The 57,671-nt window shown below is 43.6% G+C and carries 57 protein-coding genes (2 of these 57 cut by a window edge); 34 read left to right on the top strand and 23 right to left on the bottom strand.

The genetic code is table 11. The annotated features are described in order from the left end of the window. The 3 genes from AACW75_RS24865 to metN form a co-directional block, all read right to left on the bottom strand. A protein-coding gene (locus AACW75_RS24865) for a MetQ/NlpA family lipoprotein (RefSeq protein ID WP_145571517.1) crosses the window boundary here: on the bottom strand, window positions 1-808 show its 5' portion. It extends 2 nt beyond the left edge of the window; 808 of the gene's 810 nt are visible here — the first part of the coding sequence; the start codon lies at window positions 806-808; its stop codon straddles the left edge of the window (only 1 of its three bases is visible, at window position 1). A 66-nt stretch (window positions 809-874) separates the two neighbouring features. After that, window positions 875-1,558, bottom strand: coding sequence for a methionine ABC transporter permease (locus AACW75_RS24860; RefSeq protein ID WP_017076204.1), 684 nt, complete (start codon window positions 1,556-1,558; stop codon window positions 875-877). Continuing rightward, window positions 1,548-2,582 (bottom strand): methionine ABC transporter ATP-binding protein MetN, encoded by a 1,035-nt coding sequence (metN, locus tag AACW75_RS24855; RefSeq protein ID WP_017076203.1) that lies wholly within the window; start codon window positions 2,580-2,582, stop codon window positions 1,548-1,550. The genes AACW75_RS24860 and metN overlap by 11 nt, the downstream gene beginning before the upstream one ends. A gap of 240 nt (window positions 2,583-2,822) precedes the next feature. Between metN and gmhB the strand changes: the two genes are divergently transcribed. The 5 genes from gmhB (at window position 2,823) to treC (ending at window position 8,251) form a co-directional block, all read left to right on the top strand. After that, window positions 2,823-3,374, top strand: a complete 552-nt coding sequence (gmhB, locus tag AACW75_RS24850) for a D-glycero-beta-D-manno-heptose 1,7-bisphosphate 7-phosphatase (protein WP_145571519.1) — start codon at window positions 2,823-2,825, stop codon at window positions 3,372-3,374. Between the two features lie 65 nt (window positions 3,375-3,439). Continuing rightward, window positions 3,440-3,781 (top strand): MliC family protein, encoded by a 342-nt coding sequence (locus AACW75_RS24845; protein WP_145564146.1) that lies wholly within the window; start codon window positions 3,440-3,442, stop codon window positions 3,779-3,781. Window positions 3,782-3,870: 89 nt separating this feature from the next. Then, window positions 3,871-4,815, top strand: a complete 945-nt coding sequence (gene treR / locus AACW75_RS24840) for a trehalose operon repressor TreR (RefSeq protein ID WP_017076201.1) — start codon at window positions 3,871-3,873, stop codon at window positions 4,813-4,815. Window positions 4,816-5,019: 204 nt separating this feature from the next. Further along, window positions 5,020-6,444 carry a PTS trehalose transporter subunit IIBC gene (treB, locus tag AACW75_RS24835; protein ID WP_145564151.1) on the top strand — a complete coding sequence of 475 codons (1,425 nt, stop codon included), beginning with the start codon at window positions 5,020-5,022 and terminating at the stop codon, window positions 6,442-6,444. A gap of 121 nt (window positions 6,445-6,565) precedes the next feature. Continuing rightward, complete coding sequence (gene treC / locus AACW75_RS24830) at window positions 6,566-8,251, top strand: alpha,alpha-phosphotrehalase (RefSeq protein WP_145571521.1); 1,686 nt, start codon at window positions 6,566-6,568, stop codon at window positions 8,249-8,251. A gap of 98 nt (window positions 8,252-8,349) precedes the next feature. On the opposite strand, the gene AACW75_RS24825 is transcribed toward treC, so the two are convergent. The 3 genes from AACW75_RS24825 to AACW75_RS24815 form a co-directional block, all read right to left on the bottom strand. Next, the gene (locus AACW75_RS24825) at window positions 8,350-9,282 is read right to left on the bottom strand and encodes a hypothetical protein (protein WP_145571523.1); all 933 of its coding nucleotides are present in this window, start codon (window positions 9,280-9,282) and stop codon (window positions 8,350-8,352) included. Between the two features lie 99 nt (window positions 9,283-9,381). Further along, entirely contained in the window at window positions 9,382-10,941 is a 1,560-nt protein-coding gene (locus AACW75_RS24820; protein ID WP_145571525.1) for a winged helix-turn-helix domain-containing protein, read from the bottom strand. A gap of 88 nt (window positions 10,942-11,029) precedes the next feature. Continuing rightward, window positions 11,030-11,632, bottom strand: a complete 603-nt coding sequence (locus tag AACW75_RS24815) for a YitT family protein (protein ID WP_017072689.1) — start codon at window positions 11,630-11,632, stop codon at window positions 11,030-11,032. Window positions 11,633-11,979: 347 nt separating this feature from the next. Here AACW75_RS24815 and glyA point away from each other — a divergent pair, with 347 nt between their 5' ends. Then, window positions 11,980-13,230, top strand: coding sequence for a serine hydroxymethyltransferase (gene glyA, locus AACW75_RS24810; protein WP_017072688.1), 1,251 nt, complete (start codon window positions 11,980-11,982; stop codon window positions 13,228-13,230). Between the two features lie 489 nt (window positions 13,231-13,719). Here the strand turns inward: glyA and AACW75_RS24805 are convergent, their stop codons facing one another. The 6 genes from AACW75_RS24805 to tsaA all read right to left on the bottom strand — a co-directional run bounded on the left by AACW75_RS24805 (window position 13,720) and on the right by tsaA (window position 18,312). Continuing rightward, window positions 13,720-14,046: a hypothetical protein gene (locus AACW75_RS24805; RefSeq protein WP_017072687.1), complete on the bottom strand. Its 327-nt coding sequence runs from the start codon at window positions 14,044-14,046 to the stop codon at window positions 13,720-13,722. Between the two features lie 249 nt (window positions 14,047-14,295). Beyond that, complete coding sequence (locus tag AACW75_RS24800; RefSeq protein ID WP_105057497.1) at window positions 14,296-14,487, bottom strand: DUF4250 domain-containing protein; 192 nt, start codon at window positions 14,485-14,487, stop codon at window positions 14,296-14,298. 1 nt (window position 14,488) lies between these two features. Further along, window positions 14,489-14,692 carry a YaeP family protein gene (locus AACW75_RS24795; RefSeq protein ID WP_017072685.1) on the bottom strand — a complete coding sequence of 68 codons (204 nt, stop codon included), beginning with the start codon at window positions 14,690-14,692 and terminating at the stop codon, window positions 14,489-14,491. A gap of 206 nt (window positions 14,693-14,898) precedes the next feature. After that, window positions 14,899-15,594 carry a tellurite resistance TerB family protein gene (locus tag AACW75_RS24790; protein ID WP_145571527.1) on the bottom strand — a complete coding sequence of 232 codons (696 nt, stop codon included), beginning with the start codon at window positions 15,592-15,594 and terminating at the stop codon, window positions 14,899-14,901. A gap of 202 nt (window positions 15,595-15,796) precedes the next feature. Continuing rightward, a complete protein-coding gene (locus AACW75_RS24785; protein ID WP_145571529.1) occupies window positions 15,797-17,515 on the bottom strand; it encodes a proline--tRNA ligase in 1,719 nt (572 codons plus the stop codon). A 101-nt stretch (window positions 17,516-17,616) separates the two neighbouring features. Next, window positions 17,617-18,312: a tRNA (N6-threonylcarbamoyladenosine(37)-N6)-methyltransferase TrmO gene (tsaA, locus tag AACW75_RS24780; protein WP_102553647.1), complete on the bottom strand. Its 696-nt coding sequence runs from the start codon at window positions 18,310-18,312 to the stop codon at window positions 17,617-17,619. 124 nt (window positions 18,313-18,436) lie between these two features. On the opposite strand from tsaA, the gene AACW75_RS24775 reads away from it, so the two are divergent. The 3 genes from AACW75_RS24775 to AACW75_RS24765 all read left to right on the top strand — a co-directional run bounded on the left by AACW75_RS24775 (window position 18,437) and on the right by AACW75_RS24765 (window position 20,797). After that, complete coding sequence (locus tag AACW75_RS24775) at window positions 18,437-18,697, top strand: type B 50S ribosomal protein L31 (RefSeq protein WP_145571531.1); 261 nt, start codon at window positions 18,437-18,439, stop codon at window positions 18,695-18,697. Further along, the gene (gene ykgO / locus AACW75_RS24770; protein ID WP_010436457.1) at window positions 18,697-18,822 is read left to right on the top strand and encodes a type B 50S ribosomal protein L36; all 126 of its coding nucleotides are present in this window, start codon (window positions 18,697-18,699) and stop codon (window positions 18,820-18,822) included. The genes AACW75_RS24775 and ykgO overlap by 1 nt, the downstream gene beginning before the upstream one ends. A 388-nt stretch (window positions 18,823-19,210) precedes the next feature. Then, on the top strand, window positions 19,211-20,797 hold the full coding sequence (locus AACW75_RS24765) for an AbgT family transporter (protein ID WP_016800687.1): 1,587 nt from the start codon (window positions 19,211-19,213) through the stop codon (window positions 20,795-20,797). Window positions 20,798-20,902: 105 nt separating this feature from the next. Here the strand turns inward: AACW75_RS24765 and AACW75_RS24760 are convergent, their stop codons facing one another. From AACW75_RS24760 to AACW75_RS24750, 3 genes are all read right to left on the bottom strand, one after another. After that, a complete protein-coding gene (locus AACW75_RS24760; RefSeq protein ID WP_145571533.1) occupies window positions 20,903-21,643 on the bottom strand; it encodes a MipA/OmpV family protein in 741 nt (246 codons plus the stop codon). A 118-nt stretch (window positions 21,644-21,761) separates the two neighbouring features. Further along, window positions 21,762-22,205: a YaiI/YqxD family protein gene (locus tag AACW75_RS24755; protein ID WP_004734361.1), complete on the bottom strand. Its 444-nt coding sequence runs from the start codon at window positions 22,203-22,205 to the stop codon at window positions 21,762-21,764. Window positions 22,206-22,290: 85 nt separating this feature from the next. Next, on the bottom strand, window positions 22,291-22,578 hold the full coding sequence (locus tag AACW75_RS24750) for a hypothetical protein (RefSeq protein ID WP_017072680.1): 288 nt from the start codon (window positions 22,576-22,578) through the stop codon (window positions 22,291-22,293). Between the two features lie 780 nt (window positions 22,579-23,358). On the opposite strand from AACW75_RS24750, the gene AACW75_RS24745 reads away from it, so the two are divergent. Then, the gene (locus AACW75_RS24745; RefSeq protein ID WP_017072679.1) at window positions 23,359-23,877 is read left to right on the top strand and encodes a GNAT family N-acetyltransferase; all 519 of its coding nucleotides are present in this window, start codon (window positions 23,359-23,361) and stop codon (window positions 23,875-23,877) included. On the opposite strand, the gene AACW75_RS24740 is transcribed toward AACW75_RS24745, so the two are convergent. Beyond that, window positions 23,843-24,151 (bottom strand): DUF3301 domain-containing protein, encoded by a 309-nt coding sequence (locus AACW75_RS24740; RefSeq protein WP_017072678.1) that lies wholly within the window; start codon window positions 24,149-24,151, stop codon window positions 23,843-23,845. The two genes, AACW75_RS24745 and AACW75_RS24740, sit on opposite strands and share 35 nt — an antisense overlap. A 73-nt stretch (window positions 24,152-24,224) precedes the next feature. Further along, a complete protein-coding gene (locus AACW75_RS24735) occupies window positions 24,225-25,265 on the bottom strand; it encodes a DUF3549 family protein (protein ID WP_145571535.1) in 1,041 nt (346 codons plus the stop codon). A gap of 86 nt (window positions 25,266-25,351) precedes the next feature. Between AACW75_RS24735 and AACW75_RS24730 the strand changes: the two genes are divergently transcribed. Then, on the top strand, window positions 25,352-25,666 hold the full coding sequence (locus AACW75_RS24730; protein WP_135456047.1) for a YqcC family protein: 315 nt from the start codon (window positions 25,352-25,354) through the stop codon (window positions 25,664-25,666). After that, complete coding sequence (gene truC / locus AACW75_RS24725) at window positions 25,666-26,415, top strand: tRNA pseudouridine(65) synthase TruC (RefSeq protein WP_145571537.1); 750 nt, start codon at window positions 25,666-25,668, stop codon at window positions 26,413-26,415. The genes AACW75_RS24730 and truC overlap by 1 nt, the downstream gene beginning before the upstream one ends. Window positions 26,416-26,544: 129 nt before the next feature. Here the strand turns inward: truC and AACW75_RS24720 are convergent, their stop codons facing one another. The 3 genes from AACW75_RS24720 to map form a co-directional block, all read right to left on the bottom strand. Beyond that, the gene (locus AACW75_RS24720; protein WP_017072674.1) at window positions 26,545-26,928 is read right to left on the bottom strand and encodes a DUF3461 family protein; all 384 of its coding nucleotides are present in this window, start codon (window positions 26,926-26,928) and stop codon (window positions 26,545-26,547) included. A 239-nt stretch (window positions 26,929-27,167) separates the two neighbouring features. After that, window positions 27,168-29,789 carry a bifunctional uridylyltransferase/uridylyl-removing protein GlnD gene (glnD, locus tag AACW75_RS24715; protein ID WP_102553642.1) on the bottom strand — a complete coding sequence of 874 codons (2,622 nt, stop codon included), beginning with the start codon at window positions 29,787-29,789 and terminating at the stop codon, window positions 27,168-27,170. A 139-nt stretch (window positions 29,790-29,928) separates the two neighbouring features. Further along, window positions 29,929-30,807, bottom strand: a complete 879-nt coding sequence (gene map / locus AACW75_RS24710) for a type I methionyl aminopeptidase (RefSeq protein WP_145571539.1) — start codon at window positions 30,805-30,807, stop codon at window positions 29,929-29,931. A gap of 458 nt (window positions 30,808-31,265) precedes the next feature. On the opposite strand from map, the gene rpsB reads away from it, so the two are divergent. From rpsB to AACW75_RS24605, 21 genes are all read left to right on the top strand, one after another. After that, complete coding sequence (gene rpsB, locus AACW75_RS24705; protein ID WP_004734351.1) at window positions 31,266-32,000, top strand: 30S ribosomal protein S2; 735 nt, start codon at window positions 31,266-31,268, stop codon at window positions 31,998-32,000. Between the two features lie 138 nt (window positions 32,001-32,138). Continuing rightward, window positions 32,139-32,984 (top strand): translation elongation factor Ts, encoded by an 846-nt coding sequence (tsf, locus tag AACW75_RS24700; RefSeq protein ID WP_017072670.1) that lies wholly within the window; start codon window positions 32,139-32,141, stop codon window positions 32,982-32,984. Between the two features lie 155 nt (window positions 32,985-33,139). Beyond that, complete coding sequence (gene pyrH, locus AACW75_RS24695; RefSeq protein ID WP_017072669.1) at window positions 33,140-33,871, top strand: UMP kinase; 732 nt, start codon at window positions 33,140-33,142, stop codon at window positions 33,869-33,871. 98 nt (window positions 33,872-33,969) lie between these two features. Beyond that, entirely contained in the window at window positions 33,970-34,527 is a 558-nt protein-coding gene (gene frr / locus AACW75_RS24690) for a ribosome recycling factor (protein WP_029224715.1), read from the top strand. A 98-nt stretch (window positions 34,528-34,625) separates the two neighbouring features. After that, entirely contained in the window at window positions 34,626-35,378 is a 753-nt protein-coding gene (locus AACW75_RS24685; protein ID WP_029224714.1) for an isoprenyl transferase, read from the top strand. Window positions 35,379-35,393: 15 nt separating this feature from the next. Next, entirely contained in the window at window positions 35,394-36,236 is an 843-nt protein-coding gene (locus tag AACW75_RS24680) for a phosphatidate cytidylyltransferase (RefSeq protein ID WP_102553640.1), read from the top strand. Between the two features lie 50 nt (window positions 36,237-36,286). Beyond that, a complete protein-coding gene (gene ispC / locus AACW75_RS24675) occupies window positions 36,287-37,495 on the top strand; it encodes a 1-deoxy-D-xylulose-5-phosphate reductoisomerase (RefSeq protein ID WP_145571541.1) in 1,209 nt (402 codons plus the stop codon). Then, window positions 37,492-38,850 carry a sigma E protease regulator RseP gene (gene rseP / locus AACW75_RS24670; RefSeq protein ID WP_017072664.1) on the top strand — a complete coding sequence of 453 codons (1,359 nt, stop codon included), beginning with the start codon at window positions 37,492-37,494 and terminating at the stop codon, window positions 38,848-38,850. The genes ispC and rseP overlap by 4 nt, the downstream gene beginning before the upstream one ends. 48 nt (window positions 38,851-38,898) lie before the next feature. After that, window positions 38,899-41,304, top strand: a complete 2,406-nt coding sequence (gene bamA, locus AACW75_RS24665; RefSeq protein ID WP_135456053.1) for an outer membrane protein assembly factor BamA — start codon at window positions 38,899-38,901, stop codon at window positions 41,302-41,304. Window positions 41,305-41,331: 27 nt separating this feature from the next. Beyond that, complete coding sequence (locus tag AACW75_RS24660) at window positions 41,332-41,832, top strand: OmpH family outer membrane protein (protein ID WP_029224713.1); 501 nt, start codon at window positions 41,332-41,334, stop codon at window positions 41,830-41,832. A gap of 5 nt (window positions 41,833-41,837) precedes the next feature. Next, window positions 41,838-42,869 carry a UDP-3-O-(3-hydroxymyristoyl)glucosamine N-acyltransferase gene (gene lpxD / locus AACW75_RS24655; protein WP_135456056.1) on the top strand — a complete coding sequence of 344 codons (1,032 nt, stop codon included), beginning with the start codon at window positions 41,838-41,840 and terminating at the stop codon, window positions 42,867-42,869. A gap of 93 nt (window positions 42,870-42,962) precedes the next feature. Beyond that, window positions 42,963-43,415 carry a 3-hydroxyacyl-ACP dehydratase FabZ gene (gene fabZ / locus AACW75_RS24650; RefSeq protein ID WP_017072660.1) on the top strand — a complete coding sequence of 151 codons (453 nt, stop codon included), beginning with the start codon at window positions 42,963-42,965 and terminating at the stop codon, window positions 43,413-43,415. A 1-nt stretch (window position 43,416) separates the two neighbouring features. Beyond that, entirely contained in the window at window positions 43,417-44,205 is a 789-nt protein-coding gene (gene lpxA / locus AACW75_RS24645) for an acyl-ACP--UDP-N-acetylglucosamine O-acyltransferase (RefSeq protein WP_017072659.1), read from the top strand. Window positions 44,206-44,335: 130 nt separating this feature from the next. Further along, window positions 44,336-45,532 (top strand): lipid-A-disaccharide synthase, encoded by a 1,197-nt coding sequence (lpxB, locus tag AACW75_RS24640; RefSeq protein ID WP_017072658.1) that lies wholly within the window; start codon window positions 44,336-44,338, stop codon window positions 45,530-45,532. A gap of 39 nt (window positions 45,533-45,571) precedes the next feature. Continuing rightward, window positions 45,572-46,192, top strand: coding sequence for a ribonuclease HII (gene rnhB, locus AACW75_RS24635; RefSeq protein ID WP_145571543.1), 621 nt, complete (start codon window positions 45,572-45,574; stop codon window positions 46,190-46,192). 159 nt (window positions 46,193-46,351) lie between these two features. Next, window positions 46,352-49,831, top strand: a complete 3,480-nt coding sequence (gene dnaE / locus AACW75_RS24630) for a DNA polymerase III subunit alpha (RefSeq protein ID WP_145571545.1) — start codon at window positions 46,352-46,354, stop codon at window positions 49,829-49,831. A gap of 45 nt (window positions 49,832-49,876) precedes the next feature. Further along, entirely contained in the window at window positions 49,877-50,836 is a 960-nt protein-coding gene (gene accA / locus AACW75_RS24625) for an acetyl-CoA carboxylase carboxyl transferase subunit alpha (protein WP_102553632.1), read from the top strand. Window positions 50,837-50,960: 124 nt separating this feature from the next. Then, window positions 50,961-52,307, top strand: a complete 1,347-nt coding sequence (tilS, locus tag AACW75_RS24620) for a tRNA lysidine(34) synthetase TilS (RefSeq protein ID WP_145571547.1) — start codon at window positions 50,961-50,963, stop codon at window positions 52,305-52,307. Between the two features lie 57 nt (window positions 52,308-52,364). Continuing rightward, on the top strand, window positions 52,365-52,676 hold the full coding sequence (locus AACW75_RS24615) for a c-type cytochrome (protein WP_029222103.1): 312 nt from the start codon (window positions 52,365-52,367) through the stop codon (window positions 52,674-52,676). A gap of 130 nt (window positions 52,677-52,806) precedes the next feature. Next, entirely contained in the window at window positions 52,807-53,145 is a 339-nt protein-coding gene (gene glnB / locus AACW75_RS24610; RefSeq protein ID WP_004738609.1) for a nitrogen regulatory protein P-II, read from the top strand. Window positions 53,146-53,206: 61 nt separating this feature from the next. Then, window positions 53,207-54,049, top strand: coding sequence for an endonuclease/exonuclease/phosphatase family protein (locus tag AACW75_RS24605; protein WP_145571549.1), 843 nt, complete (start codon window positions 53,207-53,209; stop codon window positions 54,047-54,049). Window positions 54,050-54,146: 97 nt separating this feature from the next. On the opposite strand, the gene AACW75_RS24600 is transcribed toward AACW75_RS24605, so the two are convergent. The 3 genes from AACW75_RS24600 to gloB form a co-directional block, all read right to left on the bottom strand. After that, entirely contained in the window at window positions 54,147-54,833 is a 687-nt protein-coding gene (locus tag AACW75_RS24600; RefSeq protein ID WP_017072651.1) for a YIP1 family protein, read from the bottom strand. After that, window positions 54,830-56,401, bottom strand: coding sequence for a LysM peptidoglycan-binding domain-containing protein (locus AACW75_RS24595; protein WP_145571551.1), 1,572 nt, complete (start codon window positions 56,399-56,401; stop codon window positions 54,830-54,832). The genes AACW75_RS24600 and AACW75_RS24595 overlap by 4 nt, the downstream gene beginning before the upstream one ends. Before the next feature lie 70 nt (window positions 56,402-56,471). Then, window positions 56,472-57,230, bottom strand: coding sequence for a hydroxyacylglutathione hydrolase (gene gloB, locus AACW75_RS24590; RefSeq protein ID WP_017072649.1), 759 nt, complete (start codon window positions 57,228-57,230; stop codon window positions 56,472-56,474). Window positions 57,231-57,283: 53 nt separating this feature from the next. On the opposite strand from gloB, the gene AACW75_RS24585 reads away from it, so the two are divergent. After that, a protein-coding gene (locus AACW75_RS24585) for a class I SAM-dependent methyltransferase (protein ID WP_145571553.1) crosses the window boundary here: on the top strand, window positions 57,284-57,671 show its beginning. 395 nt of this gene lie beyond the right edge of the window; only the first 388 of its 783 coding nucleotides appear in the window; it begins with the start codon at window positions 57,284-57,286; its stop codon lies off the right edge, out of view.

The following is a 57,671-nucleotide window of genomic DNA, read 5'->3' as shown; positions in this document are numbered from 1 at the left end:
ACCAACCTTTAACTACGCCACCTTGGAAGATATCAGAAGCTGCTTTGTACACTTCTTCAGTTTGGTAAGCTTTTACGAAGTTCTGTACATTTTCAGCGTTTAGATTTTCTTCACGAGAAACGATTAGGTTTACGTATGGAGAGTCTTTGTCTTCAACGAAGATACCGTCTTTTTGCGGAGTCAGGTTGATAGAGCTCGCGTAAGTTGTGTTGATGATAGACAGTGCTACGTCATCTAGAGAACGAGGAAGTTGTGCTGCGTCTAGTTCAACAATTGTTAGGTTCTTAGGGTTACCTACAATGTCACGAACTGTTGCTAGAAGACCTGCACCTTCACGAAGCTCAAGAAGACCTTGTTGCTCAAGAAGCAGTAGAGAACGACCTAGGTTTGTTGGATCGTTTGGTACTGCAATACGCGCACCGTCTTGGATTTCGTCTACAGATTTCACTTCTTTAGAGTAACCCGCAATTGGGTAAACAAACGTGTTGCCAGCAATAGTTAGCTTGTAACCACGGTCAGCCACTTGCTGATCTAGGTACGGTGCGTGTTGGAATGCGTTGATGTCGATAGAGCCGTCATCCAGTGCTGCGTTTGGTGTTACGTAATCTGTGAAAGTCACTAGTTCAACATCTAGGCCGTACTGCTCTTTTGCTACTTTAGCTGCTACTTCTGCAACTTGTGCTTCAGCACCTGCCATTACGCCAACTTTTACTTTAGAAGTGTCGACTTCTTTGTCACCACAACCTGCTAGTACTAGCGCTGATGCCGCTGCTGCGATAGTAAGTAAACCTTTAAGGTTAAATTTCATAATAATCTCCTTTTAATAAATCTATTTAATTTGGTTCAGACGACTTTGAGTTTGGTCTGTAAGTCTTTATCTGTGGTCAACGCGGCGAACTAATGAATCACCGATTGATTGAATAATTTGTACCAGCACAATCAACATCACTACCGTCACAGCCATGATAGTCACATCATAACGGTGGAATCCGTAACGAATCGCGACATCACCTAGGCCGCCACCACCTACGGTACCTGCCATTGCTGAGTAGCTCACAAGCGTTACTAATGTAATTGTTACTGAGTTGATGATAGTCGGTAGTGCTTCAGGAAGCAGAACCTTATTGATGATTTGTGTTGGTGTTGCGCCCATTGATTGAGCGGCTTCCACTAAACCTGTTGGTACTTCAAGTAGCGCACTTTCGATAAGTCGAGCTACGAATGGGATAGCGCCAATCGTCAGTGGAACAATCGCTGCTGTTGTACCGATGAAGGTACCAATCAGCATCTTAGTCAGTGGGATAATAGCAACCATCAACACTAAGAAAGGCACTGAACGACCCACGTTCACAACCGCACCGAGAATTTTGTTTAGCTTGGTGTTCTCTAACAGACCACCTTTTTTGGTCGTGTGTAGAATCACGCCTAATGGGATACCGACAGCGAAACCAACGATGCCTGCAACAGCAACCATGTAAAGAGTTTCGCCTGTTGCGCCTAATAGAAGGTTACCGTTAAGGCTGATCCAGTCAGCAATCTCTTTGAAACTAAAGGACATAACCCAGTACCTCTACCTTTACATTGTTGTCGCGTAGGAATTGAATAGCAGCATTATCATCGGCTTCATTACCGAACAGTTCAGCAACCATCATGCCGAACTTAACGCCACCTGCGTAATCCAAGTCTGAGCTTAAGATGCTGACATCGATATTAAATTTGCGAGCAATTTGCGTCATTAACGGTGCATCAACGGTTGCGCCAGTAAACTCAAGGCGTACTAACGGATAGCTGCTGTTTACGCGAGTCTCTTGTAAGCGTGCTTGGTAATCTTCAGGAATCGTCAGATCCAGCGTTGAGCGAATAAATTGATGTGCCAGCTCTGTTTTAGGGTGTGCGAATATTTCACCCACAGTGCCTTTCTCTACTAGCTCACCATCACCAATGATCGCTACTTCGTGACAGATGCTTTTCACTACATCCATTTCATGAGTAATGAGTAGGATAGTGATGTTCAGCTTGCGGTTGATTTCACGCAACAGCTCAAGAATAGATTGAGTAGTCGCAGGATCCAGTGCACTGGTCGCTTCATCACATAACAAAACTTTCGGGTCAGAGGCCAGTGCGCGAGCAATCGCAACACGCTGCTTTTGACCACCACTTAAATTCGCAGGGTAGGTGTCACGCTTGTCTGCTAGGCCAACAAGCTTAAGTAACTCACTGACTTTCGCTTCAATAACCGCTTTATCTTTACCTGCAAGCTCTAAAGGCAGTGCGATATTGTTAAATACAGTACGAGAAGACAGCAGATTGAAGTGCTGGAATATCATGCCGATGTTACGACGCGCTTCGCTAAGTTCTGATTTGCTAAGTTTTGTTAGGTCAATACCGTCAACAATCACTTCACCAGACGTTGGAGCTTCCAACATGTTTACACAGCGGATAAGGGTACTTTTGCCTGCACCTGAAGAGCCGATGACTCCAAAGATTTGACCTTGAGGAATGTGGAGGTTGATATCAATTAAGGCATTGATTTCTTTAGTGCCTTGATAAAAAACCTTGTTGACTTGATTCACTTTAATCATAGGGAAACTCGTGCAGGTAAAACAGAATAATATATCGATAGCTCGCTCGATTTACAGATGATGCTATGGTGTTCTATGATCTAAGTCAATAGATATTTTTACGTCTAGACGGCTAAACGGCGATGGTGTTGCTGAGGTAGAAACAAATCGTTAACGAACGCAAAACTAAATAGATAGTGATGAAGCAAATAAAGCGTGTAATAATTAATGATTAATAGAGAGTTGATAGAGAACTGAATTTTGTCTAAACCTGCTGTTTTTTTAGATCGTGATGGTGTGATTAATGTTGATCACGGCTACGTACATGATGAGCATGACTTTGAATACATCGATGGTGTGTTTGAAGCGGCGAAAGCGTTTAAAGATATGGGCTATTTATTGGTACTTGTGACCAACCAATCTGGTATTGCTCGTGGCAAGTTTAGCGAAGATCGTTTTCTTTCTTTGACGCAGTGGATGGATTGGAACTTTGTCGATAATGGCGTTGAGTTAGATGGTATCTATTACTGTCCTCATCATCCTGAACACGGCATTGGCGACTACAAACAAGATTGTGAATGTCGCAAGCCTAAACCAGGCATGTTCATTTCTGCTCGTGACTTTCTGAAAATTGATATGGCGAACTCTGTCATGATCGGCGATAAAGCTGAAGACATGATGGCAGCAGAAGCCGCTGGTGTTGGTACCAGAGTCTTGGTAAGAACGGGCAAGCCTGTGACTGAAAAAGGCGAGGCTCTAGCAAGTGTCGTGCTTGACAGTATTAAAGACGTACCAGCATTCTTAAAAAGTTAAGACACTAAGATACCTTTCACTTTAGATATAAGTGTCGTTCACTATATTAAGATGAGGAACGCAGTATGAAAGCATTGTTGATAGCATCTCTATGTACGGTTGCATTGGTCGGGTGCTCTAAATCAGCAGCTCCTGAGACTGAGAGCGCAACATCGGATAATCAATTCGTGACTTATCAATGTGAGTCTGACGTTTCGTTTGAAGTGGCTTACCTTGATAATGAAAAAGCAGTATTACGTTTGCCTGATAATGAATATCGCCTGATTCAAATAGCGGCAGGTTCAGGAACGAAATACATCCTAGATGATGGTACATCTGAGGTGGTTAACAGCGTAACTTTACGCACTAAAGGTGACAATGCTCGTCTAGAACTTGATCGTGTCGTCTATAAAAATTGCCGAAAGTAGGTCATAGTTAACTTCTAAGATTTACAAACAGTTAAGTGAGGGATTATGCCCTCACTTTTTCTTCTCTTCCCTTTAACGTTAGACTTTTTATGAGCAAAAAACTCACTATTCTCGATATTGCTAAACTGTCCGGTGTTGGTAAGTCAACCGTATCTCGCGTTCTGACCAACGATCCAAAAGTGAAACCTGAAACCCGTGAAAGGGTGGAAAGAGTAATTCAAGAATCTGGGTATACGCCGTCTAAGTCTGCGCAGTCGATGCGTGGTGGTAGTCAAAAAGTCATCGGTGTAATCATTTCTCGTTTGGACTCTCCCTCTGAAAATAAAGCTGTTAGCACAATGCTGGCCGAGTTGTATCGAGCGGATTACGATGTCGTGATCATGGAAAGTCAGCTTGATAGAGAAAAAGCCAATGAGCACCTTCAGGTTCTCAAGCGTCGTAATGTAGACGGCATAATCGTGTTTGGCTTTACTGACTGCGATATTCCTGCGATCGAAGCTTGGGAGCATAAAGCCGTAGTTATTGCTCTAGATACCGAGAACGTGACATCTATTAACTATGATAACCAGCAGGTCATTGATCGTGCTTTAGCGCATTTATCTGATCAAGGGATCTCTGATGTTGGGTTTATTGGTGTTGATCCTAGCGATAAATCAACCGGTGAACTGCGTTTGAAGGCTTATCTAGAGTGGTGTGAAAATACCAGTTCGATTGCAAACTATCGAACTGGAGAGCTCCACCATGAAAGTGCTTATCAGTTAGTAGATGATGTATTAACACCAACAACTCAAGCTATTGTGTGTGCCAGTGACACGCTAGCTCTCGGCGTGATCAAGCGTCTTCAAGAGCTACAGCGTGAAGATGTGGTTGTTACTGGTGTTGGTGGCAACACTCTGCTCTCTTTTTTGTTTCCTCGTGTCTTTAGTATTGATCCTGGGTATCAATCTGCAGGTAAATTGGCCGCCAATCTATTGATCTCTCAGCTTTTAGGCAATGCAGAGATCTCTCATCACACTCAATCACCTATTCTATAATTCACTCAATCAAGCGAAATAGAACCGCTTAGATTAAAATTAGAGTGTGATCTCTTTCAATTAATGGGACTGTTCCCATTTTAATTTATCATTCATGCGGGCATTATAATAACCGTGATTGGGAATGTTCCCATAAGTCTAGATCTGAGTGGTTATAGCCGCATGGTTTAGATGAATAATTGAATGAAACCAGGGTGGGGTAGTATGAGTAAGATAGCGAAGCAAGACGTTGCGCGTCTTATCGAGTTAGTCGGTGGCAAAGAGAATATTGCGAGTGTCAGCCATTGTCTGACTCGACTGCGTTTTGTATTGAACGATACGGAACTGGCGAACAAAGCAGAACTAGAAAAGCTGAAACTAGTAAAAGGTTGCTTTACTAACGCAGGTCAATTCCAAGTTGTGATTGGCACCGAGGTTGATGAGGTGTACGCACTTCTGATTGAGCAAACTGGCAAAGATTCATCGTCAAAAGATGAGGCTAAACTTGCAGCCCGTCAGAACATGAACTTTCTTGAACGTGGTATCTCCCATTTAGCCGAAATTTTCGTACCACTGCTGCCTGCCATTATTACTGGTGGTTTGATCCTTGGTTTCCGTAATGTGATTGGCGACATTCGCATGTTCGACGGCAAAACCTTGGTTGAAATCAGCCAATTCTGGGCAACCGTTCACTCATTCTTGTGGCTGATTGGTGAAGCTATTTTCTTCTTCCTACCGGTTGGCGTTTGTTGGGCAACGGTTAAGAAACTCGGCGGAACGCCTATTCTGGGTATCACACTTGGTGTGACCTTGGTTTCACCACAACTCATGAACGCATACATGATAGGTAAATCGGTACCTGAAGTGTGGGACTTTGGTCTGTTCGTTATTGAGAAAGTCGGTTATCAGGCACAAGTGATCCCTGCGATGCTAGCGGGTGTGGCTCTGGCGTTCATCGAGACCAACCTCAAACGCATTGTGCCTGCTTACTTGTACCTTGTGATTGTACCGTTTGTATCGATTATATTGTCAGTGATTCTAGCTCACGCCTTTATTGGCCCATTCGGTCGTATGTTAGGCGATGGTGTAGCATTCGCGGCTAAAGCTGCAATGACCGGTGACTTTGCGATTCTTGGTTCAGTAGTCTTTGGTTTCTTATACGCACCTTTAGTTATCACAGGTATTCACCACACAACCAACGCTGTGGATTTGCAATTGATGCAAGACTTAGGTGGTACACCAATCTGGCCTTTAATTGCACTATCAAACATTGCACAAGCTTCTGCGGTTGTCGGCATCATTATTTTGAGTAAGCGCGAAGGTGAACGAGACATCTCGGTACCTGCGGCAATCTCAGCATATTTAGGCGTGACGGAACCAGCGATGTACGGCATCAACCTTAAATACAAATTCCCAATGTTGAGCGCGATGATCGGCAGTGCCGTAGCCGCTGCAATCTGTGGTAGCGCTGGTGTTATGGCGAATGGTATCGGTGTGGGCGGCTTGCCGGGTATCTTATCGATTCAACCGCAATATTGGTCGATTTACTTAGTCGCGATGCTGGTGGCGGTTGTACTGCCGATAACGCTGACGCTGTTCTTCTACAAGCGAGCACAGATGAAAGGCGAACTAGAAACCGCCAACGCATAATGCATTTAACAAGCGATGACTTTAAGTGAGTCATCGCTTTTTCTCTTAGTAATAACGGCTATTCGACCATGATTCACATGGTGATTTTTTATTTATATTTTCTGGTAAGTGAGTGTTAGAGATGGCGATGACTGAGCGCGATGAAAGTTGGTGGAAAACCGCAACCATCTATCAAATCTACCCAAAGAGCTTTTGTGACAGCGGGAGCCAAGGTACTGGCGATATCAAAGGAATCATTTCAAAACTGGATTACCTTAACCACTTGAGTGTGGATGCGATTTGGCTAACCCCAGTTTACGCGTCACCCATGATCGACAATGGTTACGATATCTCAGACTACTACGCAATTAACCCTCAATTCGGCACCATGGAAGACTTCGACCTGTTACTGTCTGAAGCTCACCAACGTGGCATCCGTATCGTGATGGATATCGTGGTAAATCATACCTCGACCGAGCATGCGTGGTTTCAGTCTGCGTTGGGTGACAAAAACAGTCCATACCGCGATTATTACATTTGGAAAGATCCAGTAGATGGCCAAGCACCAACCAATTGGCAGTCTAAGTTTGGTGGTAATGCATGGGAAATGGATGAGGCCACAGGGCAGTATTTCCTACACCTATTCGCGAAAGAGCAGGCCGACCTCAACTGGGAAAACCCGGTTGTACGTGAAGAAGTAAAAGACGTTATCAGCTTCTGGGCTGAGAAGGGCGTCGATGGTTTTCGCTTAGACGTGATTAACCTGATTTCAAAACAGCAAGATTTCCCGAATGATGATATTGGTGATGGTCGCCGTTTCTATACCGATGGCCCACGTGTGCATGAATATTTGAAAGAGATCAGCGAAGCGGTATTTCAGAAATACGGCAGCGTGACAGTCGGCGAGATGTCTTCAACCACGTTGGAACATTGTCAGAAATACTCAAATATTGATAACAGCGAACTGTCGATGGTGTTTAACTTCCACCACCTTAAGGTTGATTACACCAATGGTGAGAAGTGGACCAATGCACCGTTTGATTTCTTACAGCTCAAGTCGATCTTCAATCACTGGCAAACCGGTTTGAACGGCAAAGGGTGGGGTGCGTTATTTTGGTGTAACCATGACCAACCAAGAGTTGTGAGCCGCTTGGGTAACGATAAACAATATCGTATTGAATCGGCCAAGATGCTGGCCGCGTCTGTGCACATGATGCAAGGCACACCTTATATCTATCAAGGTGAAGAGATTGGGATGACTAATCCAGGTTATACCGACATCAGCCAATATCGTGATGTAGAGAGCACCAATATGTACGACATCATGGTTAACCGTGATGGTGTAGCTCATGAAGATATGATGGCGATCTTGGCGCAGAAATCTCGTGATAACTCTCGTACGCCAATGCAGTGGAATCGTGAAGCTTACGCAGGCTTCTCACAATCACAGCCATGGCTAGATGTTGCGAATAACTACACTGAGATCAACGCTGAGCAAGCGCTCGAAGATAAAGACTCTGTTTTCTATTTCTACAAGAGCTTGATTGAGTTACGTAAAGAAGTGCCAGTGATTACTCACGGTAGTTACCAAGATCTATTGCCTGAGCATCCGTCGGTATTTGCGTACTCTCGTGAGAGTGAAGGGCAGATCCTGCTGTGTATTAATAACTATTATGGTGAAGCGTGTCAGGTTGAGTTGCCTAATGAACTTGATCTGGATGAAGCGCAATTGCTACTGGGGAATTACCCTGAAGATCCGTCGCCAGTTTCTGTAAATACGATGATCTTGCGACCGTATGAAACAATAATTCTCTTGATAGAGCAATAATACTCGTTCCCCTATGCGAGTATAAGCTTTGAGCCTGAATTCTAAATGTCAGGCTCAAAGCTTTCCTTCCTATTTCAGCGGAAGGCTTGTTCGATTGATTAGCCTTTATTGACCGTAAATGAATCGAGAACCCACACACTTTCGCTCAGTTGAGTACCGTTCTTTTCATCCCAGTCCATCGTTTTTACAACACCAAAGCTTGGGTTAAACCATGTTTCGGTATTGCTTTGAAATTCAGCTGAGTCATACCCATCACATGCAACGTTGTAAGTGTTTTCAACTTTCAGGTACGCCGTTTCAATTTTCTTACCTTGAACCGTCATAGTTGATCGTTGGCCATTCTCAGATACTTGTTGGCTCCAGTTGAATCGACATTGTGTTTCTGATGGTCCTAAATCATTGATGCCTTCTTCATAGAAATCATCAAGCAAGGCTTCTAGTTGTCCAGTCGTCACATCAAACGAGAGGCTCACTGAATTGTCACTGATATCAATATTTGGGCTTTTTTCTTTTACTGTGTGGCTTGAAGATTTGAATACTGGGTTGGTCACCAAAAAGTCGACAGCCTCACCATTGCTCAGTTCTATATTGGAATCAACTGAGTTAACAAAGCCATCACTGCCTTTGTAAAATAGTTCACTGTCCGTATCACCTTGCACTGTCATATCAGCAGCGTAAAAGCTGTTGATACCACTATTTACCATGCTTTCTACCGTTGCTTTTAGCTTCTCTAGTTCAGCAACACCTTCAGTAGTGTTAGAGATAGCTAGCTTATCCAACTCCAGCTGAATATTGGCCAACATTAGTTCAGAACTGATGTCTCGGTATGCAAGCTCCAGCGTTATGTTTTCTCCACCATCTTCTGATACTAGGTACGATAATAATGTGATGTTCTGTGGGGTAAATTGAGAGTTGTTAATCGGGTAATCGAACTGACTTGCCCCAGTTGAGCCAGTTGAAGATCCACCTCCGCCGCCACACCCGTAAAGAGCAAAGAGAGAAGTCGCAAGCAGCGTCATAGATTTATTCATGTTGAGCATTCCTAATGTGAATGGCCAGGTGGCCTGATGTTTTTAGGAATGCTATTGCTGAGAGGGTTTAGAGGGCAAAAAACGAAGACACACGAGATCTTAATTTATATTTAAGTCATTGTTATTATAGTCTTTAGGTTTTTTATTCGTTATCTGTTGTTCTACCGCCGTGCAGTAGCTAAGCATTAGGTTTTCCCATTGCTTGATGATCAGTGGCTCTTTGATGCTCAGTTTTAGATTTTTCCAAGGCTGGAGACAAGTCGATTTTGACTCGGGCTTAGATAACCTTGCAAACAGTTCTTCAGAAGGAACCACCCGCAGTAACGCAACTAAGGACTCCATGTAGTTTAGACGGAACTTATCCATGTCCCCTTGCTTGTAAGCAATATGAGAAATCATCATATAAACAAGTGCGTTTTCGATGGTGGAGTTACCCGCCGTGTTAGTCAGAAAATCTTTTGCGGTTTGTAGGTCTCTTAACTTGAAATGAATAATCCCAAGCCAGAGTTTGAGTTCGTCGGGAATCCATTTAAAGCGTGTTTGCACAAGACTAGTGAAACTAATCAGGCGTAGGTGGTCGGTCTCAAACAACGCCAGTTGTCGTGCAATCAATGTTGAGGTCATTACGTTGAGGGGGAATTTATCAAGCTCCAGTGTTTGCCCATCAAGTAAACGATTTAGTTCTTCATTATTGACAGACCATTCTGAAGCTAAAGGAGCAGGCAGAGCAAAGTAGTTCGCCAGTTCTCGATTGATTTCCATCAGGCTTTCACTGAGGTTATCGATTTCTATTGAGTAGATGCCACGAAAGGCGAGCTTCCCGGAGCTTGGGTAAATAAGGCTTACTTTGGCGGTAAGACGTTTATCGACTTCTTGATCTTTCAATTGAACATTGAGTAGGTAATCACTGGTACGCATGTTCTTTGCGCCAGGAAAGAAGGGAGAGTTATCTACTGGATCGACGAAGTAACTCGGTGCATCTTGGTTAGCTAAATCGGTATAAGCGTATTCAATTTGTTGTTGAAGCAGCAGTGCTTTGACAGCCTTTCTGTGTTTTCTCGCATTGTCACCGATGGCGTCGATGCGGTTCAACAATAGTTCTACCTTCGGAATGAGTCTCTGCTCGCGCTCAAGCACGGAGGCTTGGTTCGAAGACTGCCAAAACATATAGCCCAAGGTTGCAGTGCTGATTAGAAATATCAAAGACATTAAAAGCAGTAATGAAGTAACCAGTGACGCTTTTTTGTGAGGCTTAGGCTGCTCGGTTTGTTTTGGCGCTATCGTTGTTTGAGTCGGTGCATTGGCCAAGCTCACAGAGCTCGGGCTAAGGAAGTATCCCTTTCGTGGATAAGTCACCAAGATTTTAGTGGCGTCGCTTTCTGGTAGGTACTTTTGAATGACCGAACGTAGCGTGCTGATTCTATTAGTAAGAACGTTCTTTGAGATGAAATTGCTTTGCCAAACAGTTTCGATGATGTGCTCGGCAGCTAACGGGTCACCAACGCTGGTAAGAAACAGCTCTAAGAGTTCGATAGAACGAGGTTCTAAATCAATGACCTGCTCATCACAACTTAAAACACGCGTGGTTGGGTTGAATTTTAAACCTTCAATATAAATCGAGGTTTGAGTGTCTTTGGCGCTAGAGAGGTAATCTTGCATAGAAAAAAGAAGGCGGCTTATAAAAGCTAAATACTAGCTGTTTTTGTTATGAAAAACAGCCAGTAATTCATTCGTTGGATAGCTAATGTTAAGACGCGTAGTTAACAGAGTAACGAGTTGGCTTATGATTCATGGCTAATACGATGTTCAATACCGCAGTTCCCAATACAGAAACGGCAATTACCCAAGGCGATACAAAGAAGAAGGATGCAAACAGAATACAAGCATCAATGCCCATCTGGGTTTTACCTACAGAGATACCGTAGCGATCTTGGATAAACAAACACAACACATTAAAGCCACCTAAGCTTGAGCGATGACGGAATAGTATCAGCATACCTAAACCCATTAACAAGCCACCTGCTACCGCGCAGTAAATTTCATTATGAACTTCTAATGAGATTACCAAGTATAAATGGTCGGCAAATACAGACACTAAAGCGCCAGAGATGGCACTGCTAATCGCAAAGTGACGGCCAAATCGTTTCCATGCTAATAAGTAGAATGGACAATTGGCAATAAAGTACAAAATACCAAAGGTTACCGGCGTAAATTGACTCAAAAGTAGAGCCAAGCCAGTAGTACCACCGGTAAGCAGGTTCGCTGACTGTAAAAAGAAGACGCCTAATGCCACTAAAAACGTGCCAGTAAGAATAGCGACCCAATCTTCTTTACGTGAGTGTTTTTCCATCGTTTTTATAATTACCTAACCAATAAAGGCGTGCATAGTAGAGAAAAACCTTAGCTTTCGGTAGCTTGAGGTGCAAAATTAAGGTAAACCTATGTAATCTGCGTTTTACAGGGTGTAAAGCGTAAAATTGACAGTAAGCTTCATCTTTGGTTGGATAAGCTTAATAACCATGATAAATCTTATTTGTGATTATGAAAAAACTGCATGATAAAATTGCAATTAGCTCTTTATGACCTAGATCAAATTATGTAGAATGCGTCACATCAAAACGGTGACGGAAACGTTTGCTTTCGGTCGTTGTGTGGTTTTTTTGAAACTTTCAGTACAATCTGAGTCAGGAGATACAGATGCTTAAGCGTGACATGAACATTGCTGATTACGATGCGGATCTATTCGCAGCTATCCAAGAAGAAACTCTTCGTCAGGAAGAGCACATCGAACTTATCGCTTCAGAAAACTACACAAGCCCACGTGTAATGGAAGCTCAAGGTTCTCAACTTACAAACAAATACGCTGAAGGCTACCCTGGTAAGCGTTACTACGGCGGTTGTGAGTTCGTAGATAAAGTTGAAACTCTAGCAATCGAACGTGCATGTGAACTTTTTGGCGCTCAATACGCGAACGTACAACCTCACTCAGGTTCTCAAGCTAACAACGCTGTATACATGGCACTACTAAACGCTGGTGATACAGTTCTTGGTATGAGCCTAGCGCACGGTGGTCACCTAACTCACGGTTCTCCAGTAAACTTCTCTGGTAAGCTTTACAACATCATTCCTTACGGTATCGATGAAGCTGGCCAAATCGATTACGAAGAAATGGAAGCTCTCGCTATCGAGCACAAACCTAAGATGATCATCGGTGGTTTCTCAGCTTATTCTCAAGTTTGTGATTGGAAACGCATGCGTGAAATCGCTGACAAAGTAGGTGCTTACTTCTTCGTAGATATGGCTCACGTTGCTGGTCTAATCGCAGCAGGTGTTTACCCGAACCCAGTTCCACACGCTCACGTTGTTACAACAACAACGCACAAAACGCTTGCTGGTCCTCGTGGTGGTCTTATCCTTTCTAATGAAGGCGAAGATCTATACAAGAAGCTGAACTCAGCAGTATTCCCAGGCGGCCAAGGTGGTCCTCTAATGCACGTTATCGCTGGTAAAGCAGTAGCGTTCAAAGAAGCTCTAGAGCCAGAGTTTAAAGAATACCAAGCACGCGTAGTTGCTAACGCAAAAGCAATGGTTGCTGAATTCCTAGCTCGCGGTTACAACATCGTTTCAGGTTCTACAGAGAACCACCTGTTCCTAGTTGACCTAATCGACAAAGACATCACAGGTAAAGAAGCAGACGCAGCACTTGGTTCAGCTAACATTACAGTTAACAAGAACTCAGTACCAAACGACCCACGTAGCCCGTTCGTTACTTCAGGTATCCGTATCGGTTCTCCTTCTATTACTCGTCGTGGTTTCTCAGAAGCCGATGCGAAAGAGCTAGCAGGTTGGATGTGTGACATCCTAGATAATATGGGCGATGAGTCTGTTATCGAAGCAACTAAAGCGAAAGTACTAGAGATCTGTAAGCGTCTACCGGTTTACGCTTAATTTTTTCTTCGTAGTAATTTGAACTTCGTTGTCGAGCATGCTCACTTACACCCGTAAGCTCCGCGTGCTCTCCTAGAATTTCAAACAACTACTTTGAAAAATATTGATATTAGAGGCTCCTTGTTAGGGGCCTTTTTTGTATTCGTAAGTAATAAAGCCGTTGTCGAGCATGCTCACTTACATCCGTAAGCTCCGCGTGCTCTCCTAGAATTTCAAACAACTACTTTGAAAAATATTGATATTAGAGGCTCCTTGTTAGGGGCCTTTTTTGTATTCGTAAGTATTAAAGCCGTTGTCGAGCATGCTCATTTACATCCGTAAGCTCTTCTAGAATTTCAAACAACTACTTTGAAAATAGATTGACGGTATTAAAGGTCCCTTGTGGGGCCTTTTTTGTATTTGAAGGTTAGTTATCTGGGTAATCAATGGCAGGTACTAAAAAGGGCTGATGCTTGTACATCAACCCTTTGTTGTTTGTTGGTCTCGGATTTACTTTTTGATGCTCAGTAAAGTGCCTGATTTACATCTAAACGAGTAGTAGCTGCGGCTTTCATTAAACTTACCTAAGCCTTCACCATCACAGTAGTCGATGTTGATATCACGCATTACTTCTAGCGTTTCTTCGCTGTTCAAAGCGAATTTAGAACCATCTGAACAGACGATACGAATTCGCTCATCATGGCTTACAGAGTAGATATCGACTTCAGTATTACACAGCTCAAAAGACGCTTCACGAAAGTTGTCTTGTTGAGAGTTTGAAGAGCAACCTGCGGTGAGTGCGGCTGCGATAATGGCTAATAGTCCGAGTCTTTTCATTGTTAGTCCTTCGATATCATCAAACTTAGTGATGAGTTTTATATGCTGTTCTGGGTAGCCTATACAACAACACGCTTTGATTCAAGGAGCGTTGGTTCACTCTAAGATATAAAAGTATAGGTGCAAACAGATAATTTATAATAGGTTTATTGGTATTGGTATTGGTATTGGTATTGGTCTATTACGTACCTCAAACAAAAAAGACCAACACGGAGGTTGGTCTTTCAAAATAAAGCTTGTTTTAAATGACTATCGAAACTGTTTTGCTTCTGGAAGATACTCAAAACCGGCAGACGCGAGTTTCGCGATCAAGGCTGCTTTGTCGATCTCGTAGAAGTTGACTACGCGATCCAAATCACCGCCGAAGTCGTCACGCAGCTTCATGTTGACGATACTCATCAACATCACTGGATCCATCTTTGCAAAATTAGCGAGGTTCATATTAGTCCTCGAAATCTGAGATCAGTAGGTTAGCTGCGGCAAATGCAGCACTATCTCTTGCTTCTTTAGGAAGAGACTCATCCGCAGCAAGGTCATTCAATGTTTTTACCGCGCAGGTGATCGCTTTAGGGATATAGCCTTGGTCGCCACTGCCAATTTGAGAATACAGTGCACGCACCAAATCACAACAATCGTATACTTTCATTTTTATACCTAACCAAATGATAACTGATCTCAATATACACATAGAGATAAGCAAAAACAAAGTGGATCTGATTAAGTTCAGGGTTAGTTTGTCCTTGCTCAATATCTTATTTTGTTGATGTTCAATATATCACTTGGTTAGCTCACTGCTTAGACCGATCTTTATCGATTAGCTTGTATTTATTGAGTTAGCTTAGTATTTACTGATTAGCCGGATATTTGCTGTTCAAGTTGATAAGTGACTTCATTAGCAAGGTTGAGTTGCTTTGCCAACTCTTTGAGATAGGCCTTTTCCATGAAGTTCTGCTCATCTGCCACAATCAAAGAGGCTAAGTAGATTTCACTCGCTTGTTGAGGCGACGTTGCTAGCTGAGCGATCTCGCTTGGGTCGAGTGGTTTGTGCAATTCTTCAGACACCAATTTAGTCAGCTGATAATCCGCGCCCATGTTCTCGACAGCTTGCTCTATCTTAGCCATCTCTTCTTCATCAACATGGCCGTCGGCTTTGGATGCGGCAATCATCGATCTTAGAATCAGAACGCTGTGGTTTGAATCGTTCTCATCAAATTGAGCTTGTTCGGCGTTGGGTGTTTGTCCTTGTTTAGACTGGTAGTCGTTATAAACTTTATAAGCCAGAGCACCCAGTGCCGCTGCACCACCAATCCCAACGGCTTTCTTACCCATTTTTTTTGTCTTCTTAGAGCCAATTAACGCACCCAGGAGTCCGCCACCAACAGCACCTGCGCCTAAAGCATCGAGTGTGCTCTTGTTGCTACTCTTACCATCACCCTTACTGCTTTTGGAAAGGCTACTTAAGTTCGAAGATCCTTGTGCAAGCTTCTGAGTTCCTTGTTTAACGAGATCTGATTTAAGTGCTTGGTTAAGTAAGCTTTTGATGTCCATCGATACCTCCAATGGTAAACGTGTCTAAAGAGTTGTTAGAACCAATATACGGACTTGAAGATGAACCGGGGATTAACTTACGTTATTTACTCTACTGATCAATAGATAGGAGTTTGAAGAGAAACGACAGGCACAAAAAAGGCCGCCTAATGGCAGCCTTTCAATGTTTATCTATCAGCTTGCAAAAGCACAAGCACTAGGATTACTTAGCTAGTTGAGCTTTAAGGTGCTCGATAACCGTATCCATAGCGATAGCTTCTTTATCACCAGTACGACGGTTTTTGTATTCGAAGTTACCTTCGTCCATGCTGCGATCACCGATAACGATAGTGTGAGGAATACCCACTAGCTCGATATCTTTAAACATAACACCTGGACGCTCTTTACGGTCATCAAATAGTACTTCGATACCCATAGCTGTTAATTCAGCGTATAGCTTCTCAGCGGCTTCTTTAACGCGCTCAGATTTGTGCATGTTCATTGGTACGATAGCAACTTGGAACGGTGCTAGTGCGTCTGGCCAAGTGATACCAAATTTATCGTGGTTTTGCTCGATAGCTGATGCAACAACACGTGAAACACCGATACCGTAACAACCCATTTCTAGGATTACGCTCTTACCATCAGGACCAAGCACGTTGCAGTTCATTGCTTTAGAGTAAGTATTACCTAGTTGGAAGATGTGACCAACTTCGATACCACGCTTAAGCTGGATAGTACCTTGACCACATGGGCTAAGGTCGCCTTCAACAACGTTACGCAGGTCTTCAACTTGAGCAAGCTCAACGTCACGACCCCAGTTAATACCGAAGTAGTGCTTACCGTCTACGTTTGCGCCAGCGCCGAAGTCACTCATTACAACAACAGAGCGGTCAACGATGAATGGTAGCTCTAGGCCAACAGGACCTAGTGAACCAGGACCAGCACCAACAAGTGCACGGATCTCTTCTTCAGAAGCCATCTCTAGCGGAGAAGCAACTTGTGGAAGATTCTCTGCTTTCACTTCGTTAAGCTCGTGATCACCACGGATGATTAGAGCAATGATATCTGCTTCTACTTCATCAGACGCTTTAACGAATAGAGTCTTAACGGTCTTCTCGATTGCTAGACCGTGTTGCTCTACAAGTTCTGCGATTGTTTTTGCGTTTGGCGTATCAACCAGTTCCATCTCTTTAGTTGGCGCTGCAATTTCTTCAGTAGGAGCTAGTGCTTCTGCTTTCTCGATGTTCGCTGCGTAATCAGACTCAGAAGAGAATGCGATTAGGTCTTCGCCGCTTTCAGCAAGAACGTGGAACTCTTGAGAGCCGCTGCCGCCGATTGCGCCAGAGTCTGCCAATACTGGACGGTACTCAAGGCCCATGCGATCGAATGCTTTACAGTAAGCATCGTGCATCGCTTGGTAAGACTTTTCTAAGCCTTCTTTATCGATATCAAAGCTGTACGCATCCATCATAGAGAATTCACGTGCACGCATTACGCCAAAACGAGGGCGGCGTTCATCACGGAATTTAGTCTGGATTTGGTACAGGTTTAGAGGTAGCTGTTTGTAAGAGCTGATCTCGTTACGTACTAGGCTCGTTACCACTTCTTCTGCTGTTGGGCTAAGAACGAATGGACGAGAATGACGGTCTGTGAAACGAAGTAGCTCAGGGCCCATCTTTTCAGAACGGCCAGTCTCTTCCCAAAGCTCAAACGGTTGAACTACGGGCATCAAGATTTCAACGGCACCTGCATTATCGATCTCTTGGCGAACGATATTTTCGACTTTACGCAGCACACGTAGACCAGTAGGTAGCCAAGTATATAAACCTGAAGCTAGCTTACGGATCATACCTGCACGTAGCATCAGCTGGTGGCTGATAACTTCTGCGTCGTTTGGAGTCTCTTTCAGAGTAGAAAGAAGGTAGTTACTGGTACGCATTCTATGGTATCCGTTTCATCATTGATAAAAGAAAATTTGCTGCAGTGAGTGACAACAGCAAATCTGATATAGCCGCATATAATATCAGCCTATTTGGGATCTCAAAAGCGTTCAATGTCGGTAACATTGATGAAAAGCGTTTCAACAACGAATTTCACGTTAAGATCGAACAAATTTACCGCATATTCCTTGCTGTCTGGCTTACCTTTCTTATAAGCGGGCCTTGGATCTTGGCCTAGCACTTCTTTGATCACCTGAATGATATGACGCGCCTGTGGGTGACCAGACAACTTACTTTGGGCTTGCTGCGAGAAGTTCACATCTAACACTTCAGGTTCATCGGCGGCAAACCCTCCTAGTGCATCGGGAATTGAATCTGAGTAGGGGATATAAGGTTTGATATCGATAATAGGCGTGCCGTCGACGAGATCAACGCTGCCTAGCTCTAACCAAGTTTGTCCCTTTTCTTGAGATACACCTTTGAGCTCAACTGCAGACATGCCTATTCCATTCGGCCTAAAAGTGGCACGCGATGCGAAGACACCAATGCGTTCATTACCGCCAAGTCGAGGTGGCCTTACTGTTGGTTTCCAGCCTGCTTCAAGGTTCTTATCGAACAGAAACAGCAGCCACACATGGCTAAATTGCTCAATACCACGAACGGATTCAAGACAGTTTGCTGCGTCAGCAAGCCTAACTCTTGAGCTAGATGTTGGTACCAACCTAGGCTGCCTTGGTACTGCAAACTTCTCTTTATAGGGAGACTCTATAAAGCCAATAGGTTCAATGGAGTACATGAGGGAAGGTTCTCTGATTACAATCTATGGTTAAAAAATATCATAAAATCGCTTGTTTTTCTTTTGATAATAATTATCATTTGATATGTTATAACATATCAATTTAAATCTTTAGGGAAATACAATGAAACCGAATATCCACCCTGACTACCGCACAGTGGTGTTCCATGACACCAGTGTTGATGAATACTTCTTGATTGGCTCAACGTTGAAAACAGAACGTACTATCGAATGGGAAGATGGCAATACTTACCCTTATTTCACGATTGAAGTGTCTGCAAAATCGCATCCTTTCTATACGGGTAAACAGAGAGTGCTACATAAAGAGGGACGCGTTGCTAACTTTACTCGTCGCTTTGGTCAATTACGTAAGGGAGCTAAATAATGAAAGTTGTTAAATCACTTAAAAGTGCGAAAAGCCGTCACCCTGATTGCCAGATAGTTAAGCGTAGAGGGCGTCACTATGTGATCTGTAAATCCAATCCAAGATTTAAAGCGGTTCAAAAATAACCGTCAATATGATGTGACACGTGTGTAAAAACGAGGGGAAAGTCAAACTTCATTCATTTGTCTGTTTTTCTTTTCCTTCGAGAGGAACCTTGCTGAATATTGAGTGCTTATTTAAAGTACGCTGTGCTTTGTTTTTAAATGAATCAATGAGTTATATCATCAGTTATATCTGTAGTGAATGCGTAATTGTGAATTATAAATCTAGTTTTTGTATTTAATGTAGATTTATTTGCTAATTAATTGTTCAAATAGAGTTAAAAGTCGTCGTTTGTTACACATCTTGTAACATTTTGAATTTCTAATTGATAATTTTGTCGCGTACCCTTCGCTGGCAATTTGAACATCTTTGTCACAATTGCACAGGAATCACTACACAAGGAGGGAACAGATGAGTTCATCTGCTTCAATAAAAAACAACGCACCAAAGAAACCTATTTTCACACGCTTTTTAGACAGCGTTGAATATTTGGGGAACCTTTTACCCCACCCAATCACTCTTTTTGCAATCTTCTGTGTCGCAATCCTAGTTTCTTCAGGTATTGCCGGTTACTTTGAAGTGTCTGTAATGGACCCTCGCCCCGAAGGTGCTAGTGGTCGTGCTGCTGATGGTATGATCCACGTTGTAAGCCTGCTTAATGCAGAAGGCCTACAACTTATCGTTACAAATCTCGTTACAAATTTTGTTGGCTTTGCTCCTTTAGGCACCGTGCTTGTTGCCATGCTAGGTGTAGCCATTGCTGAACATTCTGGTCTTTTATCTGCTGCAATGCGCGGCATGGTAATGGGTGCCTCTCAGCGCATGGTGACAGTAACTGTCGTCTTTGCAGGTATTATTTCGAATACTGCATCTGAGCTTGGTTATGTAGTTCTTATCCCACTTGCAGCGATGCTTTTCCATTCTTTAGGTCGTCACCCTCTTGCAGGTTTAGCGGCTGCATTTGCTGGTGTCTCTGGTGGTTATTCTGCCAACCTACTTATCGGTACGGTTGATCCACTGCTTTCGGGTATTACCGAAACTGCAGCACAAATGCTTGATCCATCTTACTCTGTTGGTCCTGAATCAAACTGGTACTTCATGTTTGTTTCGACCTTCTTTATCTCGATTGCAGGTGCATTTGTAACAGAGAAGATTGTTGAACCTAAGCTGGGTAAATACAACGACGAAGACGCGTCTGAAGACCTTTCAAATGACTCAATGGGTAAGCTCAATGATACTGAGAAGAAAGGCCTTAAGTTTGCGGGTGTTGCAGTATTAATCGTCAGTGCGCTTTTAGCTTGGACTGTTGTTCCTGCTGACGGTGTTCTGCGTTCAGAGGCGGGCACGATTTCAGGTTCTCCATTCCTGAAAAGTATCGTCGCGTTTATCTTTGTATTCTTTGCTATTCCTGGTTTTGTTTACGGTAAAGTTACCGGTTCAATGAAGAATGATCGTGATGTGATTAATGCAATGGCGACGTCTATGTCTTCAATGGGCATGTACATTGTTCTTGTCTTCTTTGCTGCACAGTTTGTTGCTTTCTTTAAGTGGACGAACTTTGGTCAAGTCGTTGCTGTAGGTGGCGCTAGCTTCTTACAAGATATTGGCTTAACGGGTCCAATGTTGTTCTTCGCATTTATCTTAATGTGTGGCTTCATTAACCTGATGATCGGTTCAGCGTCTGCACAGTGGGCAGTAACAGCGCCAATCTTCGTTCCAATGCTTATGCTAGTAGGCTATGCACCAGAAACGATTCAAGCGGCTTACCGTATCGGTGATTCAACAACGAACATCATTACACCAATGATGAGCTATTTCGGTCTTATCCTTGCAGTAGCGACTCGTTACATGAAGAACCTAGGTATTGGTACACTGATTGCGACAATGCTGCCTTACTCAATGGTATTCATGTTCGGTTGGAGTATCTTGTTCTACTTATGGGTATTCGTATTTGGTCTACCAGTAGGTCCAGGTGCTGCAACTTTCTACACGCCTTAGTTAACAGTGATGGGCGAACATTTTGATTCGCTTATTAACTGAATAAAAGATGATATACCCAAGAGCCTGCATTGATGCAGGCTCTTTTTGTATGAGCCAGTAAATTTACAATCCTGCAAACCGATAGGTGACGCCAAACTCCAATGACCAGCCCAAATCTTGTTGTATTAATGCGCTGTCGCTGTCGTGATGAATTAAGTCTGCGCGTGCGATACCAATCCAGGTTGGCGTGAACTCATAAAGCCCGATTAACCCTGCTTGATAAACAAGCGTCGATCCCGCATCAAACTGGTTTAACCCTGAGGCAGAAGATTCGGTGTTAGAAATACCATACAGGTGATTGGACAGTTTCTTGTCTCGATAGTCGATTTCTATGTAAGGCGTAATAGTGAATGGTTGCGTCCAGGTTTCTAATGTTCTGCCTAAGTGAAGCTGAACTTCGTAGCCGTCATGTTCTGAAGTCACATCGTGTAAGTAGGTGAGGCGTGCCCCTACCGTGCCTAAAGTTATCCCCAGCTCTCCATTACCATCTCGGTCTTGAATGCCGTTAGGTAGGTCAACAACGGTGTCTGATACTTCAGCAAAGCGCCAGTTTCCAGATAGCCCAACATAGGGTAACAGCTGCCAATTGGCTAGGCTGCCATCGATGAAACCTTTTGGACCTGAGTAGAATAGGTTGGGTGTCGCGCCAAATTGAGGGGCACTTTTAGTGGAGAAAACACTTTCACCATAGGTGATGCTTCCTCCGATGATTCCGTACTCTTCATCAGCAAAGTCTTCATCGGCAAAAGAAAGTTGGGTGCTGCCAAAAACAATGGATAGCGAGAGGGCGATTCGACGAATCATAAGCAATACTCCGTTATTGTAATAAATATCAAGAACGGAGTAGGTCGATTAAAATTTCATCGGGGCTGTATTGACTAAGTGACGATTTCTAAAGTTGTCGTCATTAGAAAGACTGCGTTTAGCGTTTAGCTAGCAGGCGATCGAGGTGGTTTGCGAACTCACGACGGTCGGTTTGAGAAAGGGTGCTTGGTCCGCCAGTTTGAATGCCACTTGAACGCATGGTATCCATAAAGTCACGAATGTTGAGACGCGCTTTGATGGTCTCTTTGGTGTAAAGCTCGCCGCGAGAGCTTAAAGCAAGCGCACCTTTGGTGATCACTTCGTCAGCCAGAGGTATATCGGATGTAATCACCAGATCGCCCGGTTCAGTGCGTTTTACGATTTCATCATCTGCAATATCAAATCCACTCGGCACTTGAATTGAATGTATGTTGTTGCGCTTGGGAACGGGAACCAAATGGTTTGCTACAAAGGTGCATTCCACACCCGTGCGCTCAGCTGCGCGTACAATTGTTTCACGGATAACCTTGGGACAAGCGTCCGCATCAACCCATATCTTCATAGTGTTCTATTTCTCTGTTGGCTTATTATCTGTAAATTTATTGCTCTGTTGCCTTATTGACCAGTTAGCTTATTGCTCAGTTAACTTATTGTTCAGTTAACTTGGCTTCAAGCGTGGCAACGCGAGTGGTAAGTTCAAGGATTTGCTTTTCTAGTTGGCTAACACGATCGAGTGCTGGCGCTTCTTGTGTCGCAACTTCCACTTTAGGGACGCGATTGGCTGTTTTCCAGCTCTTGATGGTTGTGATTAAAGCGGGCATAGGAACGGATGTACTCATGCGAGCCTTAACTAAAGCAACTGTCGGCTCTTTCCCTTGTGCTTGTAGTCCTTCAAGCACCGATTTTAACTCTTCAGACACATCTTTAGTGAGCATGCTGACCTCCGTTTTTAGTCTTTTTCTATTTTACTCGCTCGAGTGAATGATAGCGAATCATAAAAGCGCCTATGGCTTGTGAGAGATCTCTTACAAAGGTTGTGAGATAACACGAATATATCATTAGAGAGATTGATGTGCATATGGTTAAGGCTCTGATTTTTAGTTGTTTTATTTAATTAACAACTTGGTTGGATTAAAAGTGTGATGCAAATCTATTGTCCAAAATCTTAAATCGCGTAAATTAAACCTTGTCGGAAGGATTCTGACACGGAACAGGAAAGCACCAAGGATTTGGTTATCTTCAGGATGAAGATTTGGTTACTTAGGATTGAGTGATCAAGCATGGAGCGTAAGGACATTGTAGGGATACAGACAGTTAACAGGAAGTTAGCTGCAACGGAATGACAATGGACACCTTTAGGACAAAGGGTTGGATTAGCATCAGGATGATGTAAAGGACACCGCTCACGGAACAAGTGATGTGCGCTAACTAGGATTGTTAGCTTTCAGGATGATTGGGACACCGCTAGGACGGCGAAGTAAAGGAAAGAGCTGAAGGATTACAGCCACTATTATGGATGATGCATGGAGCATTAATTAGTAGCCGGACTGCTGCGAGTAAGACCCTAGCCCTGACACTTCGGTGTCGGGGCTTTTCTTTTTTAGGGCGTTTCTTTATCTAGGCACTTTGTTACCTAGGCGCTTTTCATCTAAGAGATTTTTATCTAAAAGCCTTGCATCTGCTTTCCTGCTAATGGTCAACACAAGGAGTGTTTTATGACGATAGCAACTTCAAGAACGCTGTTGGTACCTTATACCGAGCAGTTAGAACATGACTTTATCAAGTTGAATTGCAGCCCCATTAATCGTGCTGAAATGAATGGGCCGCACTCGATCACTTCTGCAAAACACTTATTTCAAGACATATTGAACGATAATGTTGGTTTTTGTCGGGCTATTATCCATAACCAAACCCGGGAGTACCTTGGGCATCTGTTTATTTCATCTGAAGGTGAGAAACATGAACTGGGTTTTATTCTGGATAAAGAACATTGGCATCAAGGGCTAGCGAGTGAGGTGTTGAAGCCATTTTTTGGTTTGGCTTGTTTTGAAAAGCACTTAACGAGTGTTATTGCGACGGTCAATGTTGGTCATAACCCATCCATTAAGTTACTCGAAAAGTTAGGCTTTGCATTTAAAGAGACCAAACAAGATCAGTTTGGCCCCTATCATGAATATCGTTATACCAATTATTGTGATGTTACATTCTATGAGGCTGTAGCTCAAAGCGCATAGAGCGAAACCCCACCATTGTCAGTTGCCCTTTATAACAGTCGTCTCCTAAAGCCGAAAACTCAAATTGGTACACCGTGTGCCAGCGCCAAATTGTGGTCAACTCATGGCGCATCTTAAGCTTATGACCACTGAAGGCAACATTTAATAACTGCAAGTCGAGCTCTTTACATTTTCTCGCAATGGCCGTTTTTGCTAGTTCGGATTGCCTGCGCTGTTGCCAAAATAAAAAGCAAAAGAAGCACAAAAACAAAATAGCCAATAAGTTATCCATCATTTAATCGATACTTCCTTTTTATCTCTTAATCTCAATCGTGATTATTAAGCTATTAAGCTATTAAGCTATTAACTTATTGAGCTTTTGCCGCTTGTTGTAACTCAACAAGTGCGTTGGCGAGTTCTGGTGATGGGTTCGAGTTCAATAGCGGTAAAAATACCATTCTTAACGCTGGAATCATCACTAAATCAGCAAATAATTGATTGAATAGGTTTTGATTGCCTGTTTGTGCGAGACGCAGCAAGAATTGCTCAGCAATGACCGGATCTTGTAAGGCGCTCCAACTGCGGCCTGCTATACCAATCAACACCTCTTGGTGGCTTAAGCGTGGACTAGCCAAAATTTTGTTAATCACGGCATTCGTTGTACTTTGCTTTGCGCCAGAAAGGGCACGTATCAATGCTGAAAGTAAGAACAGATCTGGCTCTTTACTTGTGATTTCATTCTCTGCCATTTCTTGTAATCGCTGAGCGAGCTTGTCATTGATTTGCGTATGCTCAAGCGCGCCTAACGTTGCGTAAAGAGGTTCTGATGGCAGCTTATGAAGTGCTTTGCGAATCGCTACACCGTTTTGTTTGTGGCTTAAGCGAGCGCACATATCTGTGATGCCTTGAAGACCAACGGTTTTCCAGTTGTTCCAATCTAGCTCACCCGTGAAGTAATGTTGAGCGTGTTCGTAGTATTGGCTGGTCGTAAGGTCTAATCCTGCTCTTACCTGGCTATGGAATACTGCCATTTTGTCTTCTGAAGGCTTGAAAGTGTATGGGTTGTTTGACAGCTTTTGTTGTTGCTCTTCGCTGATCTCGCCGTTCAAACGAGTGCCCATTGCTTCGATAACAAACTTTAAGAAATTACCAACATCACCCTGATGTAATAGGCCTCTTTCATCGAGTTTGAATTTTAGGAACCAAATCCACGGCTGCTTGTGTTCATTCCAGTAGCTAATCGCTAAGTGAGCCTGTTTCTGCAGTGGGAATGGGTATGGCTGTTTCCCTTGCTCAACATCAGAGAATAGGGTGTTGTCGATTTTCTGGATACGGCGACCGAGGTCATAGATATCGTATTGGCAACCGCTATTTTTCAGCAACTGAGTGAGCGTGTGAATCGTTTCCATAGTAATAAGCTCCTAACTTTCTTTCCTCAATAGATGGTACTCTATGCCCCAATTTCAAGGTCACTAGATAAATAACTTGGTGAAAAATGACAGTTGCCACAAAGTTACCTCTTTTACTTCAACAATTAGAACGACAAATGCGCCAGTGTTCTTTATGGAGCAGTTCTCCTCCATCGGAAGAAGCGTTGGCGAGCGTTGAACCTTTTGCTATTGATTTGTTACCACCTGAAGAGTGGTTGCAGTGGATCTTTATCGTTAAGATCAACGCAATGATGGATGCGCAAATGAATTTACCAAAAGGTTTTGCTATCTATCCTTATTTTAGTGAAGTGTGGAAAAATGAGGCAGACAAAGCCGAATTGCTAGTGACAATTCAGAGCATTGATGAGGTATGTGCGTAATGCTAGAGATCATTTATCAAGATGAATATTTTGTCGCAGTGAACAAGCCTGCGGGCATGTTGGTCCATCGCTCATGGTTGGATAAACATGAGACACAATTTGTGATGCAAACACTGCGTGACCAAATTGGTCAGCACGTATTTCCACTGCACCGTTTAGATCGCCCAACATCCGGTGTATTGGTGTTTGCGCTTTCGAGTGAGGTAGCCTCTGAGGTGATGCCAATGTTCGCGAACCATGAGATGCAAAAAACATATCATGCGATTGTTCGTGGCTGGATAGAAGAGGGTGACGCTTTAGATTACGCACTCAAGGTAGAGCTAGATAAGATTGCAGACAAATTTGCAAAAGAAGATAAAGAACCACAAGAAGCGGTAACCGTTTACGAGCCGCTAGCAAAAGTAGAAGTGCCATACTCAACGGGCCGTTTTCCTACCAGTCGCTACTGTTTGGTTGAGATGATGCCAAAGACAGGGCGAAAACATCAATTACGTCGCCATATGGCACACCTAAGACACCCTATCGTTGGTGATACTTCACATGGTGACGGCAAACACAATCGACTGTTCCGTGATGATTTAGACTCGCACCGTCTGTTATTGCACGCCTCTGAGCTGCGCTTCATCCACCCCTTTACAAAAAAAGAGTTAGTGATGAAGGCTAATCTAGATGAAACGTGGTTAAGATTATTTGAAACCTTTGAGTGGAATATCGACTTACTTAATGCTGAATTCCGTTGTTCCAAGTAAGAGATCAAAATAGAAAATAGAAAATAGAACAAAAAACAAAGGGCTGATAGTGATATCAGCCCTTTTTTGATTTCTGTGCAATTTGAATGAAATAGCTAGAATTTAATAGCGATTTCGTTTATCGCAGGATCATTTAAGCTTTGCTAGATCCGCTTCGATCTCGGAGATCTTGCTCGAAACCACTTTCTCTAAGTGGCGCAAGTCGGTGAGGATCTTCTGCTTCACATCCACCTCAGTGGTTGGCGTAGGTTTGGTGATCTTATTTAGTTCATCAATCACAAGAGTGAGGTTGCGGTTTATCTCAGTCACTTCTTTGTATTGATTATTGCCACCACTAACAAGCACACTTTTCACTTGTCGCGGGTACTTGAACTTGACGCTTTTCGCGAACAATTCGCCTTTCTGTTTACGAAAGTAAATCTTGAGAATATCTTTATGTGCTTCTTGGCGAAGGGAGTAACGTTCAATCTGTTTAGGTTCGTGGATACCTAAGCCAGTGAGGTTTGGATACATAAGCGACCTCTAGTTTATGAATGTAATACTTTTATGTAATTGACTTAATCAATGTAGCAGCCTAATCACGAGCTAGATAGTTGATATATGGGAATTGATTGTAAGTTGTGGGCAAGATCGCTCTCTATCTTTACCCACACTTACTCGGCTATTAAACCTGTTATCTAAGGTCAAACTTATTTTCTAGATCTGAATGTATTTCCCTGATCTAAATTGATTTCTATCGCCAAATCCGTTTTCTAGGGCGCGAGTTCAGAAACATGCTCAGTTAACCTTTCTCTTAACGCTTGTTCCTGTTCCTCTGAAAGCCTTCCTCCAGCTTCACTGGTTAGAATAAATAAATCTTCTGCACGTTCACCTATGGTGGTGATTTTCGCACCATGTAAATTAATGTCCAATTCAGCAAAGGTCGCACCTACTTGAGCCAGCAGCCCCGGTGTGTCGAGCGCTCTTAACTCCATCAAGGTGCGTTTTTTACTCTTGGTTGGTAGAAATTCAACCAAAGTCTTCACTTTGAAATGCTGTAAGTTACGAGGTGTGCGACGTGTTTTTATCTTAGTTGGGCGACCATCGGCTAGAACATGGGTCAGGTGTTTGGCGACGGCTTTATGCCTTGCTTCATCAATCGCTTTACCATGTTGGTCTAGAACAATAAAAGTATCCAAAACATGTCCGTCTTTACTGACCATCACCTGCGCATCATGAACGTTAAAGTTACGTCGATCGAGTTCGGCAACCACAGTCGCGAACAGTGCGGCTTGGTCTTTACAGTAAACAAAGACTTCAGTACCACCACGAGTGGCTTTCTTACTGATCAGTACTAAAGGTTGGCTTGGGTCTTCTAAGCGAAGCAGATGTTCACAATGCCAAGCAATTTGCTTGTGTGTATGACGTAAGAAGTAGTCGGCTTTGAAACGCTGCCAAAGCACTTCAATTTCACGCGCAGTGAAGCCTTCTTTACGTAGCAATGCTGAGGCCATTTGTTGGTTGTGGCGAATACGGTCTCTTACATCGACCGGGTTTTCTAAACCACGGCGCAGTGCTCTTTGTGTTGAATGAAACAATTCAGCCAACAAAGTGCGCTTCCAGCTGTTCCATAGTTCAGGGTTGGTTGCACAAATGTCTGCAACGGTTAGGCAAACGAGCAGCTCCAACGACTCTTCATCGCGAACTTTCTTGGCGAATTCGGTGATCACTTCTGGATCATGGATATCACGGCGCTGAGCGGTAACAGACATTAACAGGTGATTTTGTACCAACCATGATACTTGTTTGGCTTCTGGTTTCGATAATCCATGCTCAATACAGAAAGAGTAAGCCTCGACAGCGCCAATTTCTGAGTGGTCTCCACCACGGCCTTTACCGATGTCATGAAAGATAGCCGCAAGAATCAGTAATTCTTTCTTCTGAACGCGTGGATACACTTCACAACAAATAGGGTGTTTGTCGTGGTTTTCTATTTGGCCGAAACGGTTAATATGCTTGAGAAGACGAATACTGTGCTCATCAACGGTGTAAGCGTGGAAAAGGTCAAATTGCATCTGACCAACAATTTGGCTCCACTGTGGCAAATACGCTGAGAGCACGCCTAACTTGTGCATCAAGCTAAAGGCTTTGTGCAGAGCATTCGGGTGGCGAACCAGTGCCATGAATTTGTCACGTGCTTCAGGGATGGTATGCAGGAAGCGGTTTAATCGGCGACGTGCCGTTCGCAACTGTCGTAATGTTGGAGGGCTGACCCCTTCGATTGAAGAGTCATTCGCGATATGGATAAACATATCAAGAATTGTTTCCGGCCTTGCTTGGAATAGGGCGGGCTTACGGGCTTCGATCAGTGAACCTCGACGCTGGAAGTCGTTATCGAGAATTTCTGCTTCTTGCGTCTCACCGCCATTGATGATCGCTTGATCAAACAATTTAAGCAGCATCTTATTGAGCTCTGCTACGCGACGAAGTGTTCGGTAGAATTCCTTCATCATCATTTCAACGCCACGGTTTCCTTCACCGGTATAACCTAGATGTTCAGCGACTTGAGCTTGGTGTGCGAACGTTAAACGGTTGTCGTAACGGCGCAGTTCAATATGCAATGCAAAGCGAACACGCCATAGGAAATCTTGGCATTCAACTAACTCACGATACTCGGCATCGGTAAGAAAGCCGTACTTACTCATCTCTAGCAAAGATGTCGCACCGAAGTGTCGACGTGCTACCCAGCTTAACGTGTGGATGTCTCGTAAGCCGCCAGGGGTTGATTTGATATCAGGTTCTAGATTGTAAGTGGTGTCGTGGTAGCGAGCATGACGCTCTCTTTGTTCTTGAATCTTAGCTTTGTAGAAGGTCTCACTTGGCCAAAATGAATCAGAATGGATCTTTAGCTTAAGTTCTTGAAAGGTGTCTTCGCTGCCACACAGTAAGCGTGACTCTTGCAGGTTAGTGGCAACGGTTAAATCATCGGTGCCGATATCAAGACACTCTGCAATTGTACGCACGGCGTGACCAACTTCGAGTTTCAAGTCCCAAAGTAGGGTAATGAATTGACTGACCTTTTCGCCTAGTGCTGGTGGTAGTGTTTTTTGCGAGACGATTAAGATATCAATGTCAGATAGAGGATGAAGCTCACCTCGACCATAACCACCTACCGCGACAAGGGCAATATGAGGCAGTTTGTTGAATCCTAAGTGCTCCCATAATCGATTGAGAAGTAAGTCCATGTATTCGGACCGCAGCAGTACCAGGTCGGTAACTGGGTGATGATTCAGAAATTCACTTTTTTGATACTGCGTGAAAATTTCGAGCTGATTTTTTAATTCGCAGATTTCAATTTGTTCGTCATTGAACGTAAGAGGGCATTGATAAGGCATAGTCTGCTATCCGTGCAAGCAAATGAGAATAGTAAACAATTTAACAGATGCTGATGGAAAATCGAAATTGAGCAGATAAAAAAATATCCTCGACAATGCGAGGATATTTTTAAAAGGCTGATGCGTTCAGTTTGATGAACTAAGCGTTCTTCATGATACGTGGAATAGTATCATTGCTGCGCAGGGTTAGTACTTCACAACCAGTATCGGTAACAACCAATGTGTGTTCCCATTGTGCAGAGTTCTTGCTGTCTGCTGTGTATACTGTCCAGCTATCTTCGTCATCTAGACGACAGCCAAACTTACCAGCGTTGATCATTGGCTCAATAGTGAAACACATTCCCGATTTAAGCACTGTGCGGTCGTTGTTCTTGTAGTGAACGACTTGTGGATCTTCGTGGAACTCAGAACCAATGCCGTGGCCACAGTAATCTTTTACAATCGAGAACTTAGCGCGTGGGTTGTTCTTGTTGTTTGTCTTGATGTACTTCTCGATAGCAGTACCGATCTGACCAAGTTGAACCCCAGGCTTAACTTGACGCATACCTTCGTAAAGTGCTTCTTGAGCAACCATACATAGACGCTTATTTGCAGGTGAAACTTCACCAACAAGGAACATCTTAGAAGTGTCACCGTGGTAACCTTGTGGGCGAACGCTTAGGTCTGCGTTTTCGTCATCAGGAACAATCACAGTGATATCAACATTCAGAATGTCGCCGTCTTTTAGTACTGCAGGTTTAAATTGACCTGTGCTGCCAGTCTCATCTTGTGATGCTGGAATACCATGACACACGATGTGGTTGATAGACGTACAGATTGACTTAGGGAAACCGTGGTAATCAAGTGGTGCTGAGTATGCGCCTCTTTCTAGAGCGTACTCGTGACAGATTTTGTTCAGTTCTTCTGTCGTTGTACCTACTTGGATGTGAGGTTCAATCATCTCTAGAATTTCAGAAGCCAGCTTGCCGGCAACGCGCATTTTTTCAATTTCTTCAGCAGTTTTAATTTTTACAGCCATTGCATATCTCTTAATTTGGTAGCACCTAAGTGTGCATATTGGGGCTATTCTATCAGTGCAGCATTTTAGCGCAACATTCCCATGTCCGCACAATATTGGTGGATACTGCTCAATCTGAGTAGATAATGTTCGGTTTAATGACGCAGACGCGATTTGAATAGGACACTATTTTATAGAGAAAATTCACCGTTAGGGATCAGTATAGCAGTCGCCATTTGTAGATTTTTTTCTAGCCATAGATAGACAAAATATGGTATAAAGCGCGCCGGACATCAGGACTGTTTTCTCCATTTGGCGAAACAAGCTTTGTGTCTACTAACTTATTTCTTTAAATCACACACATTCCGACACATGTTCCGGGGTGCCTCAACAACACAGATAACGGCTGAAAAGTGGTTAGTTGTTAGGGGTCGGATTCATGGGGAGTGTGGAGGCCTAACCCCATAGAGGATTTTAAAATGGCAACTGTATCAATGCGCGATATGCTTAAAGCTGGTGTTCACTTCGGTCACCAAACTCGTTACTGGAACCCAAAAATGAAGCCATTCATCTTTGGTGCTCGTAGCAAAGTTCATATCATCAACTTAGAAAAAACTGTACCAATGTTCAACGAAGCTCTAGCTGAAATTGCTAAAGTTGGCGAGAAGAAAGGTAAAGTTCTTTTTGTTGGTACTAAGCGTGCTGCATCTGAAGCTGTTAAAGAAGCTGCTATCAACAGCAACCAGTTCTACGTTAACAACCGCTGGTTAGGCGGTATGCTAACGAACTACAAAACTGTTCGTCAGTCTATCAAGCGTCTGAAAGAACTTGAAGCGCAAGCTCAAGACGGTACTTTCGACAAGCTTACTAAGAAAGAAGCTCTAATGCGTACTCGCGAAATGGAGAAGCTAGAGAAATCTCTTGGTGGTATCAAGAACATGGGCGGCCTACCTGACGCTCTATTCGTAATCGATGCTGATCACGAACACATCGCAGTTAAAGAAGCTAACAACCTAGGTATCCCAGTTTACGCTGTAGTTGATACTAACTCTAACCCAGACGGCATTGACTTCATCATTCCTGGTAATGACGATGCAATCCGTGCAGTACAGCTTTACCTTAACGCTGCTGCTGACGCGGTTAAAGAAGGCCGTAACAAAGACGTTGTTATCGCTGCTGCTGCTGAAAAAGACGGTTTCGTAGAAGCTGAATAATAGCGGCTCTGAGCCATATTTAGTTCATATTCAGGTGTCATATTGATATTTGAAGCAAGCTAAATACAGTCAATATCAGGGGCCATTTAATGAGGCCCCTGTTTTTTATCTTTTTTAGAATTAACTGAGGAATAGAGAATGGCAACTGTAACTGCAGCTCTAGTTAAAGAACTTCGTGAACGCACAGCTGCGGGCATGATGGAATGTAAAAAAGCGCTTGTTGCTGCTGAAGGCGACATCGAGCTAGCAATTGAAAATATGCGTAAATCTGGCGCAGCGAAAGCAGCTAAAAAAGCTGGTAACGTTGCTGCAGAAGGCACAATCGTTATTAAAGAAGACGCTGGCGTTGCTGCTCTTCTTGAAGTTAATTGCCAAACTGATTTCGTAGCTAAAGATGCAGGTTTCCTTGCGTTCGCTAACGAAGTTGCTGAAGCTGCTCTAGCAGAGCGTTTAGATATCGTTGCACTTCAAGCTAAGTTTGAAGACGCACGTATTGCGCTAGTAACTAAAATCGGTGAAAACATCAGCATCCGCCGCGTTGAGCTAATCGAAGGTGTTGCACTTGCTTCTTACCGTCACGGCGAGAAAATCGGTGTTGTTGTTGCTGGTGAAGGCGAAGCTGAAACGCTTAAGCACATCGCTATGCACGTTGCTGCTTCTAAGCCTGAGTACGTTAACCCATCTGACGTACCTGCTGACGTAGTAGAAAAAGAAAAAGCTGTTCAAGTTGAAATCGCTATGAACGAAGGCAAGCCTCAAGAGATCGCTGAGAAAATGGTTATCGGCCGTATGAAGAAATTCACGGGCGAAGTATCTCTTACTGGTCAAGCTTTCATCATGGAACCTAAGAAAACTGTTGCTGACATTCTTAAAGAAAAAGGCGCATCAGTTACTACCTTCGTTCGTTTAGAAGTTGGTGAAGGTATCGAGAAAGCTGCTGAAATGAGCTTCGCAGACGAAGTTGCAGCGGTACAACAAGGTTAATCCTTAGCGTATTGATTGAAAAAAGACCGTGGCAAATGCTGCGGTCTTTTTATGAATAGTGAATTATTTTTGGCTTTAGCTGTTATGAATGCGAACTGAACTAATCAGTTTTTATCCATGACTGTTAATCATCAACTCTTTGGAAGGTAAACTCCATGACTACGAACCCTAAACCGGCGTATCAACGTATTCTGTTAAAACTTAGCGGCGAAGCACTACAAGGCGAAGAAGGTTTTGGTATTGACGCGACGGTCCTTGATCGTATGGCTCAAGAAGTAAAAGAATTGGTTGAACTAGGTGTTCAAGTAGGTGTTGTTATCGGTGGCGGTAACCTTTTCCGCGGTGCAGGTCTTGCTGAAGCAGGCATGAACCGCGTTGTTGGTGACCACATGGGTATGCTTGCAACGGTAATGAATGGCCTTGCAATGCGTGACGCTCTACACCGTGCTTACGTAAACGCACGTGTAATGTCAGCAATCCCTCTTAAAGGTGTGTGTGACGACTACAACTGGGCAGATGCAATCAGCCAACTACGTCAAGGTCGCGTTGTGATCTTCTCTGCTGGTACTGGTAACCCATTCTTTACGACGGATTCTGCTGCATGTCTACGTGGTATCGAAATCGAAGCTGACGTAGTTCTAAAAGCGACAAAAGTAGATGGTGTATTTACTGCAGACCCAGTAGCAAACCCAGACGCAGAGCTGTATGATACTTTGTCTTACAACACAATTCTTGAGAAAGAATTGAAAGTAATGGACTTGGCTGCATTTACGCTAGCACGTGATCACAAAATGCCAATCCGCGTATTTAACATGAATAAGCCAGGCGCATTGCGTCGCGTGGTTATGGGTGAAACTGAAGGTACATTAATCAGCGACGCTGACTAATTTTTCGGGCTTACTGAGGCTTCGTGCTTTGGTAAGCTTATCCTTATCACTCCAAATAAAAAGCTTTCTTGAAGAAAGAACATAATCAAGGTGAAATTGTGATTAACGAAATCAAAAAAGACGCTCAAGAGCGCATGGTAAAAAGTGTTGATGCACTAAAAAACAGCCTACAAAAGATTCGTACAGGCCGTGCTCACCCGAGCCTACTTTCTGGTCTTACTGTTGAGTACTACGGTGCGCCAACGCCTTTGACTCAAGTAGCTAACGTTATCGCTGAAGACGCGCGTACACTAGCAATTACAGTGTTTGACAAAACACTGACTCCTCTAGTTGAAAAAGCAATCATGACGTCTGACCTAGGTCTAAACCCAATGTCTGCTGGTACGGTTATCCGCGTTCCACTTCCACCGCTAACGGAAGAGCGTCGTAAAGACCTAGTTAAAATCGTTCGTGGCGAAGCTGAAGGTGGCCGTGTTGCTATCCGTAACATCCGTCGTGACGCGAATGGCGATCTAAAAGCGCTTCTTAAAGATAAAGAAATTTCAGAAGACGAAGATCGTAAAGCACAAGATGAAATTCAAAAGCTGACTGACACTGCGGTTAAGAACGTAGATGAAGTTTTAGCAGTTAAAGAAAAAGAGTTGATGGAAGTTTAATTTTCCATATTCTTTTCTTTCCGGAAAAACGCTGTACTCACTGTTCAGCGTTTTTTTATGCTACTCTGTTCGACTATTAGAATTTGATTCACTCTTTTATGCATAATTCTCAAGCGTTCACAGACTCTCTTCCTAAACACATTGCTATCATTATGGATGGTAATGGTCGCTGGGCAAAAGCTCAGGGCAAGCCTCGCGTATTTGGCCATAAAAACGGTGTTCAAGCCGTCCGAAAAACCATCTCTTCTGCAGCCAGACTTGGCATTAAAGCCGTGACACTTTTTGCGTTTAGTAGTGAGAACTGGCGTCGTCCTGAAGAAGAAGTCGGTATCTTGATGGAACTGTTTATTTCAGTCCTTTCGAGTGAAGTAAAAAAACTTCATAAAAATAATCTACAGCTTCGTGTTATTGGTGACAAAAGTCGTTTTAATGATCGACTACAAAAGAAGATAGAAGAAGCGGAAGCTTTAACTCGCACCAATACCGGTATGGTTATTAATATTGCGGCTAACTACGGCGGCAAGTGGGATATTCAGCAAGCAATGACCTCGATTGCTCAACAGGTAAAGTCTGGTGATATTAATGTAGAAGACATTGATGAAGCTATGATTACACAACACCTGACTATGGCAGATATCCCTGAAGTCGACCTATTGATCCGCACTAGTGGTGAGTGTCGCATTAGTAACTTTATGCTTTGGCAGTTGGCTTACGCCGAAATGTATTTCACTGAACAATTCTGGCCAGACTTTAATGAAGACAGCTTAGTAGAAGCTGTGACTTGGTTTGTAAATCGTGAGCGTCGTTTTGGATGCACCGGTGAGCAAATTAAAGCTCTGATGGACAGTTAATAAGGATTTCTTGGTTTGAAACAACGAATTATTACGGCGTTGATTTTGGCTCCCCTAGTTATTCTAGGTATTTTTGAGTTATCACTTCCCACGTTTATTCTTTCATTGGCGGTAATCACTCTGCTCGGTTTTTGGGAGTGGACTCAGTTTATTGAAAGTAAATCGCGTTATTTGGCATTGATTCCAACGGTTGTGGTCAGTGCTGCAAGCTTTGCTGTTATCCCTTTTGATGCATTTAGTCTTAATAACCTATCTAGCGTTCACTATGCCATTCTGAGCATCGGTTCAATTTGGTGGGTTATCGCAAGTGGTATGGCTGTGACTTATCCTAAGTCGATGCCAGCATGGAAAGACTCTTCTATTCTTCGTCACGCATTTGGCGTTCTGACTCTGCTACCATTTTTCTGGAGTGTCGTTATTCTGCGTGCTAATGGTATCGATGCTGATCCTTACCATGGTGCAAAGCTCGTAATGTTTGTTTGCTTGCTAGTATGGGCTGCAGATAGCGGTGCATATTTCTCAGGTAAGAGCTTTGGTAAGCGTAAAATGGCGCCAGCGGTAAGCCCCAATAAGACGATTGAAGGTCTCATTGGCGGAATTATTACTGCGGTGATCGTGGCTTGGATCTTTGCTGACTTGTTTGATATCCAATTTACAAGTCCTCTTCACATGATTGTTATTACTCTTGTGACCGTCGTTATCTCTGTTCTTGGAGACCTTGTTGAAAGCATGTTTAAGCGTGTTTCTGGGGTGAAAGACAGTAGTAATCTGATTCCTGGTCATGGTGGTATACTTGATAGAATAGATAGCTTAACGGCTGCATTCCCTGTCTTTGCTCTGCTTTATTTAGCATTCTAATAAAAAGGGCAGTGATTCTGCCCTTTATTACATTTCTACGGTCATATGTGATGCGAAATCTAACTATCCTTGGCGCTACCGGCTCAATTGGTGCAAGTACACTAAAAGTCGTTGAGCAAAACCCAGCTTTATATTCAGTCTTTGCACTGGCTGCGGGTTCAAATGTTGAAAAGATGCTGGCGTTAGTTGAAAAGTGGCGACCGAATTATGTTGCTATGGCATGCCCAGATGCGGCGTCCCAACTGGCTGAAGTGTTGTCAGTTAATTACCCAGACATTCAGGTGCTTTCAGGTTCTGAAGGTATGTGTCAGGTCGCTTCTCTAAAAGAAGTTGATACGGTAATGGCTGCTATTGTTGGTGCTGCCGGTTTACTTCCAACGATGTCAGCGGTTAAGGCTGGTAAGCGTATTTTGCTTGCGAACAAAGAAGCCTTGGTGATGTCTGGGCAGTTGTTTATTGATGCTGTAGAAAAGTACGGTGCTGAGCTACTTCCTGTTGACAGTGAACACAATGCTATCTTTCAATGCCTGCCTAAAAACGTACAAACTAATTTAGGCCGTTGTGAGCTTGAAGCGAACGGTATTAACCATATTCTTTTGACTGGCTCTGGCGGTCCTTTTCGCTATAGCGACGTTGCAGAACTTGATTCAGTGACCCCTGAGCGTGCCATTGCTCATCCTAATTGGTCTATGGGTCCTAAAATCTCGGTCGACTCAGCAACAATGATGAATAAAGGCCTAGAGTATATTGAAGCGAAATGGTTGTTCAATGCTTCTGAAGAACAGTTAAAAGTTATTATTCATCCTCAATCTGTTATTCATTCAATGGTGCAGTACAAGGATGGCTCCGTGCTTGCTCAAATGGGCGAGCCTGATATGGCGACGCCAATTGCGCTGACCATGTCTTACCCTGAGCGTATTGAAGCGGGTGTTAAGCCTCTGGATTTCACTAAAGTAGGTGAACTTACCTTTTTGGAACCAGACTTTAGCCGTTACCCATGTTTAAGATTAGCGATTGAGGCATGCTACCTAGGTCAGCATGCAACCACTGCAATTAACGCTGCAAACGAAATTGCAGTCGATGCTTTCTTGAATAATCGAGTGAAGTTTACCGATATTGCTGTCATTAACGAACATGTTATGAGCAAAGTATGTGAACAACATAACTCTGAGGGCCTAGATAGCTTGGAAAGCCTTCTCGAGCTAGATAATATGTCACGTCAAATAGCCATTCAATTTATTAAAGAGCAGCTAACATGAGTGGAATCCTGTGGAACTTCGCATCTTTTATTGTAGCGCTTGGCATTCTGGTCGCTGTTCATGAGTTTGGACACTTCTGGGTTGCTCGTCGTTGTGGTGTGAAAGTTGAAAAATTCTCGATTGGTTTTGGTAAATCAATCTGGAGCAAAATTGGTCGTGATGGCACGGAATATAGTCTGTCAATGATTCCACTGGGCGGCTACGTTAAAATGCTCGATGGTCGTGTTGACGATATCACTGAAGAACAGCAACAATATGCTTTTGACAAGAAGCCGTTGTGGAAACGAACGGCGATTGTAGGTGCTGGCCCAGCATTTAACTTTATCTTTGCCGTCTTTGCATATTGGTTGGTGTTTTTGATTGGTGTACCGGCGGTCAAGCCCGTTATTGGTGAAGTCACTCCGCAATCTATTGCTGCACAAGCCGGAATTGAAAGTGGGATGGAACTTAAATCTGTTTCAGGAATCAAAACCGCAGATTGGGAATCCGTTAATATGGGTTTGATATCACATATTGGTGACCAATCCATGACAGTAACGGTTTCTTCTCAAGACGATATCGGCTTTGAACAAAAAATGACGTTGGATATTTCAGACTGGTCGTTTAATCCAGAAACTGAATCTGCAATGACAACGCTTGGTTTTAGGCCTTACTCTCCAGAGATATCGACAGTGCTTGCTCAAGTGATTGACGACGGTGCTGCATACTCTGCAGGGCTAGAAGCTGGCGATAAAATTATTGAGATTAATGGTCAGTCCATTGAACAGTGGCTTTCGGTTGTTGAGTTAATTCGTGCAAACCCGGAGACATCATTAGACCTAGTCGTCTTACGAAATGGTCTTGAACAGTCCTTGGTGATGACGCCAAAAAGTCGAGAGCTTTCTGATGGTTCTACAATTGGCTACGCGGGTATTGCTCCAGAAGTCGCAGAATGGCCAGAAGACTATCGCTTTGAGTTACAATTTGGTGTAATTGAGTCTGTAGGAAAAGCATTTGATAAAACAGGTCAAATCATTGGTTTGACGCTGACAATGCTTAAAAAGCTCATCGTTGGTGATGTAGGCTTAAATAACTTGAGTGGCCCTATTTCAATAGCGAAAGGCGCAGGTACAACCGCTGATTACGGTCTGGTTTACTTCTTAGGCTTTTTGGCTCTGATTAGTGTTAACTTAGGTATTATTAATTTGGTTCCGCTGCCTATGCTTGATGGCGGACATTTGCTCTTTTTCGCTATTGAAGCTGTTACTCGCAAACCTGTCCCTGAGAAAATTCAGGAGATTGGATATAGAGTGGGAGGGGCAATCCTCTTCTCTTTGATGGCTCTGGCAATATTTAATGATTTTACTCGTCTGTAAATGGTTTCTTACAGGCATTGGTAGTAGCAAGGAATAATTAGAATAAGTATGGCGATTAAGCAAATTCTGTTCGCAAGTCTATTGGCCACTAGTGTGGCTGCGAACGGGGCACAAAATTTTGTGGTTCAAGATATCAAGATCGAAGGTTTACAGCGTGTTGCACTAGGTGCAGCTCTACTGAAAATGCCAGTGCGTATTGGCGATGAAGTGGATGAAGGCGATGTATCGGAGATCATTCGTGCATTATATGCTTCAGGTAACTTTGAGGACGTTAAAGTACTTCGCGATGAAGGCGTATTGGTTGTTCAAGTTAAAGAGCGTCCAACTATCGCAAGCATCTCATTCTCAGGGAATAAAGCGATCAAAGAAGAACAACTTCAACAAAACCTAGATGCGTCTGGTGTTCGTGAAGGTGAAGCTCTTGACCGTACAACGCTGAGCAACATTGAGAAAGGTCTTGAAGATTTTTACTACAGTGTTGGTAAGTACAACGCGACAGTAAAAGCCGTTGTTACGCCTTTGCCGCGTAACCGTTCTGACCTTAAGTTTGTATTTACTGAAGGCGTATCCGCCAAGATTCAGCAAATCAACTTTATCGGCAACAAAGTTTTCTCTGATGCTGAACTGCTTAGCCGCTTTAACCTAAACGTAGATGTTGCGTGGTGGAACTTCCTTGCGGATGAAAAGTATCAGAAGCAAGTATTGGCTGGCGATATTGAAGCACTGAAATCTTACTACCTTGATCGTGGTTACCTTAAGTTTAAGGTTGATTCAACACAAGTAGCGATCTCTCCAGACAAGAAAGGCGTTTACATCACGCTTGGTATTGATGAAGGCGAAGCTTACACAGTTAAAGATGTGGCGTTTCGTGGTGAGTTAATCGGTCGTGAAGCTGATTTTGAAGCATTAGTTCCTTTTGAAGATGGCGATACTTATAACGGTTCTTCGGTGACTTCACTGGAAGAGAACGTTAAACGAATTCTTGGTGAAGCAGGTTATGCCTACCCGCAAGTTCGTACTATCCCTGAATTTGATGATGAAACGAAAGAAGTTTCGTTAGTCATTAATGTAGAGGCGGGCAGTCGTATTTACGTTCGAGATATTCGCTTTACGGGTAACAACTCGACTAAAGATGAAGTATTACGTCGTGAAATGCGTCAGATGGAAGGTAGCTGGCTTAACTCGAAATCAATAGATACGGGTAAGAGTCGCCTGAACCGTTTAGGTTACTTCGAAACTGTGGACGTACAAACGGTCCGTGTTCCAGGCAGTGACGACCAAGTTGATTTGGTCTACAACGTTAAAGAAGCGAACTCGGGCAGTATTAACTTTGGTGTTGGTTACGGTACTGAGTCCGGTGTTAGTTTCCAAGTTGGTTTGCAACAGGATAACTTCGCCGGTTCAGGTAACCGTGTTGGCGTTAGTGCCATGATGAACGATTACCAGAAGAACGTGAGCTTAGACTACCGTGACCCATACTGGAACCTTGATGGTGTGAGTTTAGGCGGTAAGATCTTCTATAACGAATTCGAAGCATCTGAAGCGGGTATCGTCGACTATACCAACCAAAGTTATGGTACCAGCCTTACATGGGGTTTCCCTGTGGATGAGCTGAATCGTCTGGAATTTGGTTTTGGTTATACGCACAACAAAATCGGTAACGTTCCGACCTATATTCAAGTTGAGCAGTTCGCGAGAAGTATTGACCAATATGGTGACGAACATATCTTAACTGATGATTTCGATATCAATATTTCTTGGACACGTAACAATCTTAACCGTGGTTTCTTCCCAACTGAGGGTAACCACCAACGTGCTTTCGCTAAAATAACGGTACCAGGTTCTGATGCCAAGTACTTCAAAGCGCAGTACGACGTAAAACATTACATCCCGCTGACCAAAAAGCATGAGTTCACTCTATTGATGCGTGGCCGATTAGGCTATGGTAATGGTTATGGTCAAACAGATGGTAACGATAACTTGTTCCCATTCTATGAAAACTACTATGCGGGTGGTTTCACTACGCTGCGTGGTTTTGGTTCTAACTCGGCAGGTCCAAAAGCCGTTTACGGAAGCAGCACGGGTAATAACCCAACTTACAGCTCCGCAACTGATGATTCAGTTGGTGGTAACGCGGTTGCTTTGGCTAGTTTAGAACTGATTGTACCGACGCCGTTTGCTTCTGATGAAGCGCGCAGTCAGATTCGAACCAGTGTCTTCTTCGACATGGCAAGTGTATGGGATACCGAGTTCGTAGACCGCAATCAACCGAGCAGCGGCAGTCAGTATTACTACGATTATTCTGATCCAACAAATTATCGTTCATCTTATGGTGCCGCTCTTCAATGGATGTCGCCAATGGGCCCACTGGTTTTCTCTCTAGCGAAACCAATTAAAGTTTACGAAGGTGATGATGAAGAGTTCTTCACATTCACCATTGGTAGAACCTTCTAATATTTAAAGGACAATATTTTGAAAAATATGATTAAAGCAGCAGGTTTAGGCCTTGTAGTTATTAGCTCTTCTTTCTTTGCTACTGCTGCAGAAGCTGCACAAAAAGTGGGTTATGTAAACACTGCACAAGTATTCCAGGCTCTACCTCAGCGTGAAGTTGTTCTTCAAAAAATGCAGGAAGAGTTCAAAGATAAAGCGGCTGAGCTACAAAGCATTCAAGCAGAAGCTAAAACTAAGATTGAAAAGCTTAAGCGTGATGGCGAATTGCTAGGCCCTGATGAAGTTGAGAAGCTTCGTATTGAGGTAGGTCAACTAGACAGCAAGTACAAAATCAAAGCTCAAGCACTAGAAAAAGCAAGCCAACGTCGTGAAGCACAAGAGAAGCAGAAGCTGTTCAAAGTGATTCAAGATGCTGTAACAAAAGTTGCAGAGAAAGAAGGCTACGACATGATTGTTGATATTCAAGCTCTGCAATACGGTAAGCCTGAATACAATATCTCTGAGCAAGTAATTAAATCACTGAAATAAGTTTTATGAAGAACCTGACTTTAGCCGAATTGGCAACAATTACCGGGGGAGAGTTACACGGAGACGGTACGATTACTGTTTCAGCTGTTGCCCCTATGGATAAAGCGCAAGAAGGTAACATTACGTTCCTTTCTAACGTTAAGTACAGCAAGCACCTAGGTGACTGTAAAGCATCCGCTATTATGGTTAAAGAGAGTGAACGTGAACTGTGTAAAACCAATGTAATAGTGGTTAATGACCCTTATGTTGCTTTTGCTAAAGTTGCTCAAGCGTTGGATATTACTCCTGCACCGGCTTCGGCTATTGAGGCTTCAGCTTCAATTTCAGGTGATGCGACCATTGGACAAAACGTGTCTATTGGGGCAAATGCTGTGATTGAATCTGGTGTGGTCCTTGGTGATGATGTGATCATTGGTGCTGGTTGTTTTATCGGCAAAAATGCTCAAATTGGCGCTGGTACTAAGCTATGGGCTAATGTCAGCATTTATCATGAAGTGGTTATTGGCACCGCGTGTTTGATTCAATCGAGCACAGTGATTGGTTCTGATGGCTTTGGTTATGCGAACGAAAAAGGCGAGTGGGTTAAGATCCCTCAAGTTGGTTCGGTTCGCATTGGTAATCGTGTAGAAATTGGTGCATGTACTACTATCGACCGTGGTGCATTAGACGATACAGTCATTGAAGATAACGTTATCTTAGATAACCAACTTCAAATTGCTCACAATGTTCACATCGGATATGGTTCAGCGATTGCTGGTGGTACTATTATTGCTGGCAGCACGACGATAGGTAAGTACTGTATTATTGGTGGTGGCTGTGTGATTAATGGTCATATTGAAGTTGTCGATGGCGTTACAATCACCGGTATGGGGATGGTAATGCGCAGCATCACTGAGAAAGGTATGTATTCCTCTGGTATTCCTTTACAGCCAAACAAAGATTGGCGTAAAACAGCGACGCGTGTTCATCGTATTGATGAAATGAACAAGCGTCTGAAAACCGTTGAAAAACTTATCGAGAAGAGCGCGGAATCATAATTCCAGCATTTCTAATAAAAGGCTCGCGTACAGCGAGTCTTTTTCGTTTATAATCCTTCTAATTAAATAAAGAATACATATAGGAATACGACTTTGACTACCGAACAGACAACGATGAACATTACTGAAATTCAGGAACTATTACCTCATCGCTACCCATTCTTAATGGTTGATCGTGTGACTAGCTTTGAAAAAGAAAAAACATTGACCGCGATTAAGAATGTTTCTGTCAATGAACCTCAGTTCACAGGCCATTTCCCACAACTTCCTGTATTTCCGGGTGTGTTGATTTTAGAAGCAATGGCGCAAGCAACAGGTCTCCTAGCATTTAAATCTTTTGGTGCACCTTCTGGCAATGAGCTTTACTATTTTGCAAGCGTAGATAAAGCAAAATTCCGTAAGCCAGTTATCCCTGGTGACCAATTAGTTATCGAAGTTGAATTCTTGAAAGAACGCCGTGGTATCGCATCATTTAATGGCGTAGCTAAAGTTGACGGCGTTGTAGTTTGTTCAGCTGAACTTAAATGTGCTCGTAGAGAGTTTTAATATGATTCATGAAACAGCGAAAATTCACCCGGCAGCAGTAATCGAAGGTGATGTAACTATCGGTGCTAACGTGACGGTTGGGCCTTTCACTTACATTGCTGGTAACGTGACAATTGGTGACGACACTGAAGTGATGTCGCATGTTGTGATCAAAGGTCACACAACCATTGGTAAAGAAAATCGCATCTTTCCACACGCTGTTATCGGTGAAGAAAACCAAGATAAGAAATACGGTGGCGAACATACGACAGTAGTGATCGGTGATCGCAACGTGATTCGTGAAGCGGTTCAAATCCACCGTGGCACGGTTCAAGATAAAGCAACCACAGTGATTGGTGATGACAACTTACTTTGTGTTAATGCTCACGTAGCACACGATGTTGTTGTTGGTAACCACACTCACATTGGTAACAACGCTATCCTTGGTGGTCACGTAACGGTTGGTGACTACGCTGGTGTAATGGCACTTTCTGCGATTCACCCATTCTGTTCAATTGGCGCTTATGCTTACATTGGCGGCTGTTCTGCTGTTGTTCAAGATGTACTGCCGTACGTACTTGCACAGGGAAACCATGCGGCGCCATTTGGCCTTAACCTAGTGGGCTTGAAGCGTAACGGATTTGAGAAACCAGAAATTCGTGCACTACAGAAAGCGTACAAAGAGTTATACCGTTCAGGTAAAACACTTGAAGAAGCTAAAGCAGCTTTAGTTGAAATGGCGAAAGAGTTTACTTCAGTTGCACCTATGCTAGAAATGCTAGAGAACTCTGAGCGCGGCATTATTCGTTAATACTTGATGTGGTTATGTACCAATCAACGTGAGTATGACCAATAATTACTTCATCAGATTGGTATAACAAAAAGATCGCTACTTGTTAGGCGATCTTTTTTGTTTTAAGTAAGAAGGGAATTGGAAGAATATGGCACAGCAAGAAACACAAACCAATAACTCGGACTTTGTTTCGAATGAGCCACTACGCGTAGGTATCGTTGTCGGAGAACTCTCTGGTGACACGCTTGGTGAGGGCTTTATTAAAGCGATTAAATCACAGTACCCGAATGCTGAATTCGTTGGTATTGGTGGGCCAAAAATGAAGGCTCTGGGTTGTGAATCTCTTTTCGAAATGGAAGAGCTTGCCGTAATGGGGTTAGTGGAAGTGCTGGGCCGTTTGCCTCGCTTGTTAAAAGTGAAAGCGGAGCTGGTTAAATATTTCACTCAAAACCCGCCAGATGTCTTTGTTGGTATTGATGCTCCTGACTTCAACCTGAGACTTGAGTTAGATCTTAAGAACGCGGGTATTAAAACTGTTCATTATGTTAGTCCTTCAGTTTGGGCTTGGCGCCCAAAACGTATCTTTAAAATCGACAAGGCAACCGATTTGGTATTGGCCTTTCTACCATTTGAAAAAGCGTTTTACGATAAGTACAACGTTGCCTGTGAATTTGTTGGCCACACATTGGCAGACGCGATCCCCTTGGAACCAAGTCAAAAAGAAGCTCGTGATCTTTTAGGTTTAGAGCAAGACAAGCCGTGGTTAGCTGTATTACCGGGTAGCCGTGGTGGTGAAATGAGTTTGATTGCTCAACCATTTATTGAAACTTGTCAGCGCATTAAGCAGAAATACCCTGATATCAATTTTGTTGTTGCGCTCGTTAATGAACAGCGTAAAAAACAGTTCACTGAAATTTGGCAATCAACGGCGCCTGAACTTGAATTCACGTTAGTGGAAGATACTGCGAGAAACGTGATTACAGCTGCCGACTCTGTGCTATTAGCTTCAGGGACCGTCGCTCTTGAGTGTATGTTGCTGAAACGTCCAATGGTCGTTGGCTATAAAGTAAATAAGCTGACGGGTTATATTGTGAAGAAGTTGTCGATTACCGAGTTCGTCTCACTGCCTAACATTTTGGCAGGTGAAGAAATCGTAAAAGAACATATCCTTGAAGAGTGTCACCCAGACTTTTTGTTCCCCTCTGTCGATAAGATGCTCTCAGCGGACAACAGTGCGTTGATCGAGCGCTTTACTGAGATGCATCACTGGATCCGTAAGGATGCGGACAAACAAGCCGCCAACGCTGTCCTGAACCTAATTGATAGACCATTTGTTGAAGCGTAATACGCGCATATAGATTTACAGAGTACTAAGAGAATAATTATGGCAGTAAAAGAGAAAAAAGAGCTTCCTCCTTTTGAGTATCCTCAAGGTTACCAATTATTTGCTGGTGTGGATGAAGTCGGGCGCGGGCCATTAGTTGGTGATGTCGTGACGGCTGCGGTTATCCTAGATCCCAACAATCCGATTGAAGGCTTAAATGACTCAAAAAAACTGTCTGAAAAAAAGCGCCTTGCACTGCTGCCTGAAATCAAAGGAAAAGCACTGGCGTGGTCAGTGGGTCGTTGCTCGCCACAAGAAATTGATGAATTGAATATTCTGCAAGCGACCATGGTCGCCATGCAGCGTGCTATTGCTGGTCTTAGCATTCAACCTGATATGGCATTGATCGATGGAAACCGTGTTCCTGAATTGCCGATGGATGGTCTTGCTATCGTGAAAGGGGACTTGCGAGTCGCTGAAATCAGTGCGGCGTCTATTATTGCTAAAGTAGTTCGTGACCAAGAAATGGAAGAGCTTGATAAGATTCATCCTGAATTTGGTTTTGCTAAACACAAAGGTTACCCGACGAAAGCACATTTCGAAGCGATTGAAAAACATGGTGTGACCGAGCATTATCGTAAAAGCTTTAAACCCGTAAAGCGCATCCTTGGTATCGATTAAAGCGAATCGATTAAACTTTATATTGCCCTGGCTTCTTATTGATAGTGGCTTCCTATTGATTGGAACCGGCTATCGAATAAAGTTGCCTACTTGCGGTAGATAAAAATAAAATACATCCAGTTGTAACCCTAGGCTCAAACCTAGAACTCAGGAAAAATAATGTCAGATCCAAAATTTGTTCACCTACGCGTACACAGTGATTTTTCGATGGTGGATGGCCTCTCTAAGGTGCCACCATTAGTTAAAAAAGTCGCTGAAATGGGTATGCCTGCTCTAGCACTTACCGATTTTACCAACCTTTGTGGTTTGGTTAAATTTTACGGTACGGCTCATGGGTGCGGGGTTAAACCAATTATTGGTGCTGACTTCTTGATGCAGTCTTTAGAATTCGGTGATGAGCTGACTAAGCTCACCGTCATTACCACGAACAACAAAGGTTATAACAACCTTACACTGCTTATCTCAAAAGCTTACCTTCGAGGCCATGTGCAACATCAGCCTGTCATTGATAAAGAGTGGCTAATTGAGCATGCAGAAGGCCTGATTATTTTATCGGGTGCAAAAGAAGGTGAGATAGGCAAAGCGTTGCTGAAAGGTAATCGTGAATTGGTCGCAAGCAGCGTTGAGTTTTACAAAACGTATTTCGCAGATCGTTTCTATCTTGAGTTGATTAGAACTGGACGCCCGGATGAAGAATCTTACCTGCACTTTGCGTTAGAGCTTGCTGAGCAAGAAGACCTGCCAGTTGTCGCGACCAACGAAGTAGTATTCCTGACCGAAGACCTGTTTGACGCTCATGAAATTCGCGTAGCGATTCATGATGGTTTTACGATGGTCGATCCTCGTCGTCCTAAAAACTACAGCGCGCAACAGTACCTTCGCAGTGAAGAAGAGATGTGCGAGTTGTTCTCGGATATCCCTGAAGCACTAGAAAACAGCGTCGAGATTGCTAAGCGATGTAACGTAACCGTTCGTTTGGGTGAATACTTCTTACCTAACTTTCCAACCGAAGGTTTAGCGATTGAAGATTTCCTGATTAAGAAATCAGAAGAAGGTCTTGAGCGTCGTTTGGCGTTCCTATTCCCTGACGAGAAAGTAAGAGCTGAGCGCAGGCCTGAATACGACGATCGACTAAAAATCGAACTCGAAGTTGTCAATAACATGGGTTTTCCCGGTTATTTCTTGATCGTAATGGAGTTCATCCAGTGGTCAAAAGATAACGATGTACCTGTAGGTCCTGGTCGTGGTTCTGGTGCCGGTTCTTTGGTGGCTTATGCGCTTGATATCACCGATCTTGACCCACTTGAATATGACCTGCTTTTCGAACGTTTCTTGAATCCAGAACGTGTATCGATGCCCGATTTCGATATCGATTTCTGTATGGATAAGCGTGATCAAGTTATTGACCACGTTGCTGAAATGTATGGCCGTGATGCCGTGTCTCAGATCATCACCTTTGGTACCATGGCGGCAAAAGCCGTAATTCGCGACGTAGGCCGTGTACTTGGTCACCCATTTGGTTTCGTTGATCGTATTTCTAAGCTTGTCCCACCTGATCCCGGCATGACCTTAGAGAAAGCTTTCCTTGCTGAACCAGCATTGCCAGAGCTTTACGATGGTGATGAAGAAGTCCGTGAGCTGATTGATAAATGTCGAATCTTAGAAGGTTGTACGCGAAATGCAGGTAAGCACGCGGGTGGTGTTGTTATCTCGCCTACCACGATTACCGATTTTGCGCCCATCTATGCCGATGCGGAAGGTAACTTCCCGGTAACGCAATTTGATAAGAATGACGTAGAAACCGCAGGCTTGGTTAAGTTTGACTTCTTGGGGTTACGTACCCTGACTATTATCGACTGGGCGTTAGGTTTAGTGAACCCACGTTTGGCAAAAGAGGGTAAAGCTCCGATTCGCATCGACTCGATTCCTCTGGATGATCAAGCGTCATTTAACTTATTACAAAATTCTGAAACGACGGCGGTATTCCAGCTGGAATCACGTGGTATGAAAGACCTGATCAAGCGTCTACAACCTGACAGCTTTGAAGATATTATCGCATTGGTAGCTCTGTTCCGTCCGGGGCCTCTGCAATCAGGCATGGTAGATAACTTTATCGACCGTAAACACGGACGAGAGGCAGTCTCTTACCCTGATGAAACGTGGCAACACGAATCGCTAAAAGAAACACTAGAACCGACTTACGGCATCATCCTGTATCAAGAACAGGTAATGCAAATCGCTCAGATCCTTGCGGGTTATACGCTTGGTGGCGCCGATATGCTGCGTCGTGCGATGGGTAAGAAAAAGCCTGAAGAGATGGCAAAACAGCGCGGTACCTTTAAAGAAGGTGCTGAAGCCAATGGTGTTGATGGCGAACTGTCCATGAAGATCTTTGACTTGGTAGAGAAGTTTGCGGGCTACGGCTTTAACAAATCTCACTCGGCTGCATACGCACTGGTTTCTTATCAAACACTGTGGTTGAAAACGCACTATCCAGCTGAGTTCATGGCGGCGGTAATGACTGCAGACATGGATAACACTGAAAAAGTTATTGGCCTTGTTGATGAGTGTCTCCGTATGAAGCTCAAGCTTCTTCCACCAGACATTAATTCAGGCTTATACCGTTTTAATGTGGATGAAGATGGTGCCATTGTTTATGGTATCGGCGCAATTAAAGGGGTGGGTGAAGGTCCTATTGAAGCGATCATTGAAGCGCGAAATAAGGGGGGGCACTTTAAAGACTTATTCGACTTTTGTGCGCGACTTGATCTGAAAAAAGTAAACAAACGTGTTATCGAAAAGTTGATTCTATCTGGAGCCTTAGATAGATTAGGTCCTCACCGAGCTGCAATGATGGCATCATTGAAAGATGCGGTTAAGGCTGCAAGCCAACATCATCATGCCGAATCTTTTGGTCAATCAGATATGTTTGGTGTGTTGACTGACGCTCCAGAAGAGGTTGAGCACAAGTATACTCAAGTGCCTAAATGGCCTGAAAAAGTTTGGCTTGAAGGTGAGCGTGAAACGCTAGGCTTGTATTTAACGGGTCACCCGGTTAATGCTTATATTAAAGAGTTAGCTAAATACACTAGCTGTCGTTTGAAAGATGCCACGCCAACTCGCCGTGACCAATCATTAACGATTGCAGGTTTAGTGATTGCTGCTAGGGTAATGACCACGAAACGTGGCACACGAATTGGTTTGATGACGCTTGATGACCGATCCGGCCGGATGGAAGTGATGTTGTTCTCGGATGCACTCGATCGCTACGCAGAATTGCTCGAAAAAGATAAAATTGTGGTTGTTTCTGGACAGGTCAGCTTTGATGATTTCAATGGTGGGCTTAAAATGTCCGCGCGCGAGGTCATGGACTTAGGAAGCGCCCGTGAGAAATATGCTCGTGGGGTGTCGATATCTATTGAACAATCCCAAATTAATGGTCAATTTTTTGAACGCTTTAGTCAAATCTTAGAACCTTATAGAGCAGGAACGGTCCCAGTCAATGTATACTACCAACGTGCCGACGCCAGAGCGCGGTTAACATTGGGCACAGAATGGCGTGTGACGCCAAGTGATACATTACTAGACGAATTAAAACAGCTGCTTGGAAATAGCCAAGTAGAACTCGAATTTAACTAAAATTTAGCTCCATGACTGTGGAGCTGAATCAACAAGGATTCATAGATGAGCCTGAACTTTCTAGAATTTGAAAAGCCTATCGCTGAACTTGAAGCAAAAATCGAAGCGCTACGTGACGTTTCGCGTCACGGTGGTGATACAGCGATAGATCTAGGCAAAGAAATTGAACAGCTAGAGAAAAAAAGCTTAGAGCTTAAACAGAAAATCTTTAGTGACTTAGGTGCGTGGCAGGTAGCTCAACTTGCTCGCCACCCTCAACGTCCGTACACCAAAGATTACCTGGAGCATGCATTCACAGAGTTTGAAGAGTTAGCGGGCGATCGCGCTTACGCTGACGATAAAGCGATTGTGGGTGGTATGGCTCGTCTAAATGGTCGTCCTGTGATGGTTATTGGTCACCAAAAAGGTCGTGAGACTAAAGAAAAAGTGATCCGTAACTTTGGTATGCCAAAGCCAGAAGGTTACCGTAAGGCACTTCGCCTAATGGAAACGGCTGAGCGTTTCAACATGCCAATCATTACTTTCATCGATACAGCGGGTGCATATCCAGGTGTTGGTGCTGAAGAGCGCGGCCAGTCTGAAGCTATCGCGAAAAACCTAAAAGTAATGGCAGGCCTATCTGTGCCAGTTATCTGTAACGTTGTCGGCGAAGGCGGTTCTGGTGGTGCACTAGCAATCGGTGTTGGCGACTACGTGAACATGCTTCAGTACTCTACGTACTCAGTAATCTCTCCAGAAGGTTGCGCTTCAATCTTATGGCGTGATTCAGATAAAGCGCCACAAGCTGCGGAAGCTATGGGCTTAGTTGCTCCTCGTCTTAAAGAGCTAGAGCTTATTGATGAAATAATTCCTGAGCCTTTAGGTGGTGCACACCGCGATCCAGTACAAACTGCTCAGAATATGAAAGACATGCTAGTTAAACAGCTAGAAGAACTAGAGCAGTTTGATAACGAAGCGCTTCTAGAGCGTCGTTACCAGCGCCTAATGAGCTACGGTTACTGCTGATAAATTTGCCTTGCATAAGGTCAGCTTTGAGTAACAAGATGATGAAAGGGTTGGACTCAGTGCCAACCCTTTTTTATTATTAAAATATTCTCCCTTCAAACCTACTCTCATGGTTCACTCGCTCATGACTCACTTAATCGAAACCTTCACATCTGTACTTCATCAAAGCGCACTCAAGCCATGCCGGCTGATCGTTGCTTTCAGTGGCGGTGTCGATTCCCGAGTGTTGTTGGAGTTGGCTGCTCAATATTCCAAACAACATGACATTGAGTGCCTTGCGGTACATGTTCATCACGGCCTAAGTGACAATGCTGACGACTGGGCAAATCAATGTAAAGTATGGTGCGATGCTTTATCTGTGTCTCTAGCAGTAGAAAGAGTATCTTTGGATATCAATAGCGGTGAGAGCATTGAAAAGTTGGCTCGAGATGCTCGATATCAAGCTTTTAAGCAACATGTAAGACAGGGTGATGTTTTGGTTACGGGTCAGCATATAGATGACCAACTTGAAACGTTCTTACTTGCGTTAAAGCGTGGAAGCGGCCCGAAAGGACTCTCCTCTATGGCGAGATTTATGCCGTTTGGAGAAGCTTTTATCGTTCGTCCTATGCTGTCAGTAACTCGACCGGATATTGAAGCAGCTGCTTGCGATATGGGCTTAACCTGGGTTGAAGATGAGAGTAATCAGGATCTTCGTTTTGACCGTAATTTTATTCGACACCAGGTGACTCCAACATTAATCAATCGTTGGCCTAGTTTCCGTGAATCGGTCAGTCGTAGCGCGTTACTGTGTGCAGAGCAAGAGTCGTTACTTGATGAATTGATTGAGCCTCACTTTCTCAAAGCTTTAGGTGGCAGTGAGATCAAGAGCCAAAGCCTAAGCATTGAGGTGTTATCTGAGTATTCTGTTTTATTGCGTGCACGCTTGTTAAGAATGTGGTTGAGTTATTGTGGGCAATCGATGCCGAGCCAAAAACAACTTAAGTTGATTTGGGATGAAGTCGCATGCGCTCAAGCAGACGCTAACCCTAAGCTGGTGTTGGATAATGCCGAAGTTCGACGCTTTAATCATCAGCTCTATCTCGTGAAAGAGACCAAAGACTTGTCGAACTGGCAAAGTGATATCTCGATGGGTCAGAGCTTGGTTCTGCCTGATGGTTTAGGGGATCTACACTTAAATTCAGCGCTGAGTGATGGCGTATCTAACAACCGTGATGTGCAAAGCTTTAGTTTGTCGGATACAAGCGAAACACTACGAGTTATCTTTAATCCTGAAGGGTTATCTGCGCATCCTGTTGGGCGTGGGCATAGCAGAAAACTCAAAAAGCTCTTCCAGGAATATCAGGTGCCAAGTTGGCTAAGGCGCAGAACACCCATATTGATGGAGGGCGATCGAGTGATCGCTGTTTTGGGCTTATTCGTAGATAAAAACTACGAAGGTCAAGATTGTGAAGCGCTTTGGAGCAAGTAGAAAAAGTTTGTGTCACAATTTAGGCTACTTTAATAAAAATAATCAATGGAATATGCAATGAAGAAAATTACACTAGGATTAGTTCTTGGCTTGGGACTATTGAGTGGTAACGCGTTGGCGGGTGATGTTGCTGCAGGTCAAGCAAAAGCAGCAATCTGTGCAGCATGTCATGGTGCAGATGGAATCGCGATGATCCCTGGTTACCCAAACCTCAAAGGTCAGAACGAGCAGTACATTGTTTCGTCAATTAATGCTTACAAAACAAAGCAGCGTAATGGTGGCTTAGCTGCTGTGATGCAAGCTCAAGCTTCAATGCTGAGTGACGAAGATATCGCTAATCTAGCTGCTTATTACGCAAGCCTTAAGTAAAACCTTCTTAAAGCGCTGATTAAACAAGATGATAAATTACGAGCCAGAGCTTTAAAGCTCTGGCTTTTTTCATTGAATGTTTACAATAGCTAGCCGATAATGAGCTATTCGCACAGTTTAAGGGATGAACATGAAAAAGATTGAAGCCATTATCAAGCCGTTCAAGCTTGATGATGTACGTGAAGCGCTTGCAGAAGTAGGTATTACAGGTATGACCGTATCTGAAGTGAAAGGCTTTGGACGTCAAAAGGGTCACACTGAGTTATATCGCGGCGCAGAGTACATGGTCGACTTTTTGCCTAAAGTGAAATTAGAAATTGTCGTGACTGATGAAGTCGCTGACCAATGCGTAGATACCATCATCGAAACGGCGCAAACCGGTAAGATTGGTGACGGTAAGATCTTCATTACTGATGTTGAACGTGTGGTACGTATTCGTACTGGCGAAGAAGACGAAGACGCCGTTTAAAAAAACTATTACCCTAAAAGGAGCGTTTATCGCTCCTTTTTCATTTCTGGTAGGGTGCTGTATGTTTAAGAAAACCATTTTTGTTATCGCCTTATTGATAACGCTCGCGGTTGCTAGCTTTCATCTTATCTTCGTGATCCCTCAGAAACCAAGCCTGATCACATCTTCTCAAAACACCAGTAATGATATCTATAGTTGCTACCAAAATTCAGCACCAAAAGCGATTGACGTTTCAGACGGATTAAGTCTTACAGTGTGGAATATCTACAAGCAAAACCGCAGTAACTGGCAGAGCGAACTGAATCAAGTATCCGCGGGAAGCGATTTGGTCTTGTTGCAAGAAGCAAGCATGACCGAAGGGCTTAGGCGGTGGGTGACAAGTGGCCAGTGGGGCAGCACTCGTGTTAATGCATTTGAAGCCTTTAAACAAAGTGCGGGTGTACTCAATCTAGCGACCCATTTGCCGATCGAAGCTTGTGCTTATACTCATGAAGAGCCTTGGCTTCAATTGCCAAAATCAGCACTTTGGTCTCGTTACCAGTTGAGTAATGGGGAAGAATTGGCAGTCATCAATATTCATGCGGTGAACTTTACGTTTGGTACCGAAGATTACGAATCACAACTTAAGAGCTTAACTGATAATTTGCAGCAATATAGTGGGCCTATCATCTTTGCTGGTGACTTTAACAGTTGGAGCGAAGCTCGTTTTTCAGTGTTAAAAAGTGCGTTGGAAAAGGTTGGTTTGAATGAGGTTGCTTTTGAACCTGATAATCGAACTCAGTTTATGACAGGGTTAGTGCTCGACCACGTGTTTTATCGAGGGTTAGAAGTAGAAAAAGCAAAAGCGCCCATTACGGACGCTTCTGATCATAATCCAATGTTAGTTACCTTTAAGGCTAAATAGTAATAAGCCAGTAGCTGCTAACATTTTGGTTACTCTGAATAAATAAGCTAATGGAATAAATAGGCGAGTGAATGTTCGCTTGCCTTATTTCTTCAGCTTAAAATATTAAAATGTAGAGTGCCCAGATTAGATAATAGCCAACCCATGGCAAACCCGAAATGACGAGGGCTTGGCCGCGTTCAAATTCGGTCCACGTTAGCACTGCTGCATAACCGAGTACGATGTACCAAGGTAGCAGTAGCGGTAATGAGCTTGCAAACTGTGACCAGTCATTGGTTAGCGGTAACTTGATTAAGCCGTTTAAGCTGTTCAAGTCAGCGGCGTAGCTCATCACTTGTCCGTGTTTTAGTATTAGGCTCGCGTAGCTCGCTACATCACCTAAAACAGCAGGAAACATCACGACCGATGAGGCTGCAAACCATCTCCAGTAACTGTGCTGATGTTGGCTTGGTTTTGTTGCGAGGTTAAACCAGAATGCCAGTAGGGCGATGCTTAGCGTGCGACCAAACACATCGCTGATGATTTCGCTCGCGAGTAGAGTATCGCTGTCAAGTAACGCCAATTGGTCAGGGTTAGTTTGAGCCAGTTGTTGTGACAACTCAGCACTTAACCATGCAAAATCTACATTCGAAAAATAGGCACCCCAAAATAAGAACGGGCTCAGAATTAATACGACGTAGGGTTGCCACCCCCAAGCGCTTCGTTCGTAAAGCGCTAAGAAACAAGCTGTTGGTGATCGGAAAATATCCAACAGCATGACGAGTGGGTTACTTGACGGGTTCATACACTTACCTTAGTTACATCAACATACAGCTTCAGTTTTTGTCCTGGCTGCAGGTATTTTTTGTTCTGCAAAGTGTTCCATTTTACAACATCTGCACTTTTTACTTTGAACTTTGATGCAATACCGCTGACTGTGTCACCTGATCTTACGTTATAAAAGATAGTGCGGATGATGGCATCATCTGAACCGTTCTTCCAGATGACCAGTTCTTGACCGATTCGAAGTGTGTCACGTGGTCCCATACCGTTCCACTTAGCCAGTGATTGATGGGATACTTTATTTGCACGTGCAATCGTCCATAGGCTGTCACCACTTTTTACTGTATGGCTGAGCTTATATTGACCACGACTCTTCGATTGTGTGCTGGCTAGGCGATTTGAAGCGCTTAGTGCATACGTCTTGTCATCTTTGGTTGATGTTGGAATAAGTAGGTGCTGACCAATACGAATGCTGTTGTTGCTTAAACCGTTTGCAGAGCGGATTACTTTGCTGGTGGTATTATATTTACTTGCCAGTACGCTGATGCTGTCGCCAGACTGAACCTTGTAACGAACCAACTTCATACCTTTGCCTTTGTTGGCCGCCACTTCTTTGTTGAATTTCTCAACAGCGCTTAGAGGTAGTAATAATTGTTGGTGTTTTTCTGGTGCCGTTGCCCATTGATTATAAGCCGGGTTGTAACCTTGCAGTTCTTTAACTGGAATTCCCGCGTAGCTAGCGGCAATGGCTAGATCTAGCTGCTCATTTGGATTCACCAGAGTTAATACGGGTTTGTTCGGAATCGCTGGAATGTCGATTCCATACTTCTCTTGGTTTGCAATCACATCAGCCAATGCTAGTAGCTTAGGTACATAGCTGCTGGTCTCTTTTGGCAAATCCAGAGAGAAGAAGTCGATTGGTTTACCTAGTTTTTTGTTCTTACGAATGGCGCTGTTTACTCGGCCTCCGCCACTGTTATAGGCAGCAATGGCATGGTTCCAATCACCATCGAAACGTCTGTTGAGGTCTGATAGGAAATCCAATGCAGCGTCAGTTGAGGCGGCAACATCACGGCGACCGTCGTACCAGAAGTTCTGTTCTAGCCCGTAGTCTTTGCCTGTGCCAGAAATGAATTGCCATAGACCTGCAGCGCTACCATGGGAGTAGGCAAACGCATCGAAAGAACTTTCTACAACAGGCAGTAGTGCTAATTCTAACGGCAAGCCTTTTTCTTCAATCTTAGTCGTGATCAGATAAAGGAAAGGTTCAGCACGTTGTGAGACAGTTTTTAGATGGCTAGGGTGTTTTAGATACCAAGTTCGGTAGTAGTCGACTTTCTTTTGGTCGGGCACTTCCATTTCAAGTTGCATCGCAATACGTTTCCAAACGTCTTCTTGTGCTTGTGGCGTAACGACAGGTGCTTCAACTTTGGGTTCTTCTTTGGTCGCTTCTGATGAAACGTTCGTTTGAGAAACTTCTTTAGTAGGAGATGTGTTGGTTTGCTCGGAAGCTTGGTCTGGATTCTCTGACTGAGTTAATTGGCAACCAGAAAGTAGTAGTACCAAAGCCCAGCTGTACTTAACTCGCATGTTACAGCCTTTTTAATAAACGGCCGATGATAATACTTGCCACCCCCTATGAGTGACAAGTCTGTATTTGTTAAAATTCGTTCTTCCACGCACGTAAAGCGGTAAAGACTGATAAAGGATCGGTCTGCTCGGTACGATTAGACACTGATTTAACTACACTTGGTTCGGTGTAGCGCAAGAAAGGGTTAACAAACTTCTCTTGTCTCAAATTTGTGGGGATGGTCGACTTATTTTGAGCGCGCAGTCGATTCACTTGGTCACGATATTGCTTCAGGTGTTGGTTATCCGGCTCAACTGCAAGTGCGAAAGCGATATTGGCTGCTGTGTACTCATGTGCACAATAGACTTCTGTTTCTTGAGGGAGCGCAGTGATTTTGTTCAACGCATCAAACATTTGTTGTGGTGTGCCTTCCATAATTCGGCCACAACCCGCTGAGAACAATACATCGCCACAAAATAGTTTTGCATCACCAACATAACCGATGTGGCCTGCAGTGTGCCCGCTGAGTCCGAGCACTAAAAATACTTCACCAAACAGTTCTAATTGGTCACCGTCGTCGACAGGGTGAGTCAGAGTGGGGATAGGTTCGTTCTTTGGACCGACCACATCAACACCAGGATGTTGCCTTACTAATTCTGGAACGCCACCAATGTGATCATGGTGGTGGTGTGTAATCAAGATTGCATCTAAAGTTAGCTCATGATGTGCTAAGTACTCTAATACTGGAGCGGCATCACCAGGGTCGACGACAGCACAACGGCGATCGCTATTTTCAATCAGCCAGATGTAATTATCGTTAAATGCAGGTATGCTTTTGATATGTAACATTATTGGATCTCCAGTCACTTTTAGTGAGACAGAATAAGTGAGACAGGTTATTGATGAAGCCAGCGCGTAGCAGAAAGAAGTTTGAGCGTCCTTATACTTGGGCACAGTTGCACAATGGGGACTGGTTGAGAGAATCTATTCAAACTCGACTCGATGAGTGGTGCCCAAAGCTTTTTGGTTACCACATGCTCAAGCTCGGTGGCCTCAGTAGTGAGATTTCTAGCTGCACATGCAACATTCAACATCAAGTAAACCTAGATATCCAGAACCCATTACATAATGTGATAGCGGATGGTTATAATTTACCCTTTTTGGAGAAAAGTTTTGATGTTGTAGTGCTCAGTCATCAATTAGATTATAGCAATGACCCGCACAGGTTATTGAGAGAAGTCGACAGAGTGATGATGGACGATGGCTATATTATCATCACCGGTTTTAATC

The organism is Vibrio sp. L3-7 (assembly GCF_963898195.1).
Taxonomy (GTDB): domain Bacteria; phylum Pseudomonadota; class Gammaproteobacteria; order Enterobacterales; family Vibrionaceae; genus Vibrio; species Vibrio echinoideorum.
Note: the sequence above shows the minus strand (reverse complement) of the source record. Positions and strands in the feature narration are given on the sequence as shown.

Excerpts from the sequence above, each read along its gene's own strand:
- AACW75_RS24860 (WP_017076204.1), bottom strand. The coding sequence starts at position 1,558 with ATGTCCTTTAGTTTCAAAGAGATTGCTGACTGGATCAGCCTTAACGGT.
- metN (WP_017076203.1), bottom strand. The coding sequence starts at position 2,582 with ATGATTAAAGTGAATCAAGTCAACAAGGTTTTTTATCAAGGCACTAAA.
- AACW75_RS24845 (WP_145564146.1), top strand. The coding sequence starts at position 3,440 with ATGAAAGCATTGTTGATAGCATCTCTATGTACGGTTGCATTGGTCGGG.
- treR (WP_017076201.1), top strand. The coding sequence starts at position 3,871 with ATGAGCAAAAAACTCACTATTCTCGATATTGCTAAACTGTCCGGTGTT.
- treB (WP_145564151.1), top strand. The coding sequence starts at position 5,020 with ATGAGTAAGATAGCGAAGCAAGACGTTGCGCGTCTTATCGAGTTAGTC.
- treC (WP_145571521.1), top strand. The coding sequence starts at position 6,566 with ATGGCGATGACTGAGCGCGATGAAAGTTGGTGGAAAACCGCAACCATC.
- AACW75_RS24825 (WP_145571523.1), bottom strand. The coding sequence starts at position 9,282 with ATGAATAAATCTATGACGCTGCTTGCGACTTCTCTCTTTGCTCTTTAC.
- AACW75_RS24820 (WP_145571525.1), bottom strand. The coding sequence starts at position 10,941 with ATGCAAGATTACCTCTCTAGCGCCAAAGACACTCAAACCTCGATTTAT.
- AACW75_RS24815 (WP_017072689.1), bottom strand. The coding sequence starts at position 11,632 with ATGGAAAAACACTCACGTAAAGAAGATTGGGTCGCTATTCTTACTGGC.
- glyA (WP_017072688.1), top strand. The coding sequence starts at position 11,980 with ATGCTTAAGCGTGACATGAACATTGCTGATTACGATGCGGATCTATTC.
- AACW75_RS24805 (WP_017072687.1), bottom strand. The coding sequence starts at position 14,046 with ATGAAAAGACTCGGACTATTAGCCATTATCGCAGCCGCACTCACCGCA.
- AACW75_RS24800 (WP_105057497.1), bottom strand. The coding sequence starts at position 14,487 with ATGAACCTCGCTAATTTTGCAAAGATGGATCCAGTGATGTTGATGAGT.
- AACW75_RS24795 (WP_017072685.1), bottom strand. The coding sequence starts at position 14,692 with ATGAAAGTATACGATTGTTGTGATTTGGTGCGTGCACTGTATTCTCAA.
- AACW75_RS24790 (WP_145571527.1), bottom strand. The coding sequence starts at position 15,594 with ATGGACATCAAAAGCTTACTTAACCAAGCACTTAAATCAGATCTCGTT.
- AACW75_RS24785 (WP_145571529.1), bottom strand. The coding sequence starts at position 17,515 with ATGCGTACCAGTAACTACCTTCTTTCTACTCTGAAAGAGACTCCAAAC.
- tsaA (WP_102553647.1), bottom strand. The coding sequence starts at position 18,312 with ATGTACTCCATTGAACCTATTGGCTTTATAGAGTCTCCCTATAAAGAG.
- AACW75_RS24775 (WP_145571531.1), top strand. The coding sequence starts at position 18,437 with ATGAAACCGAATATCCACCCTGACTACCGCACAGTGGTGTTCCATGAC.
- ykgO (WP_010436457.1), top strand. The coding sequence starts at position 18,697 with ATGAAAGTTGTTAAATCACTTAAAAGTGCGAAAAGCCGTCACCCTGAT.
- AACW75_RS24765 (WP_016800687.1), top strand. The coding sequence starts at position 19,211 with ATGAGTTCATCTGCTTCAATAAAAAACAACGCACCAAAGAAACCTATT.
- AACW75_RS24760 (WP_145571533.1), bottom strand. The coding sequence starts at position 21,643 with ATGATTCGTCGAATCGCCCTCTCGCTATCCATTGTTTTTGGCAGCACC.
- AACW75_RS24755 (WP_004734361.1), bottom strand. The coding sequence starts at position 22,205 with ATGAAGATATGGGTTGATGCGGACGCTTGTCCCAAGGTTATCCGTGAA.
- AACW75_RS24750 (WP_017072680.1), bottom strand. The coding sequence starts at position 22,578 with ATGCTCACTAAAGATGTGTCTGAAGAGTTAAAATCGGTGCTTGAAGGA.
- AACW75_RS24745 (WP_017072679.1), top strand. The coding sequence starts at position 23,359 with ATGACGATAGCAACTTCAAGAACGCTGTTGGTACCTTATACCGAGCAG.
- AACW75_RS24740 (WP_017072678.1), bottom strand. The coding sequence starts at position 24,151 with ATGATGGATAACTTATTGGCTATTTTGTTTTTGTGCTTCTTTTGCTTT.
- AACW75_RS24735 (WP_145571535.1), bottom strand. The coding sequence starts at position 25,265 with ATGGAAACGATTCACACGCTCACTCAGTTGCTGAAAAATAGCGGTTGC.
- AACW75_RS24730 (WP_135456047.1), top strand. The coding sequence starts at position 25,352 with ATGACAGTTGCCACAAAGTTACCTCTTTTACTTCAACAATTAGAACGA.
- truC (WP_145571537.1), top strand. The coding sequence starts at position 25,666 with ATGCTAGAGATCATTTATCAAGATGAATATTTTGTCGCAGTGAACAAG.
- AACW75_RS24720 (WP_017072674.1), bottom strand. The coding sequence starts at position 26,928 with ATGTATCCAAACCTCACTGGCTTAGGTATCCACGAACCTAAACAGATT.
- glnD (WP_102553642.1), bottom strand. The coding sequence starts at position 29,789 with ATGCCTTATCAATGCCCTCTTACGTTCAATGACGAACAAATTGAAATC.
- map (WP_145571539.1), bottom strand. The coding sequence starts at position 30,807 with ATGGCTGTAAAAATTAAAACTGCTGAAGAAATTGAAAAAATGCGCGTT.
- rpsB (WP_004734351.1), top strand. The coding sequence starts at position 31,266 with ATGGCAACTGTATCAATGCGCGATATGCTTAAAGCTGGTGTTCACTTC.
- tsf (WP_017072670.1), top strand. The coding sequence starts at position 32,139 with ATGGCAACTGTAACTGCAGCTCTAGTTAAAGAACTTCGTGAACGCACA.
- pyrH (WP_017072669.1), top strand. The coding sequence starts at position 33,140 with ATGACTACGAACCCTAAACCGGCGTATCAACGTATTCTGTTAAAACTT.
- AACW75_RS24685 (WP_029224714.1), top strand. The coding sequence starts at position 34,626 with ATGCATAATTCTCAAGCGTTCACAGACTCTCTTCCTAAACACATTGCT.
- ispC (WP_145571541.1), top strand. The coding sequence starts at position 36,287 with ATGCGAAATCTAACTATCCTTGGCGCTACCGGCTCAATTGGTGCAAGT.
- rseP (WP_017072664.1), top strand. The coding sequence starts at position 37,492 with ATGAGTGGAATCCTGTGGAACTTCGCATCTTTTATTGTAGCGCTTGGC.
- bamA (WP_135456053.1), top strand. The coding sequence starts at position 38,899 with ATGGCGATTAAGCAAATTCTGTTCGCAAGTCTATTGGCCACTAGTGTG.
- AACW75_RS24660 (WP_029224713.1), top strand. The coding sequence starts at position 41,332 with ATGATTAAAGCAGCAGGTTTAGGCCTTGTAGTTATTAGCTCTTCTTTC.
- lpxD (WP_135456056.1), top strand. The coding sequence starts at position 41,838 with ATGAAGAACCTGACTTTAGCCGAATTGGCAACAATTACCGGGGGAGAG.
- lpxA (WP_017072659.1), top strand. The coding sequence starts at position 43,417 with ATGATTCATGAAACAGCGAAAATTCACCCGGCAGCAGTAATCGAAGGT.
- lpxB (WP_017072658.1), top strand. The coding sequence starts at position 44,336 with ATGGCACAGCAAGAAACACAAACCAATAACTCGGACTTTGTTTCGAAT.
- rnhB (WP_145571543.1), top strand. The coding sequence starts at position 45,572 with ATGGCAGTAAAAGAGAAAAAAGAGCTTCCTCCTTTTGAGTATCCTCAA.
- dnaE (WP_145571545.1), top strand. The coding sequence starts at position 46,352 with ATGTCAGATCCAAAATTTGTTCACCTACGCGTACACAGTGATTTTTCG.
- accA (WP_102553632.1), top strand. The coding sequence starts at position 49,877 with ATGAGCCTGAACTTTCTAGAATTTGAAAAGCCTATCGCTGAACTTGAA.
- tilS (WP_145571547.1), top strand. The coding sequence starts at position 50,961 with ATGACTCACTTAATCGAAACCTTCACATCTGTACTTCATCAAAGCGCA.
- AACW75_RS24615 (WP_029222103.1), top strand. The coding sequence starts at position 52,365 with ATGAAGAAAATTACACTAGGATTAGTTCTTGGCTTGGGACTATTGAGT.
- glnB (WP_004738609.1), top strand. The coding sequence starts at position 52,807 with ATGAAAAAGATTGAAGCCATTATCAAGCCGTTCAAGCTTGATGATGTA.
- AACW75_RS24605 (WP_145571549.1), top strand. The coding sequence starts at position 53,207 with ATGTTTAAGAAAACCATTTTTGTTATCGCCTTATTGATAACGCTCGCG.
- AACW75_RS24600 (WP_017072651.1), bottom strand. The coding sequence starts at position 54,833 with ATGAACCCGTCAAGTAACCCACTCGTCATGCTGTTGGATATTTTCCGA.
- AACW75_RS24595 (WP_145571551.1), bottom strand. The coding sequence starts at position 56,401 with ATGCGAGTTAAGTACAGCTGGGCTTTGGTACTACTACTTTCTGGTTGC.
- gloB (WP_017072649.1), bottom strand. The coding sequence starts at position 57,230 with ATGTTACATATCAAAAGCATACCTGCATTTAACGATAATTACATCTGG.